We start from the raw sequence: 57,671 nt of genomic DNA, 5'->3' as shown, positions 1-57,671 counted from the left end.
AATCCTCGTGCGGGAAAAAATGCCCAATCAACTCTCTATCCTCTACGAAGGGCGGGCGCGTCTATTGGGCTACGATCCCCGCAACCAACAGCCTGTAACCCTAGAATTGCTAGAACCAGGAGCCATTCTCGGCTGGGTGAGTTTAATTCGGGGCATCCCTTGCGAAACAGCAATTGCATCCACCGAGACTATCTGTTTAACCCTGGGGGGAGCGGAATTTTTAGCGCTAATGGCACGGGAACCCTCCGTAGTGGAAGCATTCCAACAACGTTGTAGCCTGATTGAAGCCTTTGAGTTGCTCGCCGCCGAATTAGAACGGCAAGCTAGCGGTGCTACCCATCTCAAAGACCTTGCCAAAGAAGCCTGCCAGAATGCCGTAATTCGTTACCTATACCCGCACACAACAGCAGCAGACCCGTTAGAACCCGATCGCATCTGGTTTGTTAGCGGTGGGGGGATGATTGCTAATTTTCCCACAGGCAGTCAACTCAACTCAAACGGTTCTAAAAAGGGATTTGAGGTCAATGGTGAAACACCAGCTCGGATCGTGGGGTTTCGGCACATAGATTGGGTAGAGACAGGTCATAATACCTCTCTACAAGAGCCACAAGTCAGCCCGGTGGAACAGCAAATAACCAACAGTACTGACATTCCCTACGCATCCGAACACCCTCCAGAAGCAACCGACAGCGAACCCAAGCAGACTGGCAGATCCAAACGATATCCCCACGTTCGCGGCAAAGGAACCCTAGATTCTGCCTTAGCTTGCTTCCAAATGATTAGCAAGCATTTAGAAATGCCCTTCAAGCGGGATGTAGTTCGCCGCGTGATGGCAGATCAACTAGCTCGAACTGGCAGTCTCTCCCTACCGCTTTGTGGAGCTTTAGCAGATTTAATGGGATTGCACGCCCAATTGGTGAGTGTACCCCTCTCAGCAGTCAGCCGCCTGCAAACCCCCGCCTTAGTCCGGTGGCACGAAGGCTTTGCCGTACTTTACGAAGCGAACAAGCGGGAAGTGGTACTGGGGGTGCCGGAAATAGGCATCGTGCGCCGCAAACCTATGGATTTGCTCGACACGTTGGTGCCGGATGGGGAAGGTGACAGTCAATCCCCTGAGTCTGTACAAGTTCTGCTGGTAGAGCGTACCAAGCAAACTCCCAAACAGCGCTTCGGCTTGCAGTGGTTTCTGCCCTCCCTCTACCGTTACCGCAAGGTACTACTGGAAGTATTTATTGCTTCCTTTTTTGTGCAGCTATTTGGGTTGGCAAATCCGTTGATGATCCAGGTGATCATCGACAAAGTGATTGTGCAAAACAGTATCGATACCTTGCACGTTCTGGGTCTTTTCTTAGTCGTCATCGCCGTGTTTGAGGCGCTGCTCACGAGTTTGCGGACTTATCTGTTTGTCGATACCACCAATCGGATCGACATGAGTTTAGGTTCAGAAATTATCGACCACCTGTTGCGTTTGCCCCTGCGGTATTTTGAACGGCGACCGGTGGGTGAACTTGCCAGCCGAGTTAACGAGTTAGAAAATATTCGCCAGTTTCTCACAGGAACGGCTCTGACGGTGGTGCTAGACGCGGTGTTTTCCGTCGTCTATATCGTCGTTATGTTTATCTATAGCTGGGTTCTGACTCTCGTTGCCTTGGCAACTATTCCCTTGTTTGTGTTGCTGACGGTGGTTGTTTCTCCTATTGTTCGCTCTCAGTTGCGGACTAAGGCGGAACGGAATGCTCAAACCCAGTCTTATTTGGTGGAAGTTCTCTCAGGGATTCAAACGGTTAAAGCTCAGAATATTGAATTGCGATCGCGCTGGCAGTGGCAAGATCGCTATGCTCGTTATGTATCGGCAGGCTTCAAAACCGTTCTGACTTCCACAACCGCAGGTTCTGCCAGCAACTTTCTCAACAAGCTCTCCGCCCTATTGGTACTCTGGGTGGGAGCTTATCTCGTACTAGAGGGAAATTTGACCCTCGGACAATTGATTGCGTTCCGAATTATTTCTGGCTACGTCACCAGTCCCTTGTTGCGGTTAGCCCAACTCTGGCAGAATTTTCAAGAGACGGCTCTCTCCTTAGAGCGGTTGAGTGATATCGTAGACAGTCCTCAAGAAGCGGAAGAGGAAGACCGCAATAACATTCCCATGCCTGCGATTAAAGGGGCAGTCAAGTATGAAAATGTATCGTTCCGCTTTGGTGCCAGTGGACCTTGGCAGCTTACGAATATTAACCTGGAGTTTCCGGCAGGGATATTCATGGGAATTGTCGGTCAAAGCGGTTCCGGTAAAAGTACATTGATGAAGCTGCTGCCCCGTCTCTATGAACTCAATTCTGGGCGGATTTTCATCGACAACTACGATATAAGTAAAGTAGAACTGTATTCCCTGCGTCGCCAAATCGGGATTGTGCCTCAAGATAGTCTCTTATTTGATGGCACTGTTCAAGACAATATTGCCCTCACCAATCCTGATGCTACTGCTGAAGAAATTATCGAAGCTGCCAAGATTGCCAGCGCCCATGATTTTATCATGGGCTTGCCCAGTGGGTACAACACCAGGGTTGGAGAGCGCGGTTCTGCTCTATCGGGCGGACAACGCCAGCGAGTTGCGATCGCTCGAACGGTGCTGCAAAACCCCGAACTGTTGATTCTGGACGAGGCAACCAGCGCCCTAGACTATGAAACCGAACGGCAGGTGTGTTTGAACCTAATTGAAGCGTTTCGAGGACGCACGGTGTTTTTCATCACTCACCGTCTGACTACGATTCGGTCAAGCGACATAATTTTGATGATGGATAAAGGTGCGGTTGTCGAGCAGGGAACCCATGAGGAGCTCATGGCACTACAAGGACGCTATTTCTGTCTCTACCAACAGCAAGAAGCTCAACTTTAGTTAGTTATTGGTCATTTGTCATTGGTCATTTGTTTTTAGTACCAAGGACAAAGGACAAAGGACAAATGACAAGACACAAAGGACAAAAGACAAAGGACATATTTGCCATGAACGAACGCAACGGAGCTAACTCTACTCAATCTATTACAGTGCGATCGCCCTCCCAATCTGAGCCTGTTGCAGTAGCAACGGATACTAAAGCCGCACCAAGAATCCGTTCCGCAGCTACGGCACCCCAATTCGATCGACCCGTTATCCTGCAACAATCTCCAGTCTGGTCGCGGGCTATTGTCTGGGCATTGGTCGGAGTCACTACTCTGACAATTGGCTGGGCTTGTGTGGCAAAGATTGAAGAAGCAATTCCCGCTCAAGGTAAACTCGAACCCACAGGGGACGTTAAGGAAGTGCAAGCTCCTGTTGGTGGCGTGGTTGAGAAAATTGAGGTTGAAGAGGGTAAGCGGGTAGAAGCTGGAGATACACTTTTGACCTTTGACCAAACAGCAGCTCGAGCAGAATTCGAGTCTCTCCAGCGAATTCGATCTTCTCTGGTTGAGGAAAATCAGTTTTATCAAGCTCAGATGAACGGAAAAACCGTCGCCCTTGATGCCGAAAATATTCCGGTGAAACTGCCGGAACAAATAGCCTCCCTGACCAAAAATCGGGTGGCTTTAATGGCTGAAAATCAGTATTACCAAGCCCAACTGAGAGGTAGTTCGGTTGGTTTGAGTCCCGAACAACAGCAGCGTTTGCGTGCTAGCCAACAGGAGTATAATTCTCGAGTTGCTGCGGCTGAACTAGAAGTACAACAGCTTAACCGACAGCTCACTCAGACTGACATTCAGCTCAAGGATGGCATAAAAGTTCTGGAGTTTAACCAAGAAATTACGGAGCGGCTCAGAAAGCTATGGGAAGAGGGAGCATTTGGCGAACTTCAGTACCTGCAACAGCAGCAGCAAACTGAGACGAGTGCGTCTGAGGTTGAGCGCCTGAAAAAAGAGAGAGAACGCTTGCAGCAAGCGATCGCTCAAGCGAAAGCACGCAAACAAAATACAATGGCTTTATCCGAGGAAGAACTGCTTACCAAAATCGCTGAGAATGAAAGACAGCTTGCAGAAATTGACAGTCAACTCAGCAAGATTGTTTTTGAAAACGAAAAACGCATCAAAGAAATTGATAGCCAACTCAGCAAAACTCAACTGACCTTGACTTATCAAGAATTGCAGGCACCCGCCAGCGGCAAGGTTTTCGATCTGCAAGCCGGACCCGGATTTGTGGCAAATTCCAGCGAACCTGTTCTCAAAATTGTGCCGGATGAGGGGTTAATGGCAAAGGTTTTCATCACAAACCGAGATATTGGTTTTGTGAAGGAGGGCATGAACGTCGATGTCCGTATCGATTCTTTCCCCTACAGTGAATTTGGTGATGTGAAAGGTGAGTTAATACAAATTGGTTCGGATGCCTTACCACCGGATGAGATTTATCCCTTCTATCGCTTTCCCGCTAAAATCCGCTTAGATAAGCAGTCAATTCTGGTGAATGAGAAGGAAATTTCTCTGCAATCGGGGATGTCAGTCAGCGCCAATATTAAGGTACGCCAGCGTACAGTGATTAGTATCTTTACGGACTTATTTGCCAAGAAACTGGATAGCCTTAAGTCTGTGCGGTAGGCTACTTTTCACCGCATCTGGCTCAATTCAGGTGTCAAAGGTGGGACGCGGGGACACCAAGATATGGAAACTCTTGTTGAGGTGTTACTTTGCTCCCCCGCTCCCCAGCTCCCCTACCTGGAAGGAACCCACAGGGGCAGTCGTATCGTAAATGTTGCCCCCTGTCCCTCTCCGGTGCTCGATACTTCAACTGTACCGTTATGCATTTCCACGAGATAGCGAACAATTGCTAACCCTAACCCCAGTCCGTTGTAAGAACGGGTTCTGCCGCCGTTTTCTTGGCGAAAGCGATCAAATACGTGGGGCAGGAAGTTGGGAGCGATGCCTTTGCCACTATCCCTCACTTGAATCTCGGCGTAGGGGCAACCTACTACTTCCCCTTCACTTTGCGCCAATCGCACCGTCACTTCTCCACCTGCTGGGGTAAACTTGATAGCGTTCGAGAGCAAATTCCACACCACCTGTTGCAAGCGGTTGGCATCCCCCCAAACTTTCCCCGTGGAGGCATCAAAGTGTCGATGAATTTGAATGGTTTTAGCCTCAGCGGTAGGACGTATTGTCTCAATTGCGGCTTCAATGATGGGGGATAGGTCGCAGGGGTGTTGACACAGGCGCAGCCTGCCTGTTATAATCCGCGAGACATCCAAGATATCTTCGATCAGTGCGCCTAAGCCTTTGGTATTGCGTTCAATAGTTTCTAGTGCCTGACTTCGCTTGGCTTCATCCCACTGGCGGGTGCGAAGCAACTGTGTCCATCCCAGAATGACATTTAAGGGTGTCCGTAACTCGTGAGAGAGCATGGCTAAAAATTCATCTTTGGCGCGGCTAGCTGCTTCTGCTTCTGCCCGTGCTTCTTGTTCGGCAGCGTAAGCCCTTGCCCGTTCGATCGCTTGGGCGCACTGCTGTGACACTGCCCACATAAAGGCGTAGTCGTCTTGGCTAAAGGTGCGAGACTCACTGAAGCTCAAACCCATGCCGCCGATAGCTTCCCCTTCGACAATCAGAGGGATAGACACCCAGGCTTGATGGGAGGTGTTAGCGTACTGTTGGGCAAGGTGTGGGTAGACTTGCCCTAGGGCTTGGCAAGATTCGAGCAGGATAGGTTTTTTAGATTTTATAGCATCGACGATGGGGACAGGAGCAGAGAGGGGAACGTGTTTCCAGTCCTCTAGCAGGGATGGAGAGTAACCCAAACCTTGCACAATTTCTAAACTCTGATGGTTGTCGGTTAGCAGCGCCATAAAGCCTGCACTGGCATTTAAAACCGCCAAGCCCTGCTCAACTCCCACTTCTGCCACTTGGGTTGGAGTCAGCGCTTCGCTGAGGGCGGCGGTCAGTGCTTGCAAACTGGCATTGCGTTGGGCAGTCTGCTCGGCGATTTGGCGGGCGTTTTGGGCTTCGCTGTAGAGTTGGGCGTTATCAATGGCTAAGGCAGCACGACGGGCTAAATCTTCTACTAGAGCCCGGTCAACTGCACCGTAATGGCGACCGGATTCAGCGGTGGCAAACGTCATGGCACCGAGGATTCGTTCCCGTGCCAGGAGAGGGACGATTATGCAAGAGGTTAAGCCTAGAGAGCGGAGAATTTCCAGGTGTTCTGAATTCTGGGCTACCAGGTTTAGATGAGCATCCGAAATCTTGGGAGCGATCGCAGATTGACCGGTACGCAATATCTTTGGCAATCCCATGGATGTCTTCAGGTCGTCAGGATAGCGGCGATTGAGTTCCCACGCCAGCTCAACTTTGGCAGGATCGGCATGGGCAATGGCAACGCGGCGCAGAATTTGGTTGTCTTTATCGAGAATATCCACCGCGCACCAGTCAGCAATGTAAGGAATCGCCAGTTGTGCCACAACGACGAGGGTAGTTTCGTAGTCTAGAGAGGATGCCAGCACTGTACTGGTTTCTGCGAGAAAGGCTGCCCGTCGCCCTTGTTCTGTTCGCTCCTTCACCTGCACTTTTAACTCCGATGCCAGCTTGCGAAGTGCCTCTTGGGCACGTTTGCGAGCGATGCGCTCTTTGGCTTCTCCCAGGGCTCGTTTAACTGAGGAGGCTAGGCGTTCTAGGCGTTGCTTGAGAACGTAATCGGTAGCACCGCCTTTCAAGGTTTCAATTGCCAATTCTTCCCCAAGGGTGGCTGAAACAAAGATAAAGGGCACATCCGGGCAGGTAGCACGAGCAATTTCTAGGGCGGAGATACCATCAAAGGACGGTAGTGAGTAATCGGCAAGAATCAGGTCAAAGGAATTGCAGTCTAAGGAACTATGGAAGGCTGTCTGACTTTCTACTCGCACCAATTCGCAGTCAATTCCACTATCGGCTAGATGCGCTTCAATCAGTTCTGCATCAAGTAAACTATCTTCAAGTAGAAGGATGCGCAGGGCGTTCACGATACTTTTCACCTTTTACAAAACTCAGTACTGAGTGCTAAGTAGTGAGTAATGAGTGGTGAGTAATGAGTGACAGAACCCGAAAAAATTTTGGGGTTTCAGACTCAGAACTCAGCACATTAACACATAGGCAGCTAAGGTTAGCTCAGTACTTAACACTTGGAAACTCAGAACGTTGGTAGAACGGCTATTGACGTATAGGAGGTAATGAGCCGGGAGGTGGCTGGTTAACCACTGCCCAGAACAACCCTAACTCTTTGATAGCATTTACAAACTCATGGAAATCCACGGGCTTCACTACATAACCATTCACTCCTAAATCGTAACTTTTGAGCAAATCTTTCTCCTCCCCAGAAGAGGTGAGCATCACCACGGGAACCCGTTTGAGTTGGCCGTCAGATTTGAGTTTAGCCAGCACTTCTAAGCCATCTACTTTAGGTAACTTCAAATCCAGTAGTACAATAACCGGATGACCTTCCCGCCGAAGTTTAAAAATTCCGCGCCGATACAGGTAATCCAGCGCTTCTTCCCCATCCCGCACCACCACAACTTCATTCGCCAGATGGTTTTCTTCTAAGGCAGCCAGAATTAACTCAATATCGTTGGGACTGTCTTCAACGAGCAAAATGCGCTTAAGTTCCGTCATCCCTCCTCCCCTCGAACACCCTTTGGCATAGAAAAGTAGAAGGTTGCTCCCTTATCAACCGCACCCTCTGCCCAGGTTCGCCCCCCGTGACGGTGAATAATTCGCTGCACGTTTGCCAGTCCGATGCCATTTCCCTCAAAGTCTTGTTCGGTGTGCAAGCGTTGAAATACCCCAAAGAGTTTTTGCACGTAGCGCATATCGAATCCGACGCCATTGTCTCGGACAAAGAAAAGGATTTCAGTCTCCGTGCTGGTGCTACCCATTACAATTTCCGCTTGGGGACGAGTGCGTGTGTATTTGAGGGCATTTTCCAGCAGATTGCGGACTGCCAAACGCAACAAAGAGGCATCTCCCTCAACCCAGGGCAATTCAGCAATTTGCCAGTGAACGACTCGTTCGTTCGTATCCATCGTCAGTTCACGCTGTATCTCTTGTACCAGTTGATTCATGTCAACTGCCGCCCAGCGCAGTTGGGTACGTCCCACTCGGGAGAGGGCTAGTAAGTGATCAATCATCACCCCAGCTTGTTTCACCGTCTGGGTAATAGTATTAAAATAGCGCTGACTTGTTTCATCGAGAGTTCCCCCTGTTCGTTTTTGAAGGAGGTTGACAAAACCGTCAATATGGCGTAGCGGTGCTCGGAGATCGTGGGAAACTGAATAGGAAAAGGATTCTAATTCTTGATTGGCGACTTCGAGTTGGGCGGTACGCTCTTTGACTCGTCGTTCGAGTTGTTCATTGAGTTGCCGGATTTTGGCTTCTGAGAGCTTGCGCTCGGTAATGTCTAAAAAGGCAGCGATACAACCTCTAGGCTGGCTTTCTTCGTCAAACAGGGGGGCAACCGAGACTAAAAGCTGGGTGCTGTCTCCATTGTCGTAGACAATTTCTATTTCTTGATTTGGAACCTCAACACCGTGAGCGGCAGCATACTGCATGGGAAGTTCGTCAACCTTCAATTCCCGACCGTTGCGGTAGACTTTAAAGGGTGGTTTTTCGCAGTCGGGAGCACTTAGGGATGCATTGACTTGGGGGGAAATCCTTAACAGTTGAGCCAGAGGCGGATTAGCTCTGATATAGTGGCATTGAGCATCCTCAGCGATACCAATTCCAATGGGAATAACTTCTAGCAACGTTTCTAGCTCTTTGATCCGGCGATTGTGAGATTGGTTGAGTTTGACAATTTCTTCCTCCGCTTGCTTGCGCTCGTTAATATCTACGCAGGAGCCGATATAGCCGAGAAAAGTACCATCCGGTGCGAATCGAGGCGTACCGATATCGAAAATCCAACGATATTCCCCATCAAAACGCCGGAGGCGGTATTCCATTGTAAACTCTTGACGCTTGTCAAATGCCGTGGTATAGTTACCGAGGCACTGCTGGAGGTCGTCGGGATGGACGGCTTCACTCCAACCCTTGCCAAGTTCCTGTTCGAGAGTTCGTCCGGTAAAGTTCAGCCAGCCTTTATTAAAGTAATTGCAGAGCTTGTCGGGACTCGACATCCAAATCAAGATCGGAGCTGTATCTGCCATCTGGCGAAATCGGGCTTCGCTTTCTCGTAAGGCGGCTTCGGCTTCTTTGCGATCGCTCAAATCAATAATAAAGGCAACGGTATCCTGCTCAGACTCTTCTAAAAGAGCAGCACCAACCAGAATAGGGATGCGACTGCCATCTTTGCGAACGTACTCTTTCTCAAAGGGGGTGCAAGTCCCAAAGGCTCTGAGTTCCTCAACCTTGCGATCGTCTAATTCTTGGTATTCGGGGGGCGACATGGCTCTCCAGTTAATTTTACCCCGATGCAATTCTTCCCGCGTATAGCCTACCATCTGGAGGAACGCATCGTTAGCATCTAAGATATTGCCCTCTAAGTCGGGGAAGCAGATACCGATAATATTCGACTCCACTAAGCGCCGAAATCGGGCTTCACTTTGGCGCAGCTCATCTTCTAACTGCTGGCGATCGGTAATATCAAGGGACATCCCTGCCACCAGTTTTCGTCCCGAAGCGTCTTGGAGGGGGAACTTCAAGGAGAGGTAATAGCGATCGCCCTCTTCGTGCGGTACTGTCTCGATCAACTCGATTGCCTTACCTGAAGATAAAACCACCTGATCGTTTTCCCGAACTTGTCTGGCTGTCTGTGGGGGCAGAATATCAAAGTCGGTTTTTCCCACCAGATCGGCGAAACTTTTATTAAAAAGACGCTCAACTAAGGCATTCACATAAATATAGCGCCCCTTTTCATCTTTGATAAACGCTAGGGTGGGGCTGTAGTTCATGAAGCTTTGAAATAATTCTTGGCTTTCTGTCCGCGCTCTTTCGGCTTGCTTGTGTTCGGTGATGTCTTGGAAGACTAGTACGCAGGTTGCCGGATGCCCGTACATGGGCGGTAGAGTATCGCCCACTTCAATAACGGAACGTACACCTTGGGGGGTGTGCCAATCCATCTCGAACCCTTCTAGGCGTTCGCCTCGTGCCAGCCGCACTCCTGGCATTTGATCGTCAGGGATGCGCTGCCCGGTAGCATCGGTGCAGTAGTAAACGGTATGGTAGTCTTCGCCAGGTACGTTCTTGGGAAATTCGCCCCCAGCCATTTCTGCCGCTGCTCGGTTGGCAAAGGTAACTTGTGCAGTTCCGGGTTCAATCAGTAGCAGGGGGGATGGCAGGAGGTTTAATACCGCTTCTAACCATTTTTGCTGATTTTCAAGGATTTCCGCTTGTTCTCGGAGGGCTTCTTCCTGAATGCGATCGCTAATATCGAGTAAGTAGGTTGATACCCCGTCTGCTGAGGGATAGAGACGGATAGCAAACCACCGATTTAGGGTGGGATAAAACTCTTCATAGGCGACACTCATCTGTTCAGCTACGGCTTTGTGAATCTGGGTGTAATATTGGGAGTCGTGGATGGCAGGGAATAATTCCCAGATGATTTGACCAATCAGTGCTGTTCGGGGTTTGCCGATAAGCTGCTCGGCTTGTCCGTTAACGTAGGTGAATCGCCACTCACTATCCAAGCTGATGAAGGCATCGGTAATGCTTTCGAGGATACGAGTAATGCGGTGGTTGGTGTCTCGCAGTACCTGAGTTCTCGCTTCGGCTTCCACACGGGAAATTTTTTCTTGTTCAAGCAAGCGGCGATCGCTGATATCTGTCACAGTGGCAAGTACACCACTAAGGTGATTCCCGTCGTCTAAAATAGGACTAGTGGAGACAATCGCCCACAGATCAGAACCATCTTTGCAGCGGTAGCGAAAATCAAACTGTTCTTTCATCAGTGGTTGGCGTCGCTTAAAATGCCGCTCTTGCTCTTGACGTGCTTCAGCATCCATAAACTCAAAAATAAAGCGATCGCGCATTTCCTCAATGCTGTGGCCTAGCATTTGCGCCATGCGCTGGTTAACATAGTTAATTCGTCCCGCCGCGTCGCTTGTCCAAATTCCCTCGTAGGCAGTATCTACGAGGCAGCGATAGCGTTCTTCGCTATCCCGTAGCTTCCGAAGGCTGACTTCAATTCGGGACTTAGCGGTACGGAGTTCTAAATTTAAGGAGCTAATCAATAATGTTACCAGCACGAACGCCCCTAATCGGATGATTTCACCCAGGTTGCTAATGTGTAAACTGTAGAGCGGCTCTGTAAAAAAATAGTTAATCGCTAATGTCGATAGCCCCGTTGCGACTAATCCAGATCCCGCGCCCCCGTACCAACTACTCACTGCCACTGCTGCGTAAAACAAGGCATAGATAGGTGATGTCAGCAGAGCTTGTAGGGGTAGTGTCAGTAGCAGTGCTAGGATAACGACTCCTACTGCAACACCGTAGTGCCGTAATCGAAAGCGGATTGCCGTTGACATTAGGATTAGCACGTTGAGCGGGTTAGCTAGTTATTAGCCTTTAAACTGCCAATTCTACAAGGTGAGTCGAGTGAAGTGTTAGCCTTTCAGGTTAATCAATAGTCTTTATATTATTTTAATTAAAAAAATGACAAGAATAACTGAAAATGATTGATCATTCATTGTTAATCTACTGTCATCTATCCTTAGAAGTATTTTATGGGGAGTGGGGAATGGAGAAAATTTCATAATTCTTTTAGGCTGACTCTATCGAGTTAATAAAACAGGTAATAGAATCCTTAAGAATGAACAATCATTCACCAACAATTAGCCAAGAAGAAATTAGAGTTCGCGGTACGGTTCAAGGGGTTGGGTTCCGCCCTACCGTATACCGTTTGGCAAAAGCTTGCCAACTCACAGGAGATGTCTGTAATGATGGTCAAGGGGTTTTAATTCGAGTTTGTGGTAATTCTGAAGCGATAGAAGAATTAGTCCGACGCCTGCAAAAGGAATGTCCACCTCTTGCATCAATTGAAACCATTTCTAGAAGTCCCTACCCAGGAGACTGTACCTTTGATGATTTTGTTATTGCTCAAAGTCTAAGCGGTAGTGTGAGTACCGAAATTGCCCCCGATGCAGCAACCTGCCCCCAATGCCAAGCAGAAACCTTTGACTCCCGTTCCCGGTGGTATCGCTATCCCTTTACTAACTGCACCCATTGTGGTCCTCGCCTGAGTATTATCCAGTCTATTCCCTATGACCGAATTAATACCAGCATGGCAGCCTTTGTCATGTGTTCCGATTGCGCTAGGGAATACCACGATGTCGAAAATCGCCGCTTTCACGCCCAACCGATTGCCTGTCCGGTTTGTGGTCCTCAGGTATGGTTAGAACAAGCAAATGGTCAAGTTGTTGATACATCAGATCCGTTGGATACTGTTTGTATCCTATTGCAACAGGGTGAGATTGTAGCGATTAAAGGGTTGGGGGGTATTCACTTAGCCTGTGATGCTACTAACGAGAGGACAGTGCAAAAATTGCGATCGCGCAAGCAGCGATATCACAAACCTTTGGCATTAATGGCGCGAGATATAGCTGTGATTGAACAGTACTGCACTCTGAACCCGAAGGAACGAGAATTGCTGCAAAGTCCAGTAGCGCCGATTGTGTTGTTGGAGAAAAGGGGACAAGGGGACAAAGGGACAAGGGGACAAGGGGACAAGGAGACAAGGGGACAAGGAGACAAGGGGACAAGGAAGAATAACTTCAATTCCACATCATCTAACTCATCCGTTATATCCGTTACCAAATCTGTTGCCACCTCAGTCGCACCCGGACAAACAACCCTCGGTTTCATGCTGCCCAATACACCCCTGCACCATCTCATCCTACAGCAGATGGATCGCCCCATTGTCCTTACTAGCGGTAATCTGTCTGACGAACCGCAATGTATTGATAATCAGGACGCTCGTATCAAGTTGGGGAAGATTGCCGATTATTTGCTATTGCACAACCGGGATATTGTAAATCGAGTTGATGATTCGGTAGTCCGAGTTATCAATTCAAAATTCAAAATTCAAAATTCAAAATTCAAAATTCAGATTCTCCGTCGTGCCCGTGGGTATGCCCCTGCGCCAATTCGTTTACCCGCCGGGTTTGACAGTGTACCTCATATTCTGGCGATGGGTAGCGAATTGAAGAATACTTTCTGCTTACTGCGGGATGGGCAGGCGATTTTATCCCAACATCTGGGGGATTTGGAAAATGCGGCTGCTTTTGGTGCGTATCGGGATACGCTGAATCTTTACTTGGGGTTATTTAAGCATAAACCTGTTGCTATTGCCATTGATAAACATCCTGAATACCTCTCGACTAAATTGGGCAAGACGTTGGATGCAACATTTCTACAGGAAATTCAGCATCATCATGCCCATATTGCTGCTTGTCTGGCAGAAAATGGTATTCCCCTCGATGCGCCCCCAGTTTTGGGTATTGCCCTGGATGGGTTGGGGTATGGGGAGAATGGAACGCTTTGGGGGGGAGAATTTCTCTTAGCCGATTATCGGGGATTCAAACGGTTGGCAACGTTTAAACCTGTGACAATGATCGGTGGAGAAAAAGCAATTTACCAACCGTGGCGGAATACCTACGCCCAATTGATGGCAGCCTTTGACTGGGAAGAGTTGCAACAGCAGTACGGAGATTTAGAATTGGTAAGGTTTCTGGAACAAAAACCCCGTCAGCTTCTCAACCAGGTAATTGAAAAAGGCATTAATTCTCCCCTAGCGTCTTCGGCGGGGCGATTATTTGATGGGGTGGCGGCGGCGTTGGGTATTTGTCGGCAAGAATGCAGCTATGAGGGGCAAGCAGCAATTGAAATGGAAGCCCTTATTGATGCCGATAGGTTAAATCAAGTTGAAGAAGTAGTGCCTTACCCCTTCGGAATTGGCACTCTAGAGAGTAGAGGGGAATTCCTTCCCTTTTTAGAACCGCGTCCGATGTGGCAAGCCTTGCTGAATGACTTGCAGCAAACTGTCTCAAAGGCAGAGATAGGAGCTAAATTCCATAGCGGTTTGGCGAGTGCGATCGCTATCATAGTTGATCAACTCCGTCCCCAAACGGTTAGCGATCGCGTTGTTCTTACAGGAGGTGTATTTCAAAACCGTATTTTACTCGCACAAGTTACTAATCGCTTAGAAGCAATGGGAATTGAGGTACTGACTCATCGGTTAGTACCGCCCAATGATGGAGGGATATCTTTAGGGCAAGCAGTTATTGCAGCAGCACAGTTAATTTAGTCATTAGTCATTGGTTAAACATCCGTTACATCCGTTACCAAATCCGTTGCCACAAAGGACAAAAAACAAATGTGCTTAGGAATTCCTGGTCAAATTGTAAAGATAACTGATACAGAACGCCAATTAGCGATGGTAACGATTGGTGGAGTAAAGCGTCAGGTTAATATTGCTTGCATTATCGATGATACCCACCCCGTTGAATCCTGTGTAGGAGATTGGGTGTTAGTTCATGTTGGCTTTGCGATGAATCGGATTGATGAACAAGAAGCAGCGGAGACGTTGCAGTTACTGAAGGAATTAGCAGAGGTTAGCTAAGACGGATAATTGCCGACACTAAAACAATATCCCATTCCGGTTGCCTATTTTCAGAATTAGGAGAACTCTTATGAAATACGTCGATGAATTTCGCAACCCCCAAGCAGCAAAAGCCCTACTCCGTGAAATTAAAACCTTAAGTAAAGACGCGATAGATTCCGTTTCTCCAAAAAGGCAAAATCAACCGCTGAAGTTGATGGAAATCTGTGGAGGGCATACCCATTCTATTTTTAAATACGCTATTGAAGAAATTCTACCCGATACGATTGAATTAATCCACGGACCGGGTTGTCCGGTGTGTGTGATGCCGAGGGGGAGGTTGGATGATGCGATCGCTATTGCCGAACATCCTAAGGTTATTTTCGCCACCTTTGGCGATGCCATGCGGGTTCCAGGTTCTAAAACCAGCCTTTTACAAGCCAAAGCCCTAGGCGCAGATATCCGAATGGTATATTCTCCCCTAGACTGCCTGCAAATGGCGAAGGAAAACCCGGATAAAGAGGTTGTTTTCTTTGGACTTGGTTTTGAAACCACTGCCCCCAGTACGGCATTAACCATCCGACAAGCGAAATTAGAAGGGCTCGAAAACTTCAGCATATTTTGCAATCATGTTTTAGTGATTCCTGCCCTGCAATCGCTTTTAGATAATCCTGATTTGCAACTAGATGGGTTTATTGGTCCTGGTCACGTTAGCATGGTTATTGGCATTGAACCCTATCAGTTTATTGCTAAAAACTACCAGAAACCCCTGGTTGTTTCTGGATTTGAACCCTTGGATATTTTGCAATCGATTTGGATGATTTTGCGACAATTAGTAGAGAGTCGTTGTGAGGTAGAAAATCAGTACGATCGCATTGTCCAATCTCAGGGGAATCGGGTAGCATTAGATGCCATGCAAAAAGTTTTTGAAGTACGCCAGGATTTTGAATGGCGGGGGTTGGGTGATATTCCTAATTCTGGGTTTAAGATTCGCCCAGAGTTCGCCCAATTTGATGCTGAAGTGAAGTTTACTCTTCCCAATCGTAAGGTGGCTGACCATAAAGCCTGCCAATGTGGAGAAATTCTTAAAGGCGTGATGAAACCCTGGCAATGTAAAGTATTTGGTACAGCCTGTACCCCAGAAACACCGATTGGAACCTGCATGGTTTCCTCAGAAGGGGCTTGTGCTGCGTATTACAAATATGGACGCTTTTCTAAGGTTGCTAAAGAACCAATGCCGAATCAATCAACGGTAACAGCATGAGAAATAGAATAGTGTTAGAGATTATTCAAGTCGAGAAAAATGTCTACCAACGAACCTGGGCAAATTTATTCAACAGGGAGAACACAACATGACTCAATCCTTTTCTCAACGCACCCTACAGCGCGGCAGAGTTTTACCCGAACAGACTCTATCAACCGCAGATAGAACCCGAAAAAAAGCAGAACTCCAGGCATTTCGCCAGCGTTGTCGCCCGATTTTTGAAAAACTTCGCCCTGAGTTAATCGAGAACCACTATAACTGGTTTATTGTCATTGAACCAGATAGTGAAAACTACTTTATCGATCAAGAGCGTATGGGGGCATTACTGAAAGCACTTGAACATTATCCTAATGCTGTATTTTATACATTTCGTCTCAATGAGACTGGATTGTGCGGACGAGTATGATTCAGGGTGAGTTTGATAGCCTTGGTCAGCTATTTTTTGAGATTGATTTAATTGCGGCTAATGGGGAGATATTCCCAATTAATGCGCTACTTGATACAGGTTCGACTGAGTTTCTAGCAATCAACGACCAAGACTTAGAGGCACTTAGCTGGAATCTTGTTGATAGACTAGATGTGCTAACCGCAATGGGTGAAACGACGTTGGAAACCTACTTGGGAAAAGTGGTGTTAGATGGAGAGGAGTTCACAATTCCCGTCGTTGCTGGGTCTGGATTTCGAGAAACTATCATAGGTTTACCTTGGTTGAGACATCGGCGGCTTGTGGTAGATATGCCAGCAGGAGTGTTGACACTGGAAAGAAGTTAAGGGCAATTATAGGCTGTGCTACTGACAAAATTTAACGTAACACTATGAGCGAAACTTCAATCAGTAACCCAGGACAACATCCCCTATTCCAAAAAATCGAACAAGTCCGACGCCGCCAGAGTAAAGTCCGAGATACCCATATTACCCTGGCACATGGCAGTGGTGGTAAAGCAATGCGAGATTTAATTGATGATATTTTTGTTGGCAGTTTCGATAATTCCCTTCTTTCCCAACTTGAGGATCAAGCAACTGTCCCACTAGCAACGCTGCTAACTCAAGGAGATAGATTAGCCTTTACTACCGATTCCTATGTTGTCGATCCCCTATTTTTTCCAGGCGGTGATATTGGCGCATTAGCAATTAACGGAACGGTCAATGATTTGGCAGTGAGTGGGGCTAAACCCCTCTACCTAACCTGTAGCATGATTCTAGAAGAAGGGCTGTCAGTCAACACATTGCGGCAGGTAGTCCAGAGTATGAAAGTCGCAGCAGACGCAGCGGGAGTACAAATTGTTACTGGGGATACAAAAGTAGTCAATCGCGGATCTGCTGATAAGTTATTTATCAATACTGCTGGCATTGGCGTAATTCGTGAAGGGGTGTCTGTCTCCGCCCGCAATCTTCAACCTGGAGATGCAGTTATTATTAACGGACAATTAGGAGATCATGGTGCTGCTATTTTAATTGCCCGTGGGGAATTGGCACTTGAAACGGAAATTAAAAGCGACTGCCAACCCTTAAATGGGTTAGTGGATGCCATTATTAATGCTTGCCCTGAAACTCACGCAATGCGAGACGCCACTCGCGGCGGTTTGGCAACGGTATTAAATGAATTTGCTCTCAGTTCTGATGTAGGAATTCGCCTGCATGAGGAGTCTATCCCAGTACGGGAGGAGGTGAAAGGAATCTGTGAAATTTTAGGACTAGACCCCTTGTATCTGGCAAATGAAGGCAAACTGGTGGTTATCGTGCCGCGATCGCATTCTGAATCCGTCCTATCTGCCATGCAATCCCACCCCACCGGACAAGACGCCCGTATTATCGGCGAAGTCATACCCTCACCCCCCGGAATCGTCCTCATGCAAACCGGCTTCGGTGCCGAACGCATCGTTGATATGTTAGTCGGCGACCAATTACCTAGAATTTGCTAATTTGTCATTAGCCATTTATAATCCTCATTTTCCTCTCGTGTAATCCTCCGTATCCGAAAATGGGGGATCAGCTAGTGTATTGCTACATAGTTGAGTTTTGTCAGTCCCATAAATCTATTGACCTAGATTTGACCGTATCTGCTAAAACGCTCCTGAATAATCTGAAATCGTCTTCTGTGCTTCCCATGGGATCGGCGAAAAAAAGCAAAAAGGGCTGATTTCAGACGAAAGCAAGTCGTTCTGGGAACTATTCCCTATTGTTACGGTACTTGTCAATAGAAATTAACAAAACTTAGGTATGTTTGCTCTGACCATGACTAAACCCCTCCACTTCATCGTCAATCCCAAAGTACCACTACGCCTTATTCTGGTCGTGCCATTCGTTGTGCAAGTTGTCGTAGCTGTGGGGTTAGTGGGGTATCTTTCCTTTCGCAACGGTCAAAGGGCAGTTGAGAATTTAGCCAGCCAGTTACGCAATGAAATCACGGCGCACATAAAAGATCGCCTTGACACTTACTTAAGCACACCCCATCTGATTAATCAAATCAATGCTGATGATGTCCATCTGGGTAAATTAAAGTTGCAGAATACTAGGAGCTTAGAACATCATTTTTGGAAGCAGATTCAATTATTTGATTCTGCGACTTACATTTATTTCGGTAGCGAACAGGAAGTCTTCACTGGCGTAGAACGGACTCCTGATGGTACATTCAATATCGGTTACTGGTCGAGCAACTCTCCGAACGGTAAGTTTTACACTTATGCAACCAATAGCCAAGGCGATCGCACTCAGGAGTTGTCAGCTATTCCCAACTATAATATGCTGATTCGCCCTTGGTACAGAACTGCGGCTCGTGTTGGTAAACCCACCTGGGGTGATATCTATGTCTGGGCTGCTCCCTACCCCAATATTGCCCTCCCTGCTGTTTTGCCCATCTACAATCCTACCGGAGATTTACAAGGGGTTTTTGCCGTCGATTTGTCCCTGTTAGATATTGGTCATTTCTTAAGTACCCTAAAAGTTGGCAAAACAGGACAGACTTTTATCATGGGACGAGACGGACTTTTGGTTGCTTCTTCAACTCCTGAAGCCTCATTTATTAGTGAAACTGATGAACCCAAGCGTCTCCAGGCGACTCAAGTTGATGATCTCTTGATTCAATCAACAGCTAACCATTTGCTCAAAGAATTTAATCGCTTCAGTCAAATTGAGCAACAACAGCAGCTCACTTTTAAACTTAATAATAAGCAGCAACTGGTTCAGGTGACACCCTATCAAGATGAATTTGGTCTTGACTGGTTGATTGTAGTCGTTGTTCCAGAAGCCGACTTCATGGCGCAGATCCACGCCAATACCCGCACAACGATTTTGTTGTGTTTTGCAGCTTTTGTAGTAGCTACGGGAGTGGGAATTGTTACCTCTCGGTGGATAACTCAACCCATCTTAGAATTGGGTGAAGCGAGTCGCAACATGGCTAGTGGAGAACTCGACCAAACTGTAGAGAAGTATGATGATACACCTTTACAAATCAATGAGCTGAAGCTTTTAGCTGAGTCATTTAACCAAATGGCAAGGCAGTTGAGTAAGTCTTTTACTGACCTAGAAAAGCTCAACGATGAGCTAGAAGAAAAGGTTGATGAAAGAACGGTGCAACTAGTCAATGCTGAAGCCGAACTACGGGGTTTGTTTGAGGCAATGACTGAGCTAATTTTCGTTAAAGATCGACAGGGACGTTATTTGAAAATTGTCTCTGCCAGTCCAGAACTTTTGGCGAAAGCTGCTGATGAAATGCTGGGTAAAACAGACTATGAACTGTTGCCTGCCGAGCAAGCCGAGCAGTTTGTGGGTTATATCCAAAGAACCCTTACGAGTCAGAAAACAGTCAATGTTGAGTATAGCTTAACTCTTCCGGAGCAAACGGCTTGGTTCTCTGCCAGCATTTCACCCATCTCAGCAAACCGAGTCATTTGGGTCGCACGAGATATTACTGATCGCAAACGTGCCGAAGAAGCCCTCCGAGAAAAAGAAGAATATTTGCGGCTAATTTTAGATAATATCCCCCAGCAAGTTTTCTTAAAAGACACTAACTCGGTCTTTCTAGGATGTAACCGTAACTGGGCTAAAGCCGCTCAGTTAGAAAGTCCAGAAGCCGTAGTCGGTTTGACAGATTATGATCTACTCCCCAAAGCCGTGGCAGACGCATTACGAGCGAAAGATCGTCAAATTATGGAGGCGGATCAGCCGGAATTTCATCATATTGATGTTAAACAAAAACTGGGAGAAGATGGACAAAAATGCTGGCTTGATATCAATAAAATTCCTATCCATGACTCTCAAGGCAAAGTCATTGGTATTCTGGGAGTCATAGAAGATATCACCCAACGGAAACAGGCAGAAGAATCTCTGCGGGTAGAACAAGAAAAATCAGAACAATTATTACTCAATATTTTACCCAAACTCATTGCCGAGCGGCTCAAACAAGATACTAGTGCGATCGCCGAGCAATTTGATGAAACCACAATTATGTTTGCTGACATTGTGGGTTTTACTCCCCTTTCTGCTAAAATGCATCCGACAGAACTGGTCAAGTTGCTCAATCAAGTTTTTTCCCTCTTTGACCAATTAGCATATCAGCACGGTTTGGAAAAAATTAAAACGATTGGTGATGCTTATATGGTGGTGGGAGGCTTGCCTGTAGCCATGGCAAATCATGCTGAAGCGATCGCGAATATGGCGTTGGAGATGCAAGAAGCCATCTCTCGTTTCCAAGCTGATATCGGTGAATCCTTCCAAATTCGCATCGGCATAAACACGGGCACTGTTGTAGCTGGGGTGATTGGCATTAATAAGTTTATCTATGATTTGTGGGGAGATGCCGTCAATGTCGCATCAAGGATGGAATCTTCAGGAGTCCCTGGAAAAATTCAAGTGACTACCCAAACTTATGAGCGTTTGAAAGATAAGTTTGTATTTGAAGAACGGGGTGCGATCACTGTTAAGGGTAAAGGTGAAATGATGACCTATTGGCTCATCGGTCGTAGCTGATCCCTATCTCATCCATAGTCAGTCTAAAGGAAATGTGAAACTTGGCTGGGGGTCAGGAGACAGGCGTGAAAAGTCTTAGGGCTAATTTTATAGGAATTTTCGACTAAGATAGAGCCAAAGAGCGATCACTTCAAAATCCGCTTGTACAGATCAGTTATCGGTTGGTGTTTGCTAATGACCAATAACCCCTATGCATGAACTCGGAATTACTCAAACCATTGTTGATACTGTTACCCAACACGCCAAGGGTGCAAAAGTGCAGCGAGTTTCCTTAGAAATCGGTAAACTTGCCGCCATTATGCCCGATGCAGTCCACTTTTGCTTTGATGTTTGCACTCGAGGCACACCGTTAGAAGGCGCTACCTTAGACATAATTGAAATACCAGGATTAGCCCGATGTCGTCAATGTGGGGCTGAGGTACACCTCGACGAACCTTTCGGTATTTGCGACTGCGGTAGTGTCGAACTGGATGTGATTTCAGGTCAAGAATTGAAAATTAAGGAAATGGAGGTGGAACTATGTGCGTAACTTGCGGTTGTGCCGAGAATGCCGAACCTACCGTTACTAATCTCGAAACTGGGGAAGCGATCGCACTTGATACTCACCAACACAATCATACTCATACTCTACTAGATGGGACTGTTATCACCCATTCTCACTCTCACCACACTCCTAACGGCGAAGCATCCCAAATTCATGCCCAAGTCCACGGCACAACTATCTCCTTAGAACAGGATATCCTAGCAAAAAATAACCTCCTCGCTGCCCAAAACCGTGGCTGGTTTAAAGGTCGTAATATCCTAGCACTGAATCTAGTCAGTTCTCCCGGCGCAGGTAAAACGACTCTCCTAACTCGTACTATCCAAGATTTAAAAGACCAATTGCCGATTAACGTGATTGAAGGGGATCAAGAAACCGCCAATGATGCCCGGAAAATTCAGGAAACGGGTTGCCAGGTAGTGCAAATCAACACGGGTACTGGTTGTCACCTGGATGCAGCAATGGTGGAGAGGGGTTACACCCAACTCAACCCACCCCTCAATTCGGTGGTAATGATTGAGAATGTAGGCAATCTTGTTTGTCCGGCTTTATTTGACTTGGGTGAGTATGCAAAAGTGGCGATTCTATCGGTTACAGAAGGAGAAGATAAGCCAATTAAATATCCCCATATGTTCCGTGCCAGTCAGGTTATGATTCTGACTAAGATTGACCTACTGCCTTACGTGCAGTTTGATGTAGAACGCTGCCTAGACTACGCCAAGACAGTTAATCCTCAGATGGAAATCTTGCAGGTTTCAGCGACAACGGAAGTCGGGTTGGAGAGTTGGTATGAATGGCTGAAATCTCAGTTTCAGAAATAGCAGCCAGGAAGCGATCGCTAAAATTTTCCCTCTCAAATCGAACTATTGTAGCCATCCGTCTACCAGAGCATAGACGGCGAAAAGAAATAGCGATCGTATTAGCGACTCAGAGCGTTTAAGAAACGCTGGAGATTAGTCAATAATCCTGGTTTTTTGGCAGGGGCTGGTGTTGGTTCGTCGGTATCGCTGGTGCCAGTCCCTCGGGCAAGGATTTGCTCAATCGCATCTCCTACAGGTTTTTGCGGTTCCTCTGCAAGAAGTTGATAGTTGTTTTCGGTTTCTAGCCAAATCTGCCAAAGACCTGGATAGGAGCGTACTAGGGCAGCATTATCAAGGGGTTGGAGATAGTAACTGGACTCAATCGTATTGAGAAATCGTTCGCGTAGCTGACGTGCTGCGTAACCAATACCCACAACTTTGAGGTCTTCTAGCTGGGGGTTGAGCAACACGCAGGGGCGATCGCCTGCCAGATTGCAAAGCTTTTCGACTTGGTTTACTTCTACTGCTGAAGGAGAAACGATCAAAAACGCCTCATCCTCTGGCTGAACCTTGAGTTCTATGGGGGAGCGACTAGTGCCAATGTCGCTGACTTTAAACGGTATCTCTCCCCAGTCACGACGAGCGAGGGCAGCGGCACCCGCATCGGGAAAGAGAACTTTTAATCCCGATCCGTATTTTGTAAAGATAGGGATAAATTGCCAAGCGATCGACTGGGCTTGCAAGGCAATTTCAGGAAAAACCAACTCGACTTGTACCCGGCTGTTACCGTCATTGAGGGCAGCTTGAGTCGCGTCTTTGGCTTGAGCGATCGCATCGTCTAAAGTCTTGGGAAGTTGAACCATTAGTCGTTGTAATGTCTTGAAGAAGCTTCCGTGAGTAACATCCTCCTACACTGACCCCACGGGTGCATTGCAGGCGTCATAGTGACTCATGCTACCGCATCAGACGGAAGAGGGAAAGCAAGAACAAGGGAATAAATCTAAACCCTAAACATCAAAATTTCTCAACCCTCAGAAGACAGAGTGTCAACGCCGAGAAGGACCAGGATTGAGTAGCTGAACTTCACTCATGCGGATCACATAGGGGTGGTATTGGTCTTTCTCGTAAGACCCTATCCAAACTCGGTAAGTACCCGGTTGCCACTGACCTGCGATACCAGGATTCTTCCCTTGAGCATCATCATTGCACCAGCTACCCCCAGGACCCCTAACCACCAGGGTTGTGTCCTCTGGGCTTTGGACTTGTAAACTGAGATAGTTGAAAAAATTCGTCAACTCCATCGTATGGTCAGGCTGTTCGTCTACATAACCCATACAAGCACCCGTTGGTGTTTCCCCACGACCGGCAACGCTTCTTGCGGGTACTGAACCCCCACTGATACCCCGAATGACTAAGGGATCAGGGGCAAAGTTTGAGCCGATTCTGACATTTTCAAAGATGGGCTGAGGTTGCTTTGACTGGGCTTTAGCAGAAGTGATGGTAATTAGTCCGCTAACCACTATCGCTGTGGCAGTTGCTCCTACCCAGCTAAAAGCTCCAATAAATTTTATCCCTTTCTTTAGCACTAGCGTATAGGTGTTAAAGGCTTATGAATGCCTGTTCTCTCGGATATTACCGCGTGACGAGGAGATTGTTGACAGGGTTCCGCATAATTTTGGGACTAAAGGAAGATGGGGGAGATGAAAAACAAGTCAATTTATCCTCTACTCCCCAGCCCTTCTGCTCCTCTGCTCCCCCGCTTCCCAACACCTCCACCCTGACTGCCAATGCCTAAACTGATGGCAGGCTTTCCCAGGCATGAGCAACAATGTCACTGAGCCAGCGTCGTTGCACCTGATCTAACAACGTATCTTCGGCCAGGACTTCGGCTGTTAGATCGTCGAGGGATTGTCCTTGATCGCGAGCGATTTGAATGACACCAGCAATTGCCGCTGCTACCAATTCTTCATCAACGGGTTCTTGACGTAGAGCCACAACTTCTTGAGGGCTAACTGGGATGGGATAATTCATGGCAAGTTAACAATGGCACCCTAACTTTAACAAAAATGAGAAGACTGTAAACTTTTTTTACTAATATTAAACAAATTCAGTATTCGGAAGTGTAGCGTATTTTCCTCTCCAGGCACCTCCGTCTTCCTTCATAATCTTTATGCTGCTCAGATCACACCGATGAACTCACACCGATGAACGAACTTATCTATGTAGAACTACCTACTCCCGATACAGCCGCCGTCTGTACTTGGTTGCAACAGGAATGGCACTGTGAGCTAGGGAAGAAAATTATTACCCCTGACGGTATCCGAGTGCAACTCATACCTACTCTTTCCAGAAATGCCACTACATCGGCTGCCGCCCCAATTCCGGAAATCTCCATTTTTATTTGGTCAGTGCAGCGAACCACCTACCTCAAAGCCTTTCGCTGGGGTGAATCTGCTATTCCCGGGGAAGGAGAACTGCTCCAAGCTCTGACAAGGGATTTGCGCCGTCAGTTTCCTTATCACTATCCAAAGCCTCCCATTATCGATTTATCTGAGCAATCCATCTTCGAGGCGCTGGCTCCTTATTATCCCCAAACCGTGCGCTTCTTTCAAAAAATGCCGAACGGGGAATACGATTTGAACCGCGTCTACTGGTGGGAGCAACGGTGGCGAGAGGGCGTTCGCAATCCCCAGCAGCCCAAGCAGGTGGTGTTTGAGGGATTGGGGACTAGGACACCAATGCCGACTTATGACATTATCTATATCGGTGGTGCCTTGGGTGTCATCCACGCGGCAGTTATGGCGCAGCGAGGCTACAAAGTACTTCTGGTAGAACGATTACCCTTTGGGCGGATGAACCGGGAATGGAATATTTCGCGGGATGAGTTCCAAAGCCTGATTGACTTGGGTTTATTTACACCGACGGAGTTTGAAAGCATTATTGCTAAGGAATATATCGATGGCTTCAATAAATTCTTTGACGGTAACAATCCCTCCTATCTAAAAGCCCCTGTCTTACACACGCCCAAGGTGCTGAACGTGGCGTTGGATTCTGAGAAATTGTTACAAATGTGTGGCGAAAAGCTCAGACAGGCTGGGGGAGAAATCTGGGATGAGACAGAATTTATCCGAGCAGATATCACACCCGAGCAAGTTATCGTCAGCCTGCAACACCTACCAACTCGATCAAATAAACAAGCAACGGGGCAATTGTTGGTGGATGCCATGGGAACTGCTTCTCCCATTGCTTGGCAACTTAATGGTGGAAGAGCCTTCGATAGCGTTTGTCCGACAGTGGGTGCTGTGATTGCCAGTGGGTTTGAGCCAGGGGTGTGGGATTCTAATTATGGGGATGTTCTCTACAGTCACGGTGATATCTCACGAGGACGGCAGCTCATTTGGGAGCTATTCCCAGGTGCAGGAGCGGAACTGACGATTTATTTGTTTCACTACCATCAGGTAAATTCTCAGAATCCCGGTTCCTTATTAGAAATGTATGAAGACTTTTTTACAATTTTGCCGGAGTATCGCCGCTGCGATATGGAAAAACTGGTCTGGAAGAAGCCGACATTTGGGTATATTCCAGGGCATTTTACGGTAGGAAGTGGCGATCGCACGGTGGCATTTGACCGCCTGATTACCATTGGCGATGCCGCGTCGCTCCAGTCTCCCCTTGTCTTCACAGGCTTTGGCTCCTTAGTTCGCAATCTCTATCGCTTAACCGACCTTTTAGACACCGCTCTGCGACACAATCTTCTAGGTGCTAAGGATTTAAACCAAATTCGCGCCTATCAAAGCAATATTTCTGTCACCTGGCTTTTTTCTAAAGGCATGATGGTGCCGACAGGCTCTCACCTGCCACCCCAACGAATTAATGCCATGCTCAATACTTTCTTCGGATTGTTGGCAGATGAACCCCTAGAGGTGGCAGACAACTTTATTAAAGACCGTTTTGACTGGCTCACCTTCAATCGATTAGCCCTGAAAGCAGCTAGACGCAATCCTGCTCTGATCCTCTGGATTTGGGAAATGGCGGGGGTTAGAGATTTATGGCGTTGGGTAGGCAGTTACTTAAGTTTTTCACGCCAATCTTTAGTAAGTGGGTTGCTGAGAGGTTGGTTTCCGTCTCTCATCCGTCGTTTACAGCCTTGGATTGAAGAGCATTATGCCGCTTTCTGGCTACGGTTGTTGGCTCAACATTACGCCCTTACTACGGGAATGGGGCGTCCTGAAAAGGTGAGGCGCGAAGGGTTCAGTATCAAGAGTGGTGAGCTAATCGCCAACTCAACTCAGGGAAAAGCCTTTGACTCTTAAGATGAAGGATGCAATCACCCCCCACAGGGAGTTTATGAGTTCACAACAGCAGGTATTTCGTTCGAGATCGTTAATACCGTGGAAAATGAGGTAACTCAATCGCTGCTAAAGACTTGATTTTCTTAGGACGTCGCAGCGGGTAGAGGACGGGTGAGGGCCAGTTGGATTGGGGCAGAATCACTTCATCAGACTCGTCTAGCTCATGATTAGCAGTGTCTCCTGCAACTGCTTCAGGATAGTCTGGTGAGGGTATCTCCTCGGCATCTCTAGAAGCGGATGGCTCGTTTGTAGAGTTAGGTCTTAGGGTTGGTGTTAAATTCCCTTGCTCTTGGACTAAATCGGAGACTAACTCTGACAAACCAGATGCCTCCGCTAGAGAGGTCATTTCGGCAAGAAGCTGTTCTTCGACTTCTAGTTCTGCGGCTGTACTATCTTGAGAAGCCGCGAAGGTTGTTTTGTGGGGTTCAGAGGTATCTGTCCTTGAGAGCCAATCGGTTGTTGGTTTTGTTACTTCCGAAGATGAGTTTGAGAGAAGTTCTAGCTGTATGGAGCGATTCCAAAGGGTATTGGTTTCGGATGGGTCTTCGAGCAAATCCGGTTGAGCTGACCAAGGTTGGATGGGTTGAGCTTTGGGGACAACGGATGGAGTCGTCACGTCCCGACTTTGACGGAGGCTTTGTTCCTCTGTTGCTTTGTTAGGGGGCATTTCCAGACATTTTTCCAGGGCAACCTTGAATTGCAAAGTTTGCTGTTGCTGCCTGTTTAGACGGGTTTTAAGTTCCCGACAAGTATTGGCTGCTTGTAGAAGCTGGTGAGACTGCTCGTTGTAACGCTGCTGAGTAAGAGCGCATTCTCGCTCAAGTTGGGCAACCCGTTCTTGAGAGCTTTGAAGTTGCTCTGATAGGGTTTCAATCAGAATTTGTTGGCGCTGGGCAGCTTGATGAGAGGATTCCAGGGTATGGAACAGGCGGGTTAATTGGGTTTGGAGTGTATTTATTTCCTCATTCTGTCGGACAACCAAGAGTTCCTGGTCTTGCGATCGCACTAACTCTACATTTAATGCCTCTTGCTTCTCATTAAGTGCCTGCTTTAACTGAGTCACTTGGTCGAGTAATCGGCGGTTGCGCTGACGCATTTTTTGTGCTAAGGCAAACCAATCGGCATCCTTACTGCGCTCTTGACCACCATCATCGAAGGTCTCAGTAGTATCGTCCTCTACCTCTACAATTGTGGCATAGTCCTGGTCAGGAGTTGGGTCTGGCTCCTGCTGACTGATATCGTTGCCCTCAGATCCCTCGAAAAGATGAACCAGTTTTGGCTCGTTTGTACTCTCTATTACATCCGACAAATCAGCCCCACTACTATCTGTGGGTGCAGTGGGTTCAGGAAGGGGCTGGTTATTTGGGGTGTCAGCTTCACTCATGGCTCTTTATCCAGAGGGTCACAAATCCACAATGCGGAAAAGTAAGGGCAATGTAAACCTACCACTTAAAGATATCGGTCGTTAAGCAGCAACTTAAGGCAGATACAACATTTCCAAGACCGTCTGTACCGGAAAATTAAGTCCAATGCTTTGCCCTGGTTTGAGGCAAGGGGGCTGCTGCCCTCCATCACCTCGCCCCTTACTCCATTAAGTAACGCACAAAAATCGCCAGACTACAAACTTTATACTATAAATCGATTCCTAGAGTAGAAATTCAATCTCGCGCTTAGTAAAGGGCAAATCTTGATTAATGGCGTCAATTTCCTCCTGTTCCATGGCATTTACTTCAGCTATATAGTGACGCAAAATTTGGGTGAGCCGCCCATTGTAAAATCGGTGCAAGCTGTGGTTGGGGGTTGCTGGAAAGCCGCGACGTTTCTTGTGACGCCCACCCGCACCCGGATCAAACATCTGGATTCCTCGCTCGATCGCCCACTCAATTGGCGTATAGTAGCAGGCGTCAAAGTGAAGACAATCATACTCCTCAAAACATCCCCAATATCGTCCGTAAAGCTGGTTGCCTTTATACAAGCAAAAGGACAGTCCCACAGGATGCTGATCGTCCCCCTGCCGATAGGCAGCAACTAATATAACGCGATCGCGATAGTTAGGATACAATTGCTCAAAAAACTTACGAGTCAGGTACTTGCTACCCCAGAAAAATTTATCGCAGGTGCTGCTGTAGAAATTGTAAATCAGCGGAAACAAGGATTTAGGAATCTCATCCCCTGTCAGGGTTTCCATGCGTAAACCGGCTTGCGTAACAGCTTTGCGCTCCCGTTTAATATTGCGGCGCTGATTAGCATTGAAGACGCTGAGGTAGTCTTCAAAGGTGCGGAAGCCTTTATTTTGCCAAATGTAGCTGTGGTGCAGCCAGCTTGTAAAGCCGTGGCGTTCCATGAGTAAGCGCCATTCAGGGTCAGCGAAGAGGAAATGACAGCCACTGATGCGGTGGCGATCGCAAAAATGGTCAATGGCAGCAATCATTAACTCTGTCAGTTCCTCTTCATCTTCTCCCGGTGCTATTAAAAACCGATAACCGACTGCTGGTGTAAACGGTGTCATTCCCACAAGTTTTGGGTAGTACCGGATGCCCAAGCGATGGGACAAATCCGCCCACTGGTGATCGAAGACAAACTCTCCGTAACTGTGACTTTTAACATATAAGGGAGCTGCCGCAATAAGCTGTCGATCTCGCCAGACAGTCAGGTGACTGGACAACCATCCTGTTTTAGCCGTTGCACTGCCCGATGTTTCCAGATTATTCAACCAGTCCCATTCCAGAAACGGCGTTTTCAAAGGCTGGGCAAGGGCGTCCCAAGGGGCTTGAGGAATATCAGCCATCCGGTTGACCCAGGTAACGGAGTAGTCGAGCTGCGGTTGTTGAACCATTGGGAAAATCCAGCGTAAAAATTGGTTAAGATACTGGGTCATCAGTCAGGTAGGAACGGATTCGATTGATCAACGTCAGTTCCTACTTCAATGGTAAAAACAAAAACTTTAATATAGGTTAATCTATCAAAAGAACTTAGAAGCTGAGAACCCTTGGTTAGAAACCGAGGGATGAAAGGGACACAGCAGGTTTTAACCTGTGTATCCCTTTTACTTATTGCGTTGCTCCTGGATATAGCGTTTAACGACTTCAGTGCTAACCTTGCCCGTTGTTGCAACGAAATAGCTGGGACTCCAGAGCGTTGGAAGTTTTTTGAGATCACGAAATTATTTTCTTAGTTGATTGAAGATACGGAGCTTTCTGTTCGACGATGCTCGTAATCTTATGCTGACAGTTTAGCCATAAAACCTTATTAATAGGTAGTGTCATATCAACTATAATGGACGACTAGGAGGTGATGCCATTACGTTTCCGCGTCAAGCGCTAACTTATAGTAATGGCAGCTTAAAGCCTTCAATTAGTCGAGAGACTAAGCCAGAACTAATCACTGAAGTCTGCTTAACTCCTCCTAACTTCATCGATTCTGATTGGATCAAGGAAGTTACAGTTCGTCCTTATTTGGGACAATTATGGATTGATTGGGTGATCGACGATGGGAAACAAGCAATTATCGATAACCCTAACCTTGACTATTCCCAAGCTTGGGGCTTTGACCACGGTGGCAATAACTGGTTGACAGGTGTTTCCACTCAGGGCAAAAGCTTGATTCTATATGGCAGACGATTGCGATCAATGAATCAAGGTTACTCTCGTCTAGTCGCCAAATATAAGCAAGGCAAATCCGAATTCTACTGGGACTTGAATTTAGACAGGATTCAACGCAAGCGTAACAACCAGAATCGAGAGGCCGTTAACAAGGCAGCTCGATTCATCGTTAATCGTTGTCACCGTCACAGAAGAAGCAAATACCTCAAAAGCTTCATTCTTAGATGGTGACAGCCTACCTAAGCATGGTGAAAAACCCCTAGGGTGGGTGGCTTCTGGCAGGCGAGTAAAGCGAGGGCTTTATCGCACTCAACAAGGATGGCTCGTCAACGCGGATGCGAACGCTGCCGCCAATATCCTCCGTAAAGTAGCGACACAGCTAAATATCAGTTTAGAATCCCTCGTGTTTTAACCGAGTGATATGTCAATACTCAGCTTGAAGTGTAAACAATGTAAGTTCTGGAGGACAGTTGAAGCGTATTGGTAAACGGCTAAACCCAATCCCCCGATTGATATATAAGCGATTGCCTTCAGCTCCATAGTCTTCACTCCAGCCGTCAACGTGTTCCCAATCTCGTGCATCTTCTAACCAAGACCAATTTGGTGTGAAGGGAATGCGAATTTGTCCGCCATGGGTATGTCCCGCGACGGCTACCGGTGCAGTTTGGGGGGGCAAAGCCAGAAAGGATTTGGGATTGTGCATCATCACGATTCTAGGGTTAGCATTGGGAACATCTGCCAGAGCCACTGTCGGTTTATCTTTTTGGGCTAAATAGGAATCAATACCAACCAGGTAAAGTGATTCAGAATTACTGACATTTTGAGCTGAATTTCCCGGTAGCGCCAGTTTTACAGCTTCGTTTCTGAGAACTTCTATTCCTACTTCTTCTAAAGCTGTTTCCAATCGAGCCGCTAATTTCTCTTTTGGTGAAATGTTCGTGCTTCTCATTCCATAATCATGGTTGCCTAGTACCGCATAGGTAGGGATATCCGCGTCTGGTAAGGGACGAACTAATTCGACTACATGAGCAACTTCTCGGTCTTCGTCTTGTAGGGCATGATAGATAAAGTCGCCGCTAATTAGTACTAAGGCAGGGCGTTCCTCAATGAGTTCCTCGACGATGCGACTGATGGTGTTGGTGTTATGTAGCCGCATCCCCACTTGCAAATCTGCGATAAGTCCCACTCGTTTACCTTCCCAAGCAGCAGGAAGATTGGGAATGACAGCAACTTCTTCTTCTTTATCGATGATGTAAGGCTCAATTAAGCTCCAGATTGCCAGCAAAGCTGCTATTCCCAATAAGCTTAATAGGATGTATTTGATTTTTTTCATAGTTGTTTGCTGCCCCGAACGCTGATATCCTCAATGCATCACCGCACTGTCTATCGCCCTAGCGGGACTTAAACAAATATCAAGCCCAAATAAAGCCTAAACTGGCTTTATAAGCAATAAATACGTCCCTGTTCTCATTCAAACAAGCCACAAAATGACTTGACATTGCTGTACGAAATGCCTATAAAGCATCGGCAAAAGTGTTTAAAGGTTTATTCGCCCACCTTCGCCTTAATCCTCCCGTTAAGGTGTGCCATAAAATAAATGTAATAGCATTATACCCTTGTTATCTCTTGTTTTTCGTTTAAGTCCCGTTAGAATCCCTCGTGTTTTAACCGAGGGATATGTCAACTTCATTTTCCCCACTTTCCCACACCCCAGACCTTATTTCCTACACCCAAGGAAATAGGCTTGCCGTCGATAGTGAAGAAATATTTCCTGTCCAATATTCTCAATCTCTACCAGTTCCAGGGGTTTTGCCAGTTCCCCAAGAAAGCCTTCACCCTCTACTGGTGTTGGCGCTGTTGAACCGCCTAGAATTAAGGGACAAACGGTCAACCAGAATTCATCAATCAAATTTGCTGCAAGTAGGGATGCCACCAATTCGCCACCACCCAAGACAGCTAGGCGTCGGATTCCCAGCCCGGTTAGCTGCTGACAAGCCTGCTCCCAGTCAATCCCACCTCCTGAAGTTCCCGCTACCAAAATTTGATCGAAACCGCCATCTGCCGATGCGGAAGAATGCCGCCATCCTTCGGCACCAGCCCTTGTGGTCAATAACCACCGAGGCACCTGCTGACGAAAAAAGCGCCATTTCGGGTCAAGTTGAGCCAAGCGAGAGCAAACAATTTGTACAGGTTGGGTGGGAACACCTCGCTGCTGGCGTAGTTTCAGTAATTGAGGGTTTGAGACGCCCAAGGTGGTGCCATAGGCGCGGAGAGTGCCTGCGCCGAACAAGACGCCATCGGCTAAAGCTACTTGTTTTTCCAAATGCGCCCGGTCGGTAGGGGATGAAAATCGAGCTGGGGAGCGGGTTACATCTGCAATTTTGCCATCTGCACTCATGGCAAGAATCACTGTCATATGGGGTCGATTGATGGCATAATTTTCGAGCATGATGATTGAGTGAGTAGATTCATAAAAAGTTACTTTTACAACAATAGGGATGCTGGGCTAAGAGTTAGCTAATGTTTCAAAAGATAGAATTTTAAACAGTATTCAGGTAATTTTGAACTGTTTTAGGATAAAAACAAGTTCAGTGGAGGCTGGGAATGCGAGTAACCTTTTCGGTTTGTCAGAATGGTCAAATAAAACCAAAACAGCTTGAAAATAGAGGTAAGGAAGATAAGGCGTGAGGTTGGATATTCGAGTCCTTTATTTATTATCGGCAAAAGCTATAGCCTTTCTCAAATGTATGAGGTACAACCAATGCTTGCCCAGTAAGGGTTTCATCCCTAAAAATGTACCTCACGCAAGCGAAAACCGCTATATTCTACTTTTAGCTGCCAAGTTAAGAGTAGATTGTTGCTCTAGTGCATTCACACTCTGCTATTGGGTTTTTACCTTCCATCACCATCAGAAATCCTATGGCTAAGTCAGGTCAATCCTCCTTTCGTCGTATTCTGCTATCGCGCCTGTTGCTGTTAAGTGTGCCAGTATTACTAACGGGGGTTTACGTGACCTACAGGAAAGCACGCTCAACCCTGTTGGAAACAGCTCGTCAAAATCTCACCGAAAGTGCTATCAGAAAAGGGGAAAGCATTCAGCAATCTATTGTGGCTCTACAAGCTAACCTAGTAACCGCTAGTGAAGCCGTGGTGTTGCAATCGCAGTCATCAAAAGCCTATCAAGGATTTGTTGACCAACTCGCTGAACAATTACCAACCCAGATCGATTGTGTACAGTTGGTTGAGATCCAAACTCAAGAAATTGCTGCCAGTACCTGTGGAAATCAGTTGCTCTTTAGTAAGGCGGCAACGTCTCTATGGAATCACCAACCGGGTCGCTTGTTCTCAGATCCTTCGCAAATCTACGTGACCGTAGTCCCGCCTGAAAAAACGATAACAGGTAAGGAGACTCAAACCAACTCTATCGGTCAACTTCATTTATTATTCAGTGCCCCGGTTTATAACTGGGCGGGTCAACTCCGATATGCTTTGAACATTCAGTCAACTCTCTTGCAACAGCCGAAGCAAGTTGAACCTGGCTCCCTAACTGGCTATCCCGTGGTGATTCACGAAGACGGCACTATTTTAGCTTATCCTCAGCTCGAGCGAGTAGGACGCAATATCAAGCAGGAACCCGATGGGAAAAGGCTTGAGAGTATCGTGGACAATGCGATCGCCGGACAGGAGTATTTCCAGCATCTTGCCTTAGAAAAAAATGGTGTGGAATTGCTGGCTGGCTACGGCTCAATCAAGAGTCCCATTAGTGACCAAACCAACCAAAAATGGGTAATTTTAGCTGTTACTCCCCTAGATAAGGGTGCCTTAGCAGGTCTAGGAGAAATTCGTCAAGTACTCATCATCTTAACCTGCGGCTTGCTTGCCGCTTGCTTTTTAGCCACGGTTTACGTGTCTTGGGAACTGTCACGCCCCTTAGAAAAACTCAGAGACTATGCCCTCAATGAATCTGAGCTACATTCTATAGACCGAATTCCCCATAATTTTAAAATTCGAGAAATCAATCAATTGGCTGAAGCTCTTGATCGGATGATCGAACACCTGAAGCACTGGGCAGAAGAACTCGAAGCTGCCTGGAAGGAAGCTCAAGCCGCGAACCAACTCAAGAATGAGTTTCTCGCCAGTACCTCCCACGAATTGAGAACTCCTCTCAACGGTATCATTGGCTGTTTGCGACTCGTCAGAGACGGCTTCTGTGATGATCGTGAAGAAGAACTAGATTTTTTACAGCGAGCCGATGATGCTGCCATTCACCTGTTAGGGATTATCAATGACATTTTGGATCTTGCCAAGATTGAAGCGGGTAAGCTTTCAGTAGAAATGGAATCCGTTAACTTGCGTGAGTTAATGGATGAAGTGATTAATTTACAGGCGGTTCCCATTCAAAACAAAGGTATCGAGTTTAATATCAGTAACTTAGACGAGAGCATTCCAGTTCGTGCCGATCCCGCTAAATTCAAACAGGTACTGCTAAATGTAGTTGGTAATGCGGCTAAGTTTACTGACTCCGGCAGCATTACGATTAGTACGCGGATTGAGAAAGTAACCGAGCAGGAATATCAAGATGTCGATACTGATAAAGCAGTTTTGAAAATCAAGGAATTCCAAGTAAACGGTAAAGAGCCACAGCAAAAAGCGAACTCCACATTGGCTAAAACATCTTTCTCCTCCCAGGTCGTTGTGACTGTTAAGGATACAGGTATTGGTATCGATCCAGCTCAACAGTCCAAACTCTTTCGTCCTTTCGTAATGGTTGACGGTTCAACGACTCGCAAGTACGGCGGTACGGGTCTTGGACTTGCTATTTCCCGAAATTTAATAGAAATGATGGGAGGTACGATTACCCTGTTCAGTGAGGGAGAGGGTCAGGGAACTACAGTCAAGATTACCTTACCGACACTTGATAAGGGACAAGAGATCAAAAATAAACAAATCAGCTCTTCCGAGTCAGTTAAATCTCCTTCGGAACAGGAGGATCAATTGTAGTGGCGGAAATTGCTGGTTAAAACTTGTCAATTTGGCAACCTGCGGAATTTGGGTTTCATGGAGATTATGTTACTTTTTTCAGCCCTCACCCTAAATCCCTCTCCCATTGGGAGAGGGACTTTGAAGACTGACTCCAAGATACCGCACGACCTAGATAGAACTTTGAGTTACCAATTCTGGTGGTCGAGCTTCGGTTGAAAGGTTAGGTTTATTTGCCAAATACTCAGCCACTTGCGCTTCAATATTATCTCGCACAATTTGACGGTACTCCAAGAAATGCTCGCTCAGGGCGCAAATAGTTAAGTAATTGACCAATACAGCACGATTGTGGCGCAGAATTGAGAATAGCTGACGCCAGAATTGGAAGCGTGTACTGCGTTTAAATCCCTGTCGCCAAAAAATAATCAGTATCGCTCGCACCTCGATCAGTTCTAGCATCCGAAACGGTGTTTTGTGGGCAAATGGTTTCATTGTTATAAAGTGCCGAAAAACTCGGGATAGATAACGCCTCGGTTCATACAGTTCCCAAAAGCAGCTCACATACTCACGGGCAATATCTTCGATAGGGCGGGTAGGCACAAAGTTAATCAGCGCCATCTGCTGATTGCCCTCCGTCTCTTCTTTTCCCTCTATCAGACGACCTTCTTTCTTGAGTCGATGCCATAGGGCTGTATTGGGCAGAGCTGCTAACATCCCAAACATGGCTTGAGGAATGGCGGTTGCTTCTACAAAGTCAATAATGCGTTGACCAGCTCCTGGCTTTTCATCATCGAAGCCAATAATAAAACCAGCCATAACACGCAGACCGATCTGATTTATTTTCTGGACAGACTCTACCAAAGAGTTGCGGGTATTCTGGAATTTCTGAGTTAGAGCCAAGCTATCAGTATCGGGTGTCTCAATCCCTATAAATACCGAGCGGAAGTTGGCTGCAACCATCAAATCTAGCAGTTCGTCATCTTGTGCCAAGTCTATTGAGGCTTCAGTAACAAAGTAAAACGGGTATTTGTGTTCTGCCATCCAAACACCCAGTTCACGTAGCAAGAGCTTGACATTGCGCTTGTTGCCGATGAAATTGTCATCGACCATAAAAATTGATCGCCGCCAGCCCAAATCATAGAGGGTTTGCAACTCCGCCAGTAACTGAGCTGGGGTTTTGGTGCGCGGTTTGCGCCCATAGAGGACAATAATGTCACAAAATTCGCACTGAAACGGGCAACCCCGCGAAAACTGCACCGACATATCACTGTAGACATTCAAGTCTAGCAGGTCATATCTGGGAATGGGTGTGTTGGTGACATCTGGCTTTTCTCCGTCGGCGCGGAATATTCCGGAAGTTTCCCCCCGTTCTAGCGCTTCGACAAATAGGGGCAGGGTAATCTCTCCCTCATCTAAAATCAAAAAGTCTACCCCAGCTTCTAGTGCCGCCTCGGGAACAGAGGTGACGTAGGGTCCCCCCACCGCTATCGGTTTACGGCGCCGCTTGGCATCACGGATCAGGTGCAGCAGATCTGGTTTTTGGACAATCATCCCCGATACAATCACCAAATCTGCCCAGTCCCAGTCTGCTTCCATTTCAAACTGAGCATTCCGGTCTACCAAACGAAACTCCCAAGTCTGGGGTAAGATGGCCGCGACGGTAATCAAGCCCAATGGTGGGAGGCTAACTTTGCGCCCTATTAGTTCTAAGGCTTTGTCAAAAGACCAGAATGATTTGGGAAAGAGGGGATAGAGGAGTAAAACACGCATGACAGTTTGGGGAATGGGGATTGGGGAGTGGGAGGGTTCTTCCTTCCCTTGCTCTTTTGTCCTTAGTTCTCAGTCCCCCTTAGTATACGCTTTGGCTGGCAATCGTGAGTTTTTCAGATGGGAAAGAGGTGATAGCCGCTATCGTCTACGATAAAGCTGTTGCTGAGGCGATCGCTTTCGTACCCAGTAGCGCCGTCAAAAGCTAATGTAATTTAATCATCCATTTCCATTCTTTCTTCGGCGAAATCATAGGATCAACAGCAAACTTTACTTCCTGCAATCTAAGTCTGCCAAAATATAAAATTATCACGGGATTTTTTAAGCTTCCCATGACAGACGGCATTTACCAAGTCAATAACCGCTCTTTAGAAGTCTATCGGTTAAACGAAATAACCGAGGGAGGAGTCTGCTCAAAGCTCGGAGTCCTGAATCTGTCAGAAGTCGTGTTTCTCAGAAAAACACGACTCCTATCAGTTATTAGAAAAATTCCCTCAGATTAGACGCGACTAACCATAAGGTTAGTAGGTAGGGATTGGCGCAAGCGATCGCCATAGAATGCCAGGGCATTACCCCCCAACAGCAGCGCCAGATGTTCCTGGTCGTAATCGGCAACTGTCGCCGCATCCTTTACACAACCCCGCAGGACGCCATCCCAGTGACCGTAGTCTCCAGAGAAGCAAGCGAGTCGCTTACCCACTTCCCCCATAGCAATGTGCATATAGGAAGGACCGGGGTCATCCGATTCAAAGGACGTAAAGATTTGCCCCCGTTCAAAATACTCTATCGGGTCGCGGTGGCGAAGGTCGTAATGCTCGTATAAGCTGGCATCATCAATCTTGGTGGGGTCGTGTTTGGCGTTCCACAACAAATCGAAGAGATTTTTCGCCTTGCTGATGATGTTGATATTGTCTTTACCCCCCCGTTCCTGAATCATCAGTTTGGTAAATTCCATTAAGGACGGGCGATAGGGATTTTTGGGGTCAAAGTCACGGATGCGCTTTTCCCAATGTTCGTGAAAAGCGTGCGCCAAGTCTGGCAACCAACCGCAACCCCCTTCTAAAAAGCCAACGCGCAGGGTGGGGAATTGCTCAAATGCCCCATCAAAAACCATCCGCGCTAAGGCTAGCTGTTGCTGGTTCCGCTGTACAAAGATATGAGTGAGGACAAAGGTTTCCATATGGTCGGAAATACCACCTACCATGAAGGAACCAGGACCACCGTGAATGCCTAAACCAATATTGAGGTCTACTGCCGCTTGTAAGATAGGGCGGAAATCAGGATGGCTGATTGCCTTACAGGTGCGAATTTCTGGGAAGGCGTCCGGGGCTTTGGGATGAGGAATCGGCAGGTTGGGGGCAACTGCAACGCCAATCATTCCCAGTTCGTTGACGCAACGATGCATTTCCTTGACTGCCTCATCCACATCCTGAAGAGCGATGACACCAATGGGTTTGAGGCGGTTATCGTAGCCCCGACAATCGTCAGCCATGTAGTTATTGTAGGCGCGGCATAGGGCGATCGCTAAATCCTTATCCAGAATGCTGGAAAAGATCAGATTCAATGTGCCGTAGATCACTTGCACATCAATGCCTTCTTGATCCATGTGATCAATCCGCACCCGATTGAACATGGCACCCAATGTCGTATCCGGATGCAGGTTACGAAAGCCACCTTTACCTAAACCTTGGGGTTGGGGAAACATCCGTAGGCAGTCATTTCTCCCCGTTTCGGGATTAAAGTCAATGATTTTCGCCCGTTGATCGCCAAGACTGTCAATCACCAAACCAATGCGATCGCGATACTCTGGCTCTATATAATCCCGCATTACTAGGGGATTTTCTAGCTTGTGGGCATCAGCATCGATTACCAGTAAACCTTTGTACATGAATACTCCTTAAGTTGAATAGATTGTTGGTCATCGCTCATCGGTTGTCAATGAGGAGGTCTTAAACCAAGGACAAATGACCCATGATAAATGACTAAGCGTTTTGTTGCTGGCGCAGGTGACTCCAAACTTGACGCAGACCAAACCCGTTTTCAACAGACCACGACAGGGAAGCTAGGATTGTGATGCCGGGGTATTTTCTAAAGGCGGGTTCGTTCTTCTCAAAGAAAGCGTGTCCCCCTAGGGCAAAGACTTGAGTCAGGACTAAGCAGATAAGGGTTAACCGCCAGTCGTAGAACAACAGGACTACTGCTGCGATCGCCAGTAGGTTGGTAATGTGGTGCAAAACTTGGTTGATGGGATGCTGGTGACTGGCAATGAAGTGGGCTTTTGCCTCGTGGAAGTAATTCAAGGGGATTCTCCTACCTCACACTCAATTAAAAAAACTTACAGCATTCTATCTAAAATTAAGCCTTCACTCCCAGCCATTCTCGTAGAATTGGCAGAGGGGGGGTTTGTCCATGATGGTTGCAACAGGTTTATTCTTCAGTAAGAATTATTTCTAACGGCACAAAAATCCTTTTATCAGCGATCGCAAAAGCAACTCAGAGAGCCTGTTTCTCAAAGATCATCAAATGCTGCTGGGGTAAAACCTCTTTTGTTTCCACCCATTGCAATCCCACTGCCTTCATTTCTTTACGTGCCTGTCTCTGACTCATTTTGTGAAGTGCTTTAATGGGAATTAACGGATTTTCCCGACGGTATTCAACCAGCACCACTCGTCCGCCCAGTTTGAGCGATCGCACAATAGCTTCCATCATCTCTCTGGGATATGCAAATTCGTGGTATGCATCCACCATCAGCGCTAGGTTCACTCTCTCATCAGGCAGGTTAGGGTTAGTCACACTACCTAAAATGGGTTCAACATTAGTTATAGCGTTTTCCTTTTTCAGGAACTCCAGGATATTAATCATCTCCGGCTGAATATCTACCGCCAGCACCTTTCCCTGCGGAACCAAGGGACTGAGGCGAAAGCTAAAATAACCTGTACCTGCTCCAATATCTGCGACAGTATCCGTCGGTTTCAGCTCCAGGGCATCCAACACTTGCTGCGGTTGTTCTACTGTTGCTCGACTGGGACGCTCCAGCCACAGCGCTTCCGTGTGTCCCATCACCTTAGCAATTTCTCGACCCATGTAAAACTTGGCGATACCATCGGCGCTGTGGACGATTCGCTGCTGGTATACTGAACCCGATTCAGCCGCAGCATTGGGTATTGAAAGTCTCCAGCCAGTCAGCATGAGTCCCAGCAGGATAATAGTGATAATAATGATTGTTCTTATCGTGGGGGATAGACGACGATCTTTCATGGGTGTAATAAATAATTCACCTCTGCACCTGTTGGCAGTATAGCGAGAGTGTGAGGTAGAGACTTTACCTACAATGTCTTTACTTTTTGGCAGTATGAAAGAAGGCACCTCGACTGAACTTTGATGACACCTCCAACTGCTCCTTCCCAAATACCCCAGCGGCATCACTCCGATCCCCCCACGCTGTGGACTTTTGTGATCCTAGGTTCTGGTCTTATCCATCTACTAGCATTTTTAGTGCTGAGTATAGTGCTGATGGGACGCTTCCAGGGATTGCGATCTAACAAAACTCTGATTCCCGTCAATGTGATTGCTTTTACTCCCGAAGCCAGAGCGCTTTCTCCAGGGTTGACATCCCCCCGACAACCAGCACCGAGCGATCGCACCACCCAAACTTTCCCAAGCCAATCGATTAATCCTCAGCCGTCCCCTACCTCTACTGTATCTTCAACTCGTTCTCAACTTCAGGAAACAGGCAGACAGTCACCTGCAACGAAGTCTTCCCCCAACCCATCGTCGGAGCGATCGCCAAAATCTAACTCTTCCCCCAACCCATCGTCGGAGCGATCGCCAAAATCTAACTCTTCCCCCAACCCATCGTCGGAGCGATCGCCAGAACCAACTTCACCCAGTTCTGATGACAGCGGATCTTTTGGTGTCGCCCTAGGCGGATTGAGCCTCACTGATGGCAGTCGGGATATTCCTGACCAACCGGCAACACTGAAGTCAGGGAACACAACTGAATTTCCAAGGGAGTATCTGACGCAGTTGGGACTTAATCCTGAGCAGGCTATCCGTTTAAAAGTAGTTGTATTGATTGATACGACGGGTCAAGCCGAACCTCTGCCAGATTATACTCAAGTTTTATCTGGAAACATCAGTACTGAGCAGGCAGAGCAACTGGCACAGCAGATTGTTTCCGAGTGGCGATTTGAACCCACTTATATGGGGAATCAACCAGTTGAGCAGGCTTACAACCTTGAACTGAATATTACTCCCTGATAACTGTAAAAGAATGGGGCTTGACTTGCCTATTTAACTCAAAATTGTGCTACTGTTAGTAGGGTGGCGTATTAAGTACGATATGCTGCGGGCATAGTTTAGTGGTAAAACCTCAGCCTTCCAAGCTGATGATGCGAGTTCGATTCTCGCTGCCCGCTTTTAACGAAATAGTTGAGCGCAGTCCCCATCTAGAATCCCATGATGGTAGTGGCAAAATTAAGCGGAGTAACAAAAAATACTCTCAAGCAATATTCCAGAACGGAAAGCGGTACAATGCTGACCTGCGAGCCCAGGGCTATGAAGGCATTCGCCGCAGTGAACTTCTTGGATGAACAGAACTCGACATCAAGTTGCTGTCCGAGTGTGTCTTAATCGCCCAAACTTCTAGGGTTGAAGCCGTTAGAGAATTTCGTGAGACAGTCCTAAACACAGAGCCGCATTGAAAGGGGAGTAGGTCACTGTAAAGCAAAGAAACACTAACGGTAGTAGCGAAGCAGCCCATAACCTGGTAAATCTGGACTCAACCCCAATGCGGGTTTAGCTGTAAGCAGATAAAATTGCTATGACTACTAACGCGAAATACGTCCTAGCGCTTGACCTTGGTACAACAGGCAACCGCGCCATTTTATTTGACGCTCAAGGTGCCATTGCAGGTCAGGTTTATAAAGAATTCACTCAACACTACCCCAAACCGGGCTGGTTAGAACACGACCCCAACGAAATTTGGCAAGATACTCGCGCTTGTATGCAGCAAGTGTTGAAAGATAATAGTATTTCCGAAGCGGAAATAGCAGCAATTGGTCTAACCGTACAACGCGAAACCTGCTTGCTATGGGATAAAACCACAGGCAAACCTTTGCACAATGCGATCGTTTGGCAAGATCGCCGCACGGCGTCCCGATGTCGTGAGTTAACCCAACAAGGTCATGCGGCTGACATTCAAGAACGGACAGGATTAGTCCTCGATGCTTACTTCTCAGCAACTAAATTAGAATGGCTGCTGAATTGGGTACGAAGCGAAAAACCTGATACTAACTTCGATAACGTATTAGCTGGCACCGTTGATACCTGGATACTCTGGAATCTTACAGGCGGAAAAGTCCACGCTACCGATCACAGTAATGCTAGCCGTACCATGCTGATGAATCTGGCAAAGGAGGAATGGGATCGAACCCTGTTAGATTTATTCAGCATTCCCCCGCAGATATTGCCCCAAATTCAGCCGAGTATGGGGATGTTTGGTAAGACTGAGCCTAACTTGCTAGGAGCGGAAATTCCGATTACGGCTATCTTCGGCGATCAACAAGCCGCACTCTTCGCCCACGGATGCGATCGCCCTGGTATGCTCAAATGTACTTACGGCACCGGCTGTTTCTTAATTTCCCAGACTGGCACAGAACTGACGCGATCGCACAATCAACTCCTCTCAACCGTTGCTTGGACAAATGCCGCCAATGGCAGTGGCACAGACGTAGCATATGCCCTAGAAGGAGCTATGTTTACTACGGGTGCTTGCATTCAGTGGCTGCGGGATGGTCTGAAGCTGATTAGTTCTGCGGCTGAAACCGAACCCTTAGCGCGTCAGGTTGAGGATACTAACGGTATCTATTTTGTTCCTGCCCTCAGCGGTTTGGGAGCGCCCCACTGGGATATGAGCGCTAGGGGTGCATTCTTGGGCATTACCGGGGGCGTACAGAGAGAGCATATGGTGCGAGCGGTCTTAGAGTCCATCGCCTATCAAGTGAGGGAAGTTGTTGATGCCATGAATAAAGATGGCGACACTCCCATCAAACTGCTGAAAGTTGATGGCGGCGCATCTCAGAATAACTTCTTAATGCAGTTCCAATCTGATGTCCTCGGCATCCCGGTAGAACGTCCGGCAGTATTGGATGCAACAGCTCAAGGAGCTGCATTTGGTGCAGGTTTAGCTGTTGGCTTCTGGAGCGATTACAAAAAGCTAGTCGCAACTACTCCGATTGACCGAACCTTCGAGCCTGGAGCAGGAGCAACAGCAGCCCAACAAAACTTTACTACCTGGCAGAAAGCGGTCGAACGTGCCAAAAATTGGGTTGATTGAGGCAGGATAATTGATTCTGACAAGTAGAGACGTTACGTGGAACGTCTCTACTAAAAATGATTCTCCTGAGTTCTAAGTCTAAGAACAAATCATTGATCTCAACTATAAATATAATTAATACTGATTGATGAGGTGTGGCAGTGAGTAACTGACAAGGACAAAAAATCCTCAAACCCTTTTTAAACCTACACTTGAGAACAAGTCACAATAGCCCATATTCCATCATTAACCCCATTCATTCAATATAAGAAAAACTAATTTAATATTCAATTAACACTTTCATTCCTAATCCTGTTCAACCACTCTAGGTTTTTCTCGTAGTATCAGAAATGAAGCAGACACCACGCACGTCGTAGCCAATCCGCTTAGAGGAAAGCTTAGGTGCGTCAAGGGTGCTTTAGCAGAATTTATCCTGCCGTTTGAAATCAACTACAGAGGAGAGATAATGGCAACTTTCAAAGTCACCTTAAAGAACGAAGCTGAAGGGCTGAATACCACAATTGATTGTCCCGACGACGAATATATTCTCGATGTTGCGGAAGAGCAAGGTATTGACTTACCATATTCCTGCCGTGCTGGTGCTTGTTCTACCTGCGCTGGCAAATTAGTTAGTGGTGAAATTGACCAGTCTGACCAGTCTTTCTTAGATGACGACCAAATTGAGGCTGGATTTGTTCTGACCTGTGTTGCTTATCCAAAATCTGATTGCACCATTACCACTCACCAAGAGGAAGAATTGTACTAAAATCGTCGGCATTATCTAACCGATTGATTGATTAGTTCCTGTAGGGGTAAGGCATACCCATCTGTATCAACTTAAGCACTCATGTTTGTTGCTACTGGGGTATTAGCCCTCATCCCCTAACTCCTTCTCCCAAACTTGGGAGAAGGGGTACTAATAACTGACTCTCCTCTCTCTTTTCCCCCCAGAATTGGGGGGACTAAGGGGGGCAGAAGATGAGCGCCTAGTGAGGGCTTTATTAAGAAGAAGTTTTTAGGGTTAAGTTGATACCAATCGGCATACCGTACCCCTAAAACTTTAATGGGGATAAGTTATTCCTTATATCATTTCCTAAGGATCTTCCCAAAAAACAATCGAATCGTTGAGGGGTTGAATTTGAGTTCCAGGATAGTAAAACTTGAGAATTTGCTCTCCCGACCAACCCAGATTCGCTAAGTTATAAGCACCATATTGACTCAAACCCACACCATGTCCGAAGCCACCCCCGACAAAGGCATAACCTTTTAAGATTTGGGAAGCACCATAAACCGGATCGAGATAAAACAGAGTGCTGCGGGGGGGACCAAAGGCACTGCGAACTTCATTTTTATGGAGTTCAATGACACCCTTATCAGTTTGAACGGTAAGTTTGAGAACACGTCCAGCAGGCGATCGCTTCACCACCTGCATCTGCACAAGGGTGGTGAAATCAGCGAGGGGATGTTTTGTTTTTTCCAGATAGCGTCGTAAATCAGCCGTGATCTGTTCTAGAGTGCTTGTTCTGCGCCAACGGAAGACATCCCTGCCACTTTCATTGAACCCATCCTTCAAATTAATGAATTCGCGGAAATTTTGTTCATTAGCTAAAGGTTTCTGCGTTAAATCCCAGATGATCTTGGGTGAGTCTACCACAGCTTTTAAATAAGGTCGCTCGGGTCCGTTCCAAGAGTCACCAAAAGGAGCAGTGATGCCACCAGAGGTAGAAGAATACAAAGCATCTACCAGCTCATTATTGTAAGTTAGCACCAACCCTTTCGTTGCCGCGATCGCTCGGTCAGATGTCGGGAATGTCTCTCCTAATCCTTTATAAACCTGGCAGTGGGTATCTGCACAGAGTTGGTAGTCGTCAGCGGCAAAGCGACGCAGGTTTCGCAGGGCATAGGTTCGGGCAATAATAGTCTGAGCTTCCACCGCAGTATAGGGCGCTCCCGCTCCAATTTCATGAGGAACAACACCCCGCAAATAGGTTTCTAAAGGCACCTGATTGACTAGCGAATAGTTGCCATAGGCGTTGGGCTGAATTCGGAGGCTACCAGCATAGAGGCGAGGATTTCTGTCATTCTCACCCTGACTCACCCGAACCCGATTCTTTTCCGACGAAATTTCTAGCCACTGACGATTGTAACGATAGCCGTTGATAACAAACGAAACTCGCGGCACTTTTTGCAGCACTTGGGTTTCTAAGCGAGCGGTTGTATCCCCTTGAGATTGGAGCGTTGAAAGCAGTAAGCGTCGTAGCAAAGGCGTTTGATAAACATCTCGTTTCGCCCAAACCTGCCAGCGTTCCGGTTGGGCTACCTCTACCTCAATACCCTTCTCTTTCCACTGATTAGCAGTATCTTCTGCGGTTTCAAAGGTAGCATGATCGCTAAGAACCAAACGCTCTTGTAGGAAGGGTGCTGATAGGGGTTGCATTGCCACCTCTACTTCAACGCTATCCGTTTGTAAGGTTTGCGGTTGCATATCCCCCGACAAAAACCGCAAAGTCAAGCGATCGCCTGATATCGCTTCCAAGGTAAGTTGGTCAGTATCTTCATCGCCGAAGCGCTGCATGACTCCCACTTTCAGCTCTAAATCCTTGGCTTGAGCTGGGGATGCCCACCAACCAGCCACTCCCCAAAGACACAAAGCTATCCAGAACGTGTGAAGGGTAAAACGTGACACTTGAGTTTTAATGCCATAGGGCGATGTCTGGTCAAAAGTTAATCGGGTTTGCTGGCGATCCTTCTTTTGTGTGTCAGTTTGGAAATCCTTTTTCACTGAAGTGGAGCCCTGGGACTCGTGTTTTTTTACAGTCAACCGCTTGTGCTGGAACCAGTAATCGCTCTTCATCCTACCTCTTAGGTTCTGCTTTGCAGTACATTCCTGAGACTCTCGCGTTTAAAAACGGAAGGTTCTTAACTTCCACAGTCCAACCCGACGGGCGGATGGGCATACCCTCTTCCAGGCTCTCGGCTTGCACCCTTCGACAGGTGGAACACTGAGCGTTCGACTGCCCTTCGGCAAGTGGAACACTGAGCTTGTCGAAGTGCTCAGGAACCGCGCTCACGCCGAAGTCTTGTCGAAATGCTCAGGGTATCACCTACAACATCCTGGCTCTTAGGCACTTGAGTTAAGACTTTTGCAGCGACCTGCTCTACCTTTGGGCAACGACCAAAGGAGGAAGGACGAATCCTTCGAGTTGCAGGTTGGTTGCATTCCGTTGCTGTTCTCCAAGCCGCTTGCAAGCGTAGCTCCACACTTTGCCAGTCAACTAGTAACTGGCTCACCTGGAGAACGAAGGTGTCGGGTTCTATGTGTTTAGCTAAAAACGCCGAATACAAATCTCTCTGAGCGATTATTCCACACTCACAATCGTGGATGCGCTCCGAGAGATTTTTCTTTTTTACCCGACCGCAATGGCAAGTCTGAGATAGCTTTGTGCTGTACGTCGGAATTTCTATCACCTGCGAGCCAGCTCTTTCAGCCTTGCTTATCAGGTGAGATATGAACATGGAGGGCGCACGCTTACCGACAGACTTACCAAATAATTTCTGAAATGCTTTATAGGAAAGCTTCTCAAATTTAATAGTGTCTCCAGTACGGAGAATGGTGTTTACCAGCTCTCCATGAAGACTCTTTCTGTGGGCTGCTAACTTCCGCTCTTTGTTAGCTTTGGAGTTACGGGTCTTGAGGTAAGTTTTGGAATTATTCCATTTTTTCTTACCCTTCTTGACCGTACCGTTGGGGTTGTAGTTACCTGGATTGGTCGCTCTACGTGACCTATCCATCTTTCTTTGCAGCCATTCGATGTGTGCTGCATCAAACTCTAGTTCAGAGGCAAACTGCTGTAGCTTGACATCGGTATCAGATACTACGGCTATCGTACTTGGTCCAATGTCGATACCAACATCACCATGCCCCAGGTAGTTCTTAGGCTTAATAAATGGCTTGCCCTGACAGACTAACTGAGCGTAGAACCGATTGCACCCGTTGATTTTTCGACGAACTAGTCGAACATATTTGACCTTCGATTGGAGTCCATGCAGAATAACTGGGTCATTGGAAGCAATCAATGCAGGTAGCTCTAATCCACCCCACTCAACAGTCTCTCCCTTCCACCGAATACCAGACTTGTTAGACTTGCCCTCAACAGAGTCCATCTGGTTTGCACCCTTGAACCTGACTTTCTTTGCCTGTCCAAACAGCACTTTCTCTGCTGCTTTGTAGGCACGAGTTGCTAGTTTCTGGGCAGTGTTGGAGTCGATGTGGTTTCCGAGCCAGGATTGTCTTAATCCGGTGCTGTAGGAATGCAGGGCGTATTCGGAGAAGTCGTATCGTTCTCTTGCCCGTTTAAACAGAACTTTGCGTTCCGGATTATTGGACTTAAGAGAACGAGCTTTATTGAAATCCCTGGATTGCCGAATGAGCCTAATTCGGCGCATGGCTTCGCCAAGGCAAGCGTTGTACATCTGCCGCGCCGCTTCAAACCTAGATAGCAAAATACCTTCATTTGCTGGAGATATCTTGAGGGGTATCTCGCAAACAAATGAAGGTGTTGGGGACTTTTTAGGCACGGCGACAGTACAAGAGCTAACTTTCAACTGAGTATATCCTGTATTCACAGTATACGGAAACGGCGACTAAAGTCGCCCATTGCGTTCATCCCTGTAACTAAAGTTACAGGGATGAACGCTTCTAGGTTTTTGCCTCGTGAACTATCTATACTCACCACCTTGAAAGGTTGTATCTGGAATTTGAGAGAACTCAGAAGAGGACGAAACGAACAGGGAATGTGTTTCCCTTAGCTCCCCAGCTCCCCGGCAAAATCAAGCCTCACTGCTGCTAAAGAGTACTTCCCCTTGAATCATTCGTTGAGCAGCATCAAGTAGCACTTCCTCCAGATAGGGTTTGGTAAAGTAGCCGCTTGCTCCTAGCTGAGATGCCATTTGCCGATGGCGCTTGGCACCGCGAGAGGTGAGCATAGCGATTGGCAGCTTGCGGAGATCCTCATCTTTCTGTAAGCGAGACAGCAATTCCAAACCATCCATTCTGGGCATTTCAATGTCGCAGAAAACAATATCGCAAGGGAGCCCTGACCGGAGTTTTTCCCAAGCTTCCTGACCATCACGGGCTTGTTCAACCCGATAACCTGCTTTAGCGAAGGTCATAGAGAGGAGTTCTCGCACTGTAATCGAGTCATCCACAATGAGCACCATCGGCTCGTGTTTAGTCACGGGTGGCTCTTGGGGAACTTCACCGTCGGGTTCTTCCCTCGACCAAATGGTAATACTATCTTTGCGAAGTCGTCCACTTGCAAGGTCAATGAGTTCAAGAACGTCAGCAATAGACATGATCCGACCATCCCCCAAAACAGTTGCTCCAGCAATGCCCACGGGTTTGGGTGGCGGACCTTCTAGTTGCTTGATCACGATTTCTTGCTCACCAATAATTTGATCGACTTGGATGGCGAGGAAGTTTCCGGCACTCCGGAGTACAACAATCGAGATCGTATCGTCTTCTCGCTTGCCACCATAAACAGTGCCTCGATTGAGTTGACGGTTGTACGTCAGCAAATCAGAGAGGGGTTGAAATAGCAGCAGACTGTCGCGCCATTGGATATAAGTTTGATTGTCTGAATTCGTCTGAATCCGTTCACGTCCGATATCGGGCATCATATCTTCCACACCATCCATTGGGAAGGCAATACGAGAGCGATCGCTCAAGCAGCAGAGCGCTTTACAAATGCTCAGGGTTAAAGGTAGACGAATCGTAAAGGTTGTGCCTTTGCCTAGGACAGAATCAATATAGATAGCGCCGCGAATTTCACTTAAACTGGTGCGAACTACGTCCATGCCCACGCCACGACCTGCAAACTCACCGGCTTGGTCTTTGGTACTGAAACCTGGGTGGAAGAGAAAATCGTACAAATCCGTAGGGGTTAGGTTTTTCGCCTCGGATCGAGAGATGAGTTTTTTCTCAACTGCCTTGCTTCTGACTCGTTCGGGATCGATACCTGCCCCATCATCAGAGATGGAAATAACGGTCTGATTGCCTTGGTGAAATGCCCGGAGAGTCACTTGACCGACTGGCGGCTTGCCAGCAGCTCGGCGCTCCTCTGGGGTTTCAATGCCATGAGTAATCGCATTGTTGACCAAGTGGGTCATTGGGTCGTAGAGGTGTTCGAGGATCATTTTATCAATCAAGGTTTCCCGACCCTCAACTTGCAATTCTGCCTCTTTCCCTAGCTTCATAGAAATTTCGCGCACGGCACGGGGCAAGCGGTCAGCCGTCTGAGCAAAAGGCACCATGCGCGATCGCGTCAGTCCTTCTTGCAACTGAGTCGTTACCTGCCGCAGATTCCGGGCAACCTGATCAGTTTCATCCACCAAAAACTCAACGTCAGACGCCGACTCCCGCACTTGAACGATGAGCTCGATCATCTCTTGGGAAAGCAAATGGAACCCCGTAAAGCGATCCATTTCCAAGGGATGGTATTCTGCACCAGCAGAATCACTACTGTGAGAAGAACTATCCGAACTGAATAATGGAGGGGGAGAGTTGTGGCGACTAGCTAACAAAGAGGCTTCTAAGAGCGATCGCTCATACAAATCTCGCATCCTCGCCCCAACATCGCTCAAGGCAGACACTTGGTGCTGTAAATTATCCAGGAATTGCCGCAAGCGTTCTTGATCTTGTTCTAAGCTATTGCGGCTCACCACCAGTTCTCCCACCAAATTACTGAGACTATCCAAGTGTTTGACGGGAACCCGCATTGTCTGCTCGAATACCTTAATCCGCCGAGCCGGAAGGATGCGAGTCTGACGCGAGTCGGTACTTGACGTTGGAGATCCAGGCATTGTTTTATCTGCCTGCTCGAGCAGTTTCTCTAAGTCTTCATCCAAGGTGTCTTTATTTTGAACACCAGCCTTTTTCTCTTGATTTGCAGCTTTGGGAGGCATCTGTTCGCTTAAGAGCGCTTCAAGATCCTCAAATGCATCATTATCTACTGCTCCAAAAGCTACAGGTGCACCAGGAGTGTCCAACTCCAGCATTGCCTCTAAATCTTCAAACTCATCAATGCTATCGAATTCAGCAGGCAAGGTAGGAGTTTCCGATGCCAGCATTGCCTCTAAATCTTCAAACTCATCGCTACTCTCCAAATCAATATCTAAAGCCCAGTCAGTTTCTTCGTTAATTTCTAAAGAAAAATCACCTTCAGCAGTTACTCCTTCACTACTGAAGAAATCTTCTAAATCTTCTACAGCTTCCGGTGCCGTTGCCTCACTTTCCCAAGACTCGAACAAATCACTTGTCTCGTCTGGCTCAGTTGAGGGTTGGGAGTCGAAGTCCCAATCAGCTTCTAAATCTAACTCGGATGAGAGTTGGGGTTCTGAAGCTTCTTCTGTGAAGAAATCTTCTAAATCTTCTACAGCTTCCGGTGCCGTTGCCTCACTTTCCCAAGACTCGAACAAATCACTTGTTTCGTCTGGTTCAGTTGAGGGTTGGGAGTTGAAGTCCCAATCGGTTTCTAAATCTAACTCGGATGAGAGTTGGGGTTCTGAAGCTTCTTCTGTGAAGAAATCTTCTAAATCTTCTACAGCTTCCGGTGCCGTTGCCTCACTTTCCCAAGACTCGAACAAATCACTTGTTTCGTCTGGTTCAGTTGAGGGTTGGGAGTTGAAGTCCCAATCGGTTTCTAAATCTAACTCGGATGAGGGTTGGGGTTCTGAAGTTTCTTCTGTGAAGAAATCTGCCAAGCCTTCTAAATCTTCTACAGCTTCCGGTGCTGTTGCCTCACTTTCCCAAGACTCAAATAAATCACTCGTCTCGTCTGGTTCAGTTTGAAAGTCGTTTGTCTCTAAATCCCATTCTGAGGAATCCGATTCCTCGGTTAACCAATCCGATTCTAAATTAAACTCGGATGGTGCTTGGCTTTCCTCTGTTTCTTCGATGAAAAGGGCTTCTAAATCTTCGGCAGCAACTGGCGGAATCTCTAGTGCATCTTCATTGAATAAAGGTTCTGATAAGTCAGACACGGGTTCAGCTAAAGTTTCGCTATCATCTAGCTGTTCTTCAAGGGTTTCTTCTTGATTTGCTTCAAGTTCATCGGTTAGTCCAGGCATCTCAAGGATAGAAGAGTCTTCTGAGTTTCTTGGGCTAATGATTGCCGAACTATCACTATCATCAAGAGTTACTGAATCGGTATCAAAAAAGTTATCTAGGGACTCAAAATCAGCATCAAGTTCCGATTGCTCTAACGATTCTAAATCCAACTCTTCGCTGTCAAAGGACATTTCTTCAAAGGGATTAGACAAATCCCAGGCATCTGTTGCTGCCGAGTCTAGGTCTACTAAGTCATCATTTTGATTGCTGAAGTCTAATGATGATGCGGAGAAGTCTAAATCCCTATCATTTCCTGGCGGTGTTGTTTCCTCGTCTTCTTCTAAGAAGCTATCGTCCAATAAGGTGCTTAAATCGGCTGTAGAAGAGCTTGAATTCACAGAAGAGTCTGATATATCCGATTCAAAGAGTAGGTCGGAAAACTCATCATTTAGGTTTGCTTGAGATTCGGATAAACCGTCACTCGCTGACGTTTCTGCCTGAAAAAAATCGCGGTTCTCTGCGTCACTGAGGAGATCAGAAAAATCACTTGAGTTGTCTAAATTAAATAGATCATCTGAAGTGTCTGAGAAGGGATCGTCATCTAGACTGATAATTTCTTCTTCTTGCCAGGTTTGATCCAGCTCGGGGGTTTGACCTTCAAAAATATCGGCTAACGTGTTTAGTTCTACTAAACCAACTTCTGGATCGTTTTGGTCAGACAATGGTGATGGTGGTGCAAAGGGATTTGACAGTTGATCGAATCCTTGGTTCGGCTCAGAGGAACTGTTTTCTTGAACATGGGTAGTCTCTGGTTGAATGAAAGTATCTTCTCCGTAAAAGTCGTGAATAATGTACGTTTCTTTGTCGTTAACATAGTTGTCTGAGATGTTCAGGCGATCGCCTTTTGAAGATACATTACTAGAGGTTCTGTCCGTTTCCGACACTGTATTGGTGTCTGTAGAAGGTGCTTGCTCGTAGGGATTGGGTGCTGGTGCCGCATCAATATCAGCTAAGGCTGGCGCTAGAGATTCAAGCTGTTCACTAGGGGCAATTTCAACTGAGCGACCTAATAGAACTAACTCCTGAGCCTGTTTTATTTCTTTGATCGTCACACTAGCAAGCAGGCGATAGGAATTTTGGGGATTGGCAATTGCTGCTTTTGCGGTTTCGAGTAACTCGCCCCAACCAGCCAAATCCCATTCCTTGCCGAGGGAAAGCAGGCGATCGCAGTGGTTTTGCAGAGCGGCGCGATGTTGGGGTGAGTCTGACTGCTTAAAGAGCTGTAACATCTCTCGCAGTTCCACCAGAACATCTCGTTTAAAAGTTACTGGTAAGGGGTTAGCACTCGATTCAGAGGATTGCCTGCCAGCGACATTTGCCTCTCGGACGGTAGCGGTGGTAGTTCCTCCGTCTTTGTGAACCAGTTGATTGAGATGACGGCTGAGTTGCTCAAAAATCGGCTCGGCATTTGACATGATTGTCTTGGCTGTGTCGTCAGTCAAGCCGAAAGGTCCTTGGAGTTGGTCTAACAGCGATTGAAGGGTATCAAATACCCGCAAAAAAAGGGATTCTAGCTGCTGGTCGGTCTGGACGGGTGAGTCTTTGAGAATTTTGAAGTAATCTTCTAGACGATGGGCTGTTTGCTGAATGCTCTCCAGTCCTAACATGGCAGCACCACCTTTGACGGAATGGGCAGCACGAAAGAGTTCGTTTGCCATTTCAGTGTCTTGCATGGTGCTTTGCAGACTTAGCAAACCCTGCTCAATGGTATTGAGGTGGTCTTTTGCCTCCTCAATGAAGTAGCCCATGATTCGCTGTTGTTGTTCCGGCTGCATAGCAGTGTCCCTTAAAGAGTTTTAAGTAATGTTGGAGTCCCTGACTCCTAACTGCCTCAAGCGGTAAAGCGTGGAATTCACAGCAACCGCTCGCAAGCGTGAGTTTTCAATCGCTAGTAGTCCACCAAACTGATACCTGATGAATGCCGCAGTCCATTTTCCCTACCCCCCTGCTCTTTAAAGTTCTTGTGCTATATGCCGATTGCGATCAATTTGTCAACTACTAGGGGTTACTACAGATAGCTTTCACTGTAACCAATATCTTTAAGATTGACATTATCTATAATCATCTATCAATTATCGGTTTATGGCTTCAGCAGACTCTTCTCGGATCTTTACAGACTGGCATCAAGGCTTCTTGCTCTGATTCTAGAATGAATCAGGCTGGTGCATTCAACTAACGAGCATTACAGACATGGCGGCAGGGCACAATTTCATTCTGGATCTGATGACAGTTTTGGGAGCATCTGCTTTGGGTGGATACCTCGCCAAACAGCTACGCCAACCCGTACTGTTAGGCTATTTAGCCAGTGGATTGGTGGTGGGTCCGTTTGGTCTGAAACTGTTAAGCGAAGCCAACCAGATCGAAGCCCTCGCGGAAATAGGCGTTGCTTTACTGTTATTCGCCTTAGGGGTTGAATTTTCCATTGCTGAATTCAAGCGAGTTAAAGACATTGCCCTGAAAGGGAGTTTACTGCAAATTGGGCTGACAATTGTCTTGGTGACGTTACTAGCGACCTTGACAGGTTGGGTCGAGGGACTGACTCAGGGCATCTTCCTGGGAGCTATTCTTTCCCTCTCCTCTACTGCCGTGGTTCTCAAATCCCTGACCGAACGCGGAGAAACCAATACACTTCACGGTCAGGTCATGCTAGCGATTTTGATTGCCCAAGACCTCGCCCTAGGTCTGATGTTAGCGATTCTACCGACACTCGACCAACCGACTAATATTGGCGGAGCGCTGGCTGGTGCATTACTGAAAGTATTGTTATTTGGGGTTGCTGCTGTTGCTGCGGGTCGGTGGCTTGTTCCCCGTGTAATCGAAAGCGTTGCTAAAACAGAAAGTAGCGAACTTTTTTTGCTAACGGTTATTGCCCTTTGTTTGGGGGTTGCTTTGATTACGGATAGGCTCGGTTTGTCCATCGAGATGGGAGCCTTTGTTGCCGGACTAATGATCTCGGAAATCGACTATGCCGACCAAGCTTTAGCTAAAATTTTACCTCTACGAGATACATTTGCCAGCCTATTTTTCGCATCGATCGGTATGCTAATCGATCCCTTAACTATTCTCCAGAATTTTAGCTTAATTTTGGGTTTAGTTACCGTGGTCATGCTAGGCAAGGCTACTATCATTTTACCAATTGTATTGAAATTTGGCTATTCGTTCAAAACGGCTTTCATTACTAGTTTTGGTCTTAATCAAATTGGGGAATTTTCCTTTGTGTTAGCCTTGGTTGCCTTTAATGAGGGGTTGATTGAGCGGGAAAAGTATCTCTTACTTTTGGGAACGACTGCCATTACATTAGTGCTGACACCTGTCTGGCTGAAATTTTCTCCCCGTCTGGCTGATGAACTTACGAATCTACCAGGGTTGAGAAATTACCTGCGTCGGTTTCGAGAAACCAAAGCGCTATCGATTCCCGAAACGATTTGCGACCATGTTGTGGTGGCAGGCTATGGACGAGTCGGGCAAGTTGTTGTTAATATTTTGCAAAATCAGGGGTATGCCGTTCTTGTGATTGATAATAGTGAGGCGGCAATCCAACGGTTGAGGACTCAAAGAATTCCTTATCTTTTTGGGGATGCTGACTCAGAAATGGTATTGGAAAAGGCGCATCTGGAAAAGGCAAAAGCTTTAGCGATCGCTTTACCCGATCCAGTGAGTACCCGATTGCTGCTCAAACGCGCCTTAGAGTTTGCCCCAGAACTGGATGTAGTCGTTCGCTGTCACCACAATAACGAGATTGACGTACTCACTCAGCTAGGGGCGCAGGAAGTCGTACAACCGGAATTTGAAGCCGCCTTGGAAATCGGGTCGCACCTGCTGACAACTCTGGGAGAAAATCCATCCCTTACTCAGTCTGTCATTAATGCTATTCGGGCAAATCGCTACTTGAGCATCCGACCGGAACGCGCCACTAGTGTGTTACAGCATGACTTGAACCAAACAGCATCAGAATTTCACAGGGATTGGCTAACCGTAGAGACGGATTCACCGTTGCAGGGGATAACCCTAGCCGCAGCAGATATTCGCAATCTCACAGGCGTAACCGTTATGGCAATTCAACGGGACGGTCAAACCTTGTATTACCCGAAACCGCAGACGGTTGTGAATGTAGGAGATCGCTTGCTAGTGGTTGGCGAACCGGAAGAATTGGTCGCGTTTCGAGACTTGATGACGGATCGAGCTAGGGTTGGTGAGGGATGCAGTCATTGGGTAACATTGACTGAAAGTTCCACCCTAGCAGGATTGCATCCAATAGATATCCAGCATCAATACCATGTGGTGATTCAGGCTGTGCGCAGGCAAGGCAAACTTTATAATGCTGTTGATGATGTTTTGGAATTACAACCAAAAGATTACCTGCTGCTGCGAGGAGAATGCGATCGCGTTGAGCAGGTGGCGAAATTGGCTTCTTAGAGTAGGGGTTAGGAGTTTTAGGAGGTAAATGGTTGGATGGATAGAATTATTCTCAAAGTTGTTAGTTATACTGACAAAGCAGCAGACATTCAACTGGTAAGGGTTCGGGTTTTCCAAGTCGAACAAGGGGTTAATCCGGCGTTAGAGTTTGACGGCAGAGATGAAACGGCTGAACATTTACTGGCTTATTTAGATGATCGACCTGTGGGAACTGCCAGGATAAGGTATCTAGATAGTCAAACTGCCAAGGTAGAAAGACTTGCAGTTTTGCCTGATGCTAGAAGGAAAGGCATTGGTAAGCAACTGATGGAAAAAGCGTTAGAGGTTGCTGCGCAAAATGAGATGGAAGAAGTGGTTATTCACGCTCAAGACTATGTAAAAAATCTTTATCAAACTTTAGGATTTGTGCAAGAGGGGGATGGTTTTGAAGAAGCTGGTATTCCTCATATTAAGATGAGAAAACGAATGGCAAACTCAAGGTAAAAGCCTTTGGCTCTTCAGTATTGAGCAATTTTTTGACTTTCTATCCCTGCGATGAGAAACTCTTGATTGTTAATCACCTACAGTAATCTATTTGAAGCGAAAGATGGTGTTTTCGGCAAGAGAACGGCGATGATAACCATTTTCTTGTTTCCACTCCTTACGACCTACCTGTTTGATACGAGTGATAATCTCATTGCAAGGATAGGTATCCGGACGCGAAGCGGACGCGGTAAGTGGATTTCATGCTCTAATCAAAAGGGAGAAGCAACGAGAACAACCCAGGTAAATTTCGTGGTAAAGAAGAATCGACACACTCAGTTCAGAAGTCTGCTGATTCTGGGGATAATTTGGTTAGCAAGTGCTTTGTGCGATCGCTTTTGGTTTACCCTTGATCACTCCGTTCCAGCTTGGGATCAGGCAGATTACTTAACCGGTTCATTAAACTATTGGCAAGCACTACAGCATCCTAACTGGCTCTCTGGGGAATGGTGGACGAGTTTCTGGCAGTTGTCGTCTAAAATACCACCGTTTACCTATATTGCCGCTGCTATTATCCAGAATATCTTCGGGACGGGTGCTGACCAAGCTACTCTAGTTCAACTAATATTCAGCGCGATTCTCCTAGGTTCAGTCTACGGGTTGGGCGTCCAGTTATTCAGCCGCAGAGTAGGATTGTGGGCGGCTGGGTTAACGGTACTATTTCCTGCACTCTATCGGTATCGGTTGGAGTTTCTCTTAGATTATCCGCTCACAGCCGTCGTTACTTTCAGTTTCTTCTGCCTTACAGGTTGGCGGAATCAAAAATCATACCCATTCTCTTTAATTCTGCAACGCATACACCCCCCGGCTACCGCCGTCCCCCCTTACCAAGGGGGGACTACAGGGGGGTCAAATAAAGCGCAACATCACGGAGAATTAGTACTAAAAGCGAAAGGTTCTAAACAACAACTTACAGGGGTTTTCAAATTAATAGACTACATTTTGACCCCCCTAATCAAGGGGGGGACTGTACCACACCGACTCGCAAAGTGCTGTAATCCCCACTCCCTATTATGGGCAGTTGGGTTGGGTTTTTCTCTGGGGGTAGCGCTAATGGTGAAGCAAACGGCGCTATTCTTTCTAGTCACACCAATCCTGTGGGTACTCGGTGGTACTATTCGACGGCGGGAGTGGGGACAGTTGGCGCAATTAGTGGGAAGTTTAACTCTGTCAGTGTTTGTATTTGGATTCTGGTATCGTACCAACTGGCTATTGATGCTGACATCAGGGAAACGGGCAACCATTGATTCTGCGATCGCAGAAGGCGACCCACCGCTCAATACCATAGAGGCTTGGGTATATTATTGGAAAATTCTGCCTTATTTGGTTTCTTGGCTTCTGTTACTGGTGTCAATTGTTGGCTTGATTCTTTATTGGAAAAGGAGACAAGGGGACAAGGGGACAAGGGGACAAGGAGACAAGGAGACAAGGGGACAAGGAGACAAGGGGACAAGGGGACAAGGG

The 57,671-nt window shown here is 47.1% G+C and carries 39 protein-coding genes, 1 tRNA gene and 3 pseudogenes (1 of these 43 running past the window's edge); 24 read left to right on the top strand and 19 right to left on the bottom strand.

All coding sequences use genetic code 11. From position 1 onward, the window contains the following. Together IQ257_RS07090 and IQ257_RS07085 are read left to right on the top strand one after the other, a co-directional pair. Positions 1 to 2,893, top strand: the 3' portion of a protein-coding gene (locus IQ257_RS07090; RefSeq protein WP_193880585.1) for a peptidase domain-containing ABC transporter. 128 nt of this gene lie to the left of the window's left edge; the window shows 2,893 of its 3,021 coding nt (coding positions 129–3,021); its start codon lies beyond the left edge, outside the window; it ends in the stop codon at positions 2,891 to 2,893. A 107-nt stretch (positions 2,894 to 3,000) separates the two neighbouring features. Then, complete coding sequence (locus tag IQ257_RS07085; protein ID WP_193880583.1) at positions 3,001 to 4,560, top strand: HlyD family efflux transporter periplasmic adaptor subunit; 1,560 nt, start codon at positions 3,001 to 3,003, stop codon at positions 4,558 to 4,560. 113 nt (positions 4,561 to 4,673) lie between these two features. Here the strand turns inward: IQ257_RS07085 and IQ257_RS07080 are convergent, their stop codons facing one another. The 3 genes from IQ257_RS07080 to IQ257_RS29865 form a co-directional block, all read right to left on the bottom strand. Continuing rightward, positions 4,674 to 6,962, bottom strand: coding sequence for an ATP-binding protein (locus IQ257_RS07080; RefSeq protein WP_193881340.1), 2,289 nt, complete (start codon positions 6,960 to 6,962; stop codon positions 4,674 to 4,676). A 175-nt stretch (positions 6,963 to 7,137) separates the two neighbouring features. Continuing rightward, positions 7,138 to 7,596: a response regulator gene (locus IQ257_RS07075; protein ID WP_193881337.1), complete on the bottom strand. Its 459-nt coding sequence runs from the start codon at positions 7,594 to 7,596 to the stop codon at positions 7,138 to 7,140. Next, positions 7,593 to 11,441: a PAS domain S-box protein gene (locus IQ257_RS29865; RefSeq protein WP_228060489.1), complete on the bottom strand. Its 3,849-nt coding sequence runs from the start codon at positions 11,439 to 11,441 to the stop codon at positions 7,593 to 7,595. Before IQ257_RS29865 ends, IQ257_RS07075 begins: the two co-directional genes overlap by 4 nt. Positions 11,442 to 11,725: 284 nt before the next feature. On the opposite strand from IQ257_RS29865, the gene IQ257_RS07045 reads away from it, so the two are divergent. The 10 genes from IQ257_RS07045 to IQ257_RS07000 all read left to right on the top strand — a co-directional run bounded on the left by IQ257_RS07045 (position 11,726) and on the right by IQ257_RS07000 (position 22,225). Continuing rightward, positions 11,726 to 14,218 (top strand): carbamoyltransferase HypF, encoded by a 2,493-nt coding sequence (locus IQ257_RS07045; RefSeq protein WP_228060488.1) that lies wholly within the window; start codon positions 11,726 to 11,728, stop codon positions 14,216 to 14,218. Positions 14,219 to 14,287: 69 nt separating this feature from the next. Then, complete coding sequence (locus IQ257_RS07040; RefSeq protein ID WP_193880921.1) at positions 14,288 to 14,533, top strand: HypC/HybG/HupF family hydrogenase formation chaperone; 246 nt, start codon at positions 14,288 to 14,290, stop codon at positions 14,531 to 14,533. Positions 14,534 to 14,603: 70 nt separating this feature from the next. Beyond that, positions 14,604 to 15,776: a hydrogenase formation protein HypD gene (gene hypD, locus IQ257_RS07035; RefSeq protein ID WP_193880918.1), complete on the top strand. Its 1,173-nt coding sequence runs from the start codon at positions 14,604 to 14,606 to the stop codon at positions 15,774 to 15,776. An 88-nt stretch (positions 15,777 to 15,864) separates the two neighbouring features. Continuing rightward, a complete protein-coding gene (locus IQ257_RS07030) occupies positions 15,865 to 16,182 on the top strand; it encodes a hypothetical protein (protein WP_193880916.1) in 318 nt (105 codons plus the stop codon). Further along, positions 16,167 to 16,547: an aspartyl protease gene (locus IQ257_RS07025; RefSeq protein ID WP_322744227.1), complete on the top strand. Its 381-nt coding sequence runs from the start codon at positions 16,167 to 16,169 to the stop codon at positions 16,545 to 16,547. Before IQ257_RS07030 ends, IQ257_RS07025 begins: the two co-directional genes overlap by 16 nt. 44 nt (positions 16,548 to 16,591) lie before the next feature. Then, positions 16,592 to 17,698 carry a hydrogenase expression/formation protein HypE gene (hypE, locus tag IQ257_RS07020; RefSeq protein WP_193880913.1) on the top strand — a complete coding sequence of 369 codons (1,107 nt, stop codon included), beginning with the start codon at positions 16,592 to 16,594 and terminating at the stop codon, positions 17,696 to 17,698. Between the two features lie 313 nt (positions 17,699 to 18,011). Beyond that, on the top strand, positions 18,012 to 20,744 hold the full coding sequence (locus IQ257_RS07015; protein ID WP_193880910.1) for an adenylate/guanylate cyclase domain-containing protein: 2,733 nt from the start codon (positions 18,012 to 18,014) through the stop codon (positions 20,742 to 20,744). 190 nt (positions 20,745 to 20,934) lie between these two features. Further along, a complete protein-coding gene (locus tag IQ257_RS07010) occupies positions 20,935 to 21,273 on the top strand; it encodes a hydrogenase maturation nickel metallochaperone HypA (RefSeq protein WP_193880907.1) in 339 nt (112 codons plus the stop codon). Beyond that, the gene (gene hypB / locus IQ257_RS07005) at positions 21,264 to 22,106 is read left to right on the top strand and encodes a hydrogenase nickel incorporation protein HypB (protein WP_193880904.1); all 843 of its coding nucleotides are present in this window, start codon (positions 21,264 to 21,266) and stop codon (positions 22,104 to 22,106) included. Before IQ257_RS07010 ends, hypB begins: the two co-directional genes overlap by 10 nt. Then, positions 22,079 to 22,225, top strand: a complete 147-nt coding sequence (locus IQ257_RS07000) for a hypothetical protein (RefSeq protein WP_193880933.1) — start codon at positions 22,079 to 22,081, stop codon at positions 22,223 to 22,225. The genes hypB and IQ257_RS07000 overlap by 28 nt, the downstream gene beginning before the upstream one ends. On the opposite strand, the gene IQ257_RS06995 is transcribed toward IQ257_RS07000, so the two are convergent. Next, the gene (locus IQ257_RS06995) at positions 22,205 to 22,948 is read right to left on the bottom strand and encodes a DUF1995 family protein (protein ID WP_193880901.1); all 744 of its coding nucleotides are present in this window, start codon (positions 22,946 to 22,948) and stop codon (positions 22,205 to 22,207) included. The two genes, IQ257_RS07000 and IQ257_RS06995, sit on opposite strands and share 21 nt — an antisense overlap. A gap of 183 nt (positions 22,949 to 23,131) precedes the next feature. Beyond that, positions 23,132 to 23,671: a hypothetical protein gene (locus IQ257_RS06990; protein WP_322744226.1), complete on the bottom strand. Its 540-nt coding sequence runs from the start codon at positions 23,669 to 23,671 to the stop codon at positions 23,132 to 23,134. 23 nt (positions 23,672 to 23,694) lie between these two features. Here IQ257_RS06990 and IQ257_RS06985 point away from each other — a divergent pair, with 23 nt between their 5' ends. After that, the gene (locus IQ257_RS06985; RefSeq protein WP_193932980.1) at positions 23,695 to 23,880 is read left to right on the top strand and encodes a hypothetical protein; all 186 of its coding nucleotides are present in this window, start codon (positions 23,695 to 23,697) and stop codon (positions 23,878 to 23,880) included. On the opposite strand, the gene IQ257_RS06980 is transcribed toward IQ257_RS06985, so the two are convergent. Then, entirely contained in the window at positions 23,877 to 24,116 is a 240-nt protein-coding gene (locus IQ257_RS06980) for a hypothetical protein (protein ID WP_193879834.1), read from the bottom strand. The two genes, IQ257_RS06985 and IQ257_RS06980, sit on opposite strands and share 4 nt — an antisense overlap. Before the next feature lie 173 nt (positions 24,117 to 24,289). Here IQ257_RS06980 and IQ257_RS06975 point away from each other — a divergent pair, with 173 nt between their 5' ends. After that, positions 24,290 to 26,398, top strand: a complete 2,109-nt coding sequence (locus IQ257_RS06975; RefSeq protein ID WP_193879832.1) for an NAD(P)/FAD-dependent oxidoreductase — start codon at positions 24,290 to 24,292, stop codon at positions 26,396 to 26,398. Positions 26,399 to 26,468: 70 nt separating this feature from the next. On the opposite strand, the gene IQ257_RS06970 is transcribed toward IQ257_RS06975, so the two are convergent. The 3 genes and pseudogenes from IQ257_RS06970 to IQ257_RS06960 form a co-directional block, all read right to left on the bottom strand. Then, positions 26,469 to 27,821 carry a hypothetical protein gene (locus tag IQ257_RS06970; RefSeq protein ID WP_193879830.1) on the bottom strand — a complete coding sequence of 451 codons (1,353 nt, stop codon included), beginning with the start codon at positions 27,819 to 27,821 and terminating at the stop codon, positions 26,469 to 26,471. 261 nt (positions 27,822 to 28,082) lie between these two features. Beyond that, positions 28,083 to 29,273, bottom strand: coding sequence for a GNAT family N-acetyltransferase (locus tag IQ257_RS06965; RefSeq protein ID WP_193879836.1), 1,191 nt, complete (start codon positions 29,271 to 29,273; stop codon positions 28,083 to 28,085). Between the two features lie 210 nt (positions 29,274 to 29,483). After that, positions 29,484 to 29,600, bottom strand: a pseudogene (locus tag IQ257_RS06960) (transposase); the annotation flags it as partial. A 109-nt stretch (positions 29,601 to 29,709) separates the two neighbouring features. On the opposite strand from IQ257_RS06960, the pseudogene IQ257_RS31410 reads away from it, so the two are divergent. Further along, positions 29,710 to 30,433, top strand: a pseudogene (locus IQ257_RS31410) (RNA-guided endonuclease TnpB family protein); the annotation flags it as partial. A 30-nt stretch (positions 30,434 to 30,463) separates the two neighbouring features. Here IQ257_RS31410 and IQ257_RS06950 read toward each other — a convergent pair. The 3 genes and pseudogenes from IQ257_RS06950 to IQ257_RS06940 form a co-directional block, all read right to left on the bottom strand. Beyond that, entirely contained in the window at positions 30,464 to 31,372 is a 909-nt protein-coding gene (locus IQ257_RS06950; protein ID WP_193879827.1) for a metallophosphoesterase, read from the bottom strand. Between the two features lie 79 nt (positions 31,373 to 31,451). Continuing rightward, positions 31,452 to 31,646: pseudogene (locus IQ257_RS06945) on the bottom strand (IS701 family transposase); the annotation flags it as partial. Positions 31,647 to 31,756: 110 nt separating this feature from the next. Next, the gene (locus IQ257_RS06940) at positions 31,757 to 32,488 is read right to left on the bottom strand and encodes a RibD family protein (RefSeq protein WP_193879824.1); all 732 of its coding nucleotides are present in this window, start codon (positions 32,486 to 32,488) and stop codon (positions 31,757 to 31,759) included. Between the two features lie 470 nt (positions 32,489 to 32,958). Here IQ257_RS06940 and IQ257_RS06935 point away from each other — a divergent pair, with 470 nt between their 5' ends. Continuing rightward, positions 32,959 to 35,040, top strand: coding sequence for an ATP-binding protein (locus IQ257_RS06935; protein WP_193879821.1), 2,082 nt, complete (start codon positions 32,959 to 32,961; stop codon positions 35,038 to 35,040). 150 nt (positions 35,041 to 35,190) lie between these two features. On the opposite strand, the gene IQ257_RS06930 is transcribed toward IQ257_RS06935, so the two are convergent. The 4 genes from IQ257_RS06930 to IQ257_RS06915 form a co-directional block, all read right to left on the bottom strand. Next, positions 35,191 to 36,789 carry a B12-binding domain-containing radical SAM protein gene (locus tag IQ257_RS06930; RefSeq protein WP_193932979.1) on the bottom strand — a complete coding sequence of 533 codons (1,599 nt, stop codon included), beginning with the start codon at positions 36,787 to 36,789 and terminating at the stop codon, positions 35,191 to 35,193. A gap of 496 nt (positions 36,790 to 37,285) precedes the next feature. Next, positions 37,286 to 38,674, bottom strand: a complete 1,389-nt coding sequence (locus IQ257_RS06925) for an amidohydrolase family protein (protein WP_193932978.1) — start codon at positions 38,672 to 38,674, stop codon at positions 37,286 to 37,288. 94 nt (positions 38,675 to 38,768) lie between these two features. Beyond that, complete coding sequence (locus tag IQ257_RS06920) at positions 38,769 to 39,086, bottom strand: Mpo1-like protein (RefSeq protein WP_193877953.1); 318 nt, start codon at positions 39,084 to 39,086, stop codon at positions 38,769 to 38,771. Positions 39,087 to 39,279: 193 nt separating this feature from the next. Further along, positions 39,280 to 40,044, bottom strand: coding sequence for a class I SAM-dependent methyltransferase (locus tag IQ257_RS06915; RefSeq protein ID WP_193877951.1), 765 nt, complete (start codon positions 40,042 to 40,044; stop codon positions 39,280 to 39,282). A gap of 123 nt (positions 40,045 to 40,167) precedes the next feature. On the opposite strand from IQ257_RS06915, the gene IQ257_RS06910 reads away from it, so the two are divergent. From IQ257_RS06910 to IQ257_RS06890, 5 genes are all read left to right on the top strand, one after another. Next, positions 40,168 to 41,046 carry a hypothetical protein gene (locus tag IQ257_RS06910; protein WP_193877949.1) on the top strand — a complete coding sequence of 293 codons (879 nt, stop codon included), beginning with the start codon at positions 40,168 to 40,170 and terminating at the stop codon, positions 41,044 to 41,046. Positions 41,047 to 41,133: 87 nt separating this feature from the next. Further along, positions 41,134 to 41,204 (top strand) — tRNA-Gly (locus IQ257_RS06905). After that, complete coding sequence (locus tag IQ257_RS06900) at positions 41,175 to 41,378, top strand: hypothetical protein (RefSeq protein ID WP_193877957.1); 204 nt, start codon at positions 41,175 to 41,177, stop codon at positions 41,376 to 41,378. Before IQ257_RS06905 ends, IQ257_RS06900 begins: the two co-directional genes overlap by 30 nt. A gap of 230 nt (positions 41,379 to 41,608) precedes the next feature. Next, on the top strand, positions 41,609 to 43,123 hold the full coding sequence (gene glpK / locus IQ257_RS06895) for a glycerol kinase GlpK (protein WP_193877947.1): 1,515 nt from the start codon (positions 41,609 to 41,611) through the stop codon (positions 43,121 to 43,123). Positions 43,124 to 43,568: 445 nt separating this feature from the next. Next, positions 43,569 to 43,868, top strand: a complete 300-nt coding sequence (locus IQ257_RS06890; protein WP_193877945.1) for a ferredoxin — start codon at positions 43,569 to 43,571, stop codon at positions 43,866 to 43,868. 327 nt (positions 43,869 to 44,195) lie between these two features. Here the strand turns inward: IQ257_RS06890 and IQ257_RS06885 are convergent, their stop codons facing one another. The 3 genes from IQ257_RS06885 to IQ257_RS06875 form a co-directional block, all read right to left on the bottom strand. Then, the gene (locus tag IQ257_RS06885) at positions 44,196 to 45,758 is read right to left on the bottom strand and encodes a SpoIID/LytB domain-containing protein (RefSeq protein WP_369076448.1); all 1,563 of its coding nucleotides are present in this window, start codon (positions 45,756 to 45,758) and stop codon (positions 44,196 to 44,198) included. 398 nt (positions 45,759 to 46,156) lie between these two features. After that, positions 46,157 to 47,707, bottom strand: coding sequence for an RNA-guided endonuclease TnpB family protein (locus IQ257_RS06880; protein ID WP_193932977.1), 1,551 nt, complete (start codon positions 47,705 to 47,707; stop codon positions 46,157 to 46,159). A gap of 225 nt (positions 47,708 to 47,932) precedes the next feature. Beyond that, the gene (locus tag IQ257_RS06875) at positions 47,933 to 53,044 is read right to left on the bottom strand and encodes a response regulator (RefSeq protein ID WP_193932976.1); all 5,112 of its coding nucleotides are present in this window, start codon (positions 53,042 to 53,044) and stop codon (positions 47,933 to 47,935) included. A gap of 415 nt (positions 53,045 to 53,459) precedes the next feature. On the opposite strand from IQ257_RS06875, the gene IQ257_RS06870 reads away from it, so the two are divergent. The 3 genes from IQ257_RS06870 to IQ257_RS29860 all read left to right on the top strand — a co-directional run. Next, positions 53,460 to 55,685 carry a cation:proton antiporter gene (locus tag IQ257_RS06870; protein WP_193877938.1) on the top strand — a complete coding sequence of 742 codons (2,226 nt, stop codon included), beginning with the start codon at positions 53,460 to 53,462 and terminating at the stop codon, positions 55,683 to 55,685. A gap of 36 nt (positions 55,686 to 55,721) precedes the next feature. After that, positions 55,722 to 56,168 (top strand): GNAT family N-acetyltransferase, encoded by a 447-nt coding sequence (locus IQ257_RS06865; protein ID WP_193877935.1) that lies wholly within the window; start codon positions 55,722 to 55,724, stop codon positions 56,166 to 56,168. Positions 56,169 to 56,459: 291 nt separating this feature from the next. After that, positions 56,460 to 57,671 (top strand): ArnT family glycosyltransferase (locus IQ257_RS29860; RefSeq protein ID WP_322744221.1); only part of this gene is annotated, 1,212 nt, incomplete at its 3' end.

It is taken from the genome of Coleofasciculus sp. LEGE 07092 (assembly GCF_015207375.1).
Classification (GTDB): domain Bacteria; phylum Cyanobacteriota; class Cyanobacteriia; order Cyanobacteriales; family Coleofasciculaceae; genus LEGE-07092.
Note: the sequence above shows the minus strand (reverse complement) of the source record. Positions and strands in the feature narration are given on the sequence as shown.

Excerpts from the sequence above, each read along its gene's own strand:
- IQ257_RS06865 (WP_193877935.1), top strand. The coding sequence starts at position 55,722 with ATGGATAGAATTATTCTCAAAGTTGTTAGTTATACTGACAAAGCAGCA.
- IQ257_RS06930 (WP_193932979.1), bottom strand. The coding sequence starts at position 36,789 with ATGCGTGTTTTACTCCTCTATCCCCTCTTTCCCAAATCATTCTGGTCT.
- IQ257_RS06935 (WP_193879821.1), top strand. The coding sequence starts at position 32,959 with ATGGCTAAGTCAGGTCAATCCTCCTTTCGTCGTATTCTGCTATCGCGC.
- IQ257_RS07045 (WP_228060488.1), top strand. The coding sequence starts at position 11,726 with ATGAACAATCATTCACCAACAATTAGCCAAGAAGAAATTAGAGTTCGC.
- IQ257_RS07015 (WP_193880910.1), top strand. The coding sequence starts at position 18,012 with ATGACTAAACCCCTCCACTTCATCGTCAATCCCAAAGTACCACTACGC.
- hypB (WP_193880904.1), top strand. The coding sequence starts at position 21,264 with ATGTGCGTAACTTGCGGTTGTGCCGAGAATGCCGAACCTACCGTTACT.
- IQ257_RS06870 (WP_193877938.1), top strand. The coding sequence starts at position 53,460 with ATGGCGGCAGGGCACAATTTCATTCTGGATCTGATGACAGTTTTGGGA.
- IQ257_RS06985 (WP_193932980.1), top strand. The coding sequence starts at position 23,695 with ATGAATGCCTGTTCTCTCGGATATTACCGCGTGACGAGGAGATTGTTG.
- IQ257_RS06900 (WP_193877957.1), top strand. The coding sequence starts at position 41,175 with ATGATGCGAGTTCGATTCTCGCTGCCCGCTTTTAACGAAATAGTTGAG.
- IQ257_RS06915 (WP_193877951.1), bottom strand. The coding sequence starts at position 40,044 with ATGAAAGATCGTCGTCTATCCCCCACGATAAGAACAATCATTATTATC.
- IQ257_RS06975 (WP_193879832.1), top strand. The coding sequence starts at position 24,290 with ATGAACGAACTTATCTATGTAGAACTACCTACTCCCGATACAGCCGCC.
- IQ257_RS29865 (WP_228060489.1), bottom strand. The coding sequence starts at position 11,441 with ATGTCAACGGCAATCCGCTTTCGATTACGGCACTACGGTGTTGCAGTA.
- IQ257_RS07085 (WP_193880583.1), top strand. The coding sequence starts at position 3,001 with ATGAACGAACGCAACGGAGCTAACTCTACTCAATCTATTACAGTGCGA.
- IQ257_RS06965 (WP_193879836.1), bottom strand. The coding sequence starts at position 29,273 with ATGGTTCAACAACCGCAGCTCGACTACTCCGTTACCTGGGTCAACCGG.
- IQ257_RS07010 (WP_193880907.1), top strand. The coding sequence starts at position 20,935 with ATGCATGAACTCGGAATTACTCAAACCATTGTTGATACTGTTACCCAA.
- IQ257_RS06995 (WP_193880901.1), bottom strand. The coding sequence starts at position 22,948 with ATGGTTCAACTTCCCAAGACTTTAGACGATGCGATCGCTCAAGCCAAA.
- IQ257_RS06890 (WP_193877945.1), top strand. The coding sequence starts at position 43,569 with ATGGCAACTTTCAAAGTCACCTTAAAGAACGAAGCTGAAGGGCTGAAT.
- IQ257_RS06980 (WP_193879834.1), bottom strand. The coding sequence starts at position 24,116 with ATGAATTATCCCATCCCAGTTAGCCCTCAAGAAGTTGTGGCTCTACGT.
- glpK (WP_193877947.1), top strand. The coding sequence starts at position 41,609 with ATGACTACTAACGCGAAATACGTCCTAGCGCTTGACCTTGGTACAACA.
- IQ257_RS07030 (WP_193880916.1), top strand. The coding sequence starts at position 15,865 with ATGACTCAATCCTTTTCTCAACGCACCCTACAGCGCGGCAGAGTTTTA.
- IQ257_RS07000 (WP_193880933.1), top strand. The coding sequence starts at position 22,079 with ATGGCTGAAATCTCAGTTTCAGAAATAGCAGCCAGGAAGCGATCGCTA.
- hypE (WP_193880913.1), top strand. The coding sequence starts at position 16,592 with ATGAGCGAAACTTCAATCAGTAACCCAGGACAACATCCCCTATTCCAA.
- IQ257_RS07040 (WP_193880921.1), top strand. The coding sequence starts at position 14,288 with ATGTGCTTAGGAATTCCTGGTCAAATTGTAAAGATAACTGATACAGAA.
- IQ257_RS06950 (WP_193879827.1), bottom strand. The coding sequence starts at position 31,372 with ATGAAAAAAATCAAATACATCCTATTAAGCTTATTGGGAATAGCAGCT.
- IQ257_RS07075 (WP_193881337.1), bottom strand. The coding sequence starts at position 7,596 with ATGACGGAACTTAAGCGCATTTTGCTCGTTGAAGACAGTCCCAACGAT.
- IQ257_RS06940 (WP_193879824.1), bottom strand. The coding sequence starts at position 32,488 with ATGCTCGAAAATTATGCCATCAATCGACCCCATATGACAGTGATTCTT.
- hypD (WP_193880918.1), top strand. The coding sequence starts at position 14,604 with ATGAAATACGTCGATGAATTTCGCAACCCCCAAGCAGCAAAAGCCCTA.
- IQ257_RS06910 (WP_193877949.1), top strand. The coding sequence starts at position 40,168 with ATGACACCTCCAACTGCTCCTTCCCAAATACCCCAGCGGCATCACTCC.
- IQ257_RS06875 (WP_193932976.1), bottom strand. The coding sequence starts at position 53,044 with ATGCAGCCGGAACAACAACAGCGAATCATGGGCTACTTCATTGAGGAG.
- IQ257_RS06925 (WP_193932978.1), bottom strand. The coding sequence starts at position 38,674 with ATGTACAAAGGTTTACTGGTAATCGATGCTGATGCCCACAAGCTAGAA.
- IQ257_RS06970 (WP_193879830.1), bottom strand. The coding sequence starts at position 27,821 with ATGAGTGAAGCTGACACCCCAAATAACCAGCCCCTTCCTGAACCCACT.